This is a genomic window from Flavobacterium psychroterrae (genome assembly GCF_018380615.1).
Lineage (GTDB): Bacteria > Bacteroidota > Bacteroidia > Flavobacteriales > Flavobacteriaceae > Flavobacterium > Flavobacterium psychroterrae.
This window is the reverse complement of sequence record NZ_JAGYVZ010000006.1, coordinates 115,343-173,013: the sequence shown is the minus strand read 5'-3', so window position 1 is coordinate 173,013 and position 57,671 is coordinate 115,343. Positions and strand designations below refer to the sequence as shown.

49 protein-coding genes (1 of these 49 cut by a window edge) are annotated in these 57,671 nt (G+C 32.4%); 23 read left to right on the top strand and 26 right to left on the bottom strand.

Translation table 11 applies throughout. The features are described 5' to 3' along the window. The first annotated feature begins 99 nt into the window (after positions 1–99). From KHA90_RS08850 to KHA90_RS08840, 3 genes are all read left to right on the top strand, one after another. On the top strand, positions 100–660 hold the full coding sequence (locus KHA90_RS08850; protein WP_213298028.1) for a DUF937 domain-containing protein: 561 nt from the start codon (positions 100–102) through the stop codon (positions 658–660). Between the two features lie 188 nt (positions 661–848). Next, positions 849–1,289, top strand: coding sequence for a DUF6146 family protein (locus KHA90_RS08845; protein WP_213298026.1), 441 nt, complete (start codon positions 849–851; stop codon positions 1,287–1,289). A gap of 32 nt (positions 1,290–1,321) precedes the next feature. Beyond that, positions 1,322–1,624 carry a DUF6787 family protein gene (locus KHA90_RS08840; protein ID WP_213298023.1) on the top strand — a complete coding sequence of 101 codons (303 nt, stop codon included), beginning with the start codon at positions 1,322–1,324 and terminating at the stop codon, positions 1,622–1,624. On the opposite strand, the gene KHA90_RS08835 is transcribed toward KHA90_RS08840, so the two are convergent. Beyond that, on the bottom strand, positions 1,621–1,917 hold the full coding sequence (locus tag KHA90_RS08835) for a hypothetical protein (RefSeq protein ID WP_213298020.1): 297 nt from the start codon (positions 1,915–1,917) through the stop codon (positions 1,621–1,623). The genes KHA90_RS08840 and KHA90_RS08835 overlap by 4 nt on opposite strands. 325 nt (positions 1,918–2,242) lie before the next feature. Between KHA90_RS08835 and KHA90_RS08830 the strand changes: the two genes are divergently transcribed. The 3 genes from KHA90_RS08830 to KHA90_RS08820 all read left to right on the top strand — a co-directional run bounded on the left by KHA90_RS08830 (position 2,243) and on the right by KHA90_RS08820 (position 5,434). After that, the gene (locus tag KHA90_RS08830; protein ID WP_213298017.1) at positions 2,243–2,908 is read left to right on the top strand and encodes an ABC transporter ATP-binding protein; all 666 of its coding nucleotides are present in this window, start codon (positions 2,243–2,245) and stop codon (positions 2,906–2,908) included. A gap of 111 nt (positions 2,909–3,019) precedes the next feature. After that, positions 3,020–3,784 carry a TIGR02757 family protein gene (locus tag KHA90_RS08825; protein WP_213298014.1) on the top strand — a complete coding sequence of 255 codons (765 nt, stop codon included), beginning with the start codon at positions 3,020–3,022 and terminating at the stop codon, positions 3,782–3,784. A gap of 297 nt (positions 3,785–4,081) precedes the next feature. Continuing rightward, positions 4,082–5,434 (top strand): DEAD/DEAH box helicase, encoded by a 1,353-nt coding sequence (locus KHA90_RS08820; RefSeq protein ID WP_213298011.1) that lies wholly within the window; start codon positions 4,082–4,084, stop codon positions 5,432–5,434. A 148-nt stretch (positions 5,435–5,582) separates the two neighbouring features. On the opposite strand, the gene KHA90_RS08815 is transcribed toward KHA90_RS08820, so the two are convergent. Continuing rightward, a complete protein-coding gene (locus KHA90_RS08815) occupies positions 5,583–6,698 on the bottom strand; it encodes a lactonase family protein (RefSeq protein WP_213298008.1) in 1,116 nt (371 codons plus the stop codon). A gap of 362 nt (positions 6,699–7,060) precedes the next feature. Between KHA90_RS08815 and KHA90_RS08810 the strand changes: the two genes are divergently transcribed. From KHA90_RS08810 to KHA90_RS08770, 9 genes are all read left to right on the top strand, one after another. Further along, on the top strand, positions 7,061–8,989 hold the full coding sequence (locus KHA90_RS08810) for a BatA domain-containing protein (protein WP_213298005.1): 1,929 nt from the start codon (positions 7,061–7,063) through the stop codon (positions 8,987–8,989). Between the two features lie 127 nt (positions 8,990–9,116). Continuing rightward, the gene (locus tag KHA90_RS08805; RefSeq protein ID WP_213298002.1) at positions 9,117–10,187 is read left to right on the top strand and encodes a DUF262 domain-containing protein; all 1,071 of its coding nucleotides are present in this window, start codon (positions 9,117–9,119) and stop codon (positions 10,185–10,187) included. Then, a complete protein-coding gene (locus KHA90_RS08800) occupies positions 10,184–11,293 on the top strand; it encodes an AAA family ATPase (protein ID WP_213297998.1) in 1,110 nt (369 codons plus the stop codon). The genes KHA90_RS08805 and KHA90_RS08800 overlap by 4 nt, the downstream gene beginning before the upstream one ends. A 2-nt stretch (positions 11,294–11,295) precedes the next feature. Further along, positions 11,296–12,117, top strand: coding sequence for a hypothetical protein (locus KHA90_RS08795; protein ID WP_213297995.1), 822 nt, complete (start codon positions 11,296–11,298; stop codon positions 12,115–12,117). Between the two features lie 12 nt (positions 12,118–12,129). Next, the gene (locus KHA90_RS08790) at positions 12,130–13,386 is read left to right on the top strand and encodes a dihydroorotase (protein WP_213297993.1); all 1,257 of its coding nucleotides are present in this window, start codon (positions 12,130–12,132) and stop codon (positions 13,384–13,386) included. A 5-nt stretch (positions 13,387–13,391) separates the two neighbouring features. Further along, entirely contained in the window at positions 13,392–13,718 is a 327-nt protein-coding gene (locus KHA90_RS08785) for a hypothetical protein (protein WP_213297990.1), read from the top strand. 230 nt (positions 13,719–13,948) lie between these two features. Next, the gene (locus KHA90_RS08780; RefSeq protein WP_213297987.1) at positions 13,949–14,593 is read left to right on the top strand and encodes an alpha/beta hydrolase; all 645 of its coding nucleotides are present in this window, start codon (positions 13,949–13,951) and stop codon (positions 14,591–14,593) included. Positions 14,594–14,644: 51 nt separating this feature from the next. Continuing rightward, positions 14,645–15,286 (top strand): hypothetical protein, encoded by a 642-nt coding sequence (locus tag KHA90_RS08775; RefSeq protein ID WP_213297984.1) that lies wholly within the window; start codon positions 14,645–14,647, stop codon positions 15,284–15,286. Positions 15,287–15,337: 51 nt separating this feature from the next. Next, entirely contained in the window at positions 15,338–15,931 is a 594-nt protein-coding gene (locus KHA90_RS08770; protein ID WP_213297981.1) for a hypothetical protein, read from the top strand. 66 nt (positions 15,932–15,997) lie between these two features. Here KHA90_RS08770 and KHA90_RS08765 read toward each other — a convergent pair whose 3' ends face one another. The 3 genes from KHA90_RS08765 to KHA90_RS08755 are packed head-to-tail and all read right to left on the bottom strand — an operon-like array spanning position 15,998 to position 17,747. Then, positions 15,998–16,426 carry a hypothetical protein gene (locus KHA90_RS08765; protein WP_213297978.1) on the bottom strand — a complete coding sequence of 143 codons (429 nt, stop codon included), beginning with the start codon at positions 16,424–16,426 and terminating at the stop codon, positions 15,998–16,000. Between the two features lie 40 nt (positions 16,427–16,466). Next, positions 16,467–16,970, bottom strand: a complete 504-nt coding sequence (locus KHA90_RS08760) for a hypothetical protein (RefSeq protein WP_213297975.1) — start codon at positions 16,968–16,970, stop codon at positions 16,467–16,469. Between the two features lie 12 nt (positions 16,971–16,982). After that, the gene (locus tag KHA90_RS08755) at positions 16,983–17,747 is read right to left on the bottom strand and encodes an MBL fold metallo-hydrolase (RefSeq protein ID WP_213297972.1); all 765 of its coding nucleotides are present in this window, start codon (positions 17,745–17,747) and stop codon (positions 16,983–16,985) included. A 90-nt stretch (positions 17,748–17,837) separates the two neighbouring features. Here KHA90_RS08755 and KHA90_RS08750 point away from each other — a divergent pair, with 90 nt between their 5' ends. Next, on the top strand, positions 17,838–19,298 hold the full coding sequence (locus KHA90_RS08750) for a TonB-dependent receptor (protein WP_213297969.1): 1,461 nt from the start codon (positions 17,838–17,840) through the stop codon (positions 19,296–19,298). Positions 19,299–19,615: 317 nt separating this feature from the next. On the opposite strand, the gene bcp is transcribed toward KHA90_RS08750, so the two are convergent. After that, positions 19,616–20,068, bottom strand: a complete 453-nt coding sequence (bcp, locus tag KHA90_RS08745; RefSeq protein ID WP_213297966.1) for a thioredoxin-dependent thiol peroxidase — start codon at positions 20,066–20,068, stop codon at positions 19,616–19,618. Between the two features lie 122 nt (positions 20,069–20,190). On the opposite strand from bcp, the gene KHA90_RS08740 reads away from it, so the two are divergent. Then, positions 20,191–20,847, top strand: a complete 657-nt coding sequence (locus KHA90_RS08740) for an endonuclease III domain-containing protein (RefSeq protein ID WP_213297963.1) — start codon at positions 20,191–20,193, stop codon at positions 20,845–20,847. Between the two features lie 35 nt (positions 20,848–20,882). Here the strand turns inward: KHA90_RS08740 and KHA90_RS08735 are convergent, their stop codons facing one another. The 9 genes from KHA90_RS08735 to KHA90_RS08695 all read right to left on the bottom strand — a co-directional run bounded on the left by KHA90_RS08735 (position 20,883) and on the right by KHA90_RS08695 (position 35,563). Then, positions 20,883–21,947 (bottom strand): hypothetical protein, encoded by a 1,065-nt coding sequence (locus tag KHA90_RS08735; RefSeq protein ID WP_213297960.1) that lies wholly within the window; start codon positions 21,945–21,947, stop codon positions 20,883–20,885. 735 nt (positions 21,948–22,682) lie between these two features. Beyond that, complete coding sequence (locus KHA90_RS08730) at positions 22,683–22,826, bottom strand: hypothetical protein (protein WP_213297957.1); 144 nt, start codon at positions 22,824–22,826, stop codon at positions 22,683–22,685. Positions 22,827–22,877: 51 nt separating this feature from the next. After that, positions 22,878–23,462 carry an RNA polymerase sigma factor gene (locus tag KHA90_RS08725; protein ID WP_213297954.1) on the bottom strand — a complete coding sequence of 195 codons (585 nt, stop codon included), beginning with the start codon at positions 23,460–23,462 and terminating at the stop codon, positions 22,878–22,880. Positions 23,463–23,781: 319 nt separating this feature from the next. Then, positions 23,782–24,540, bottom strand: a complete 759-nt coding sequence (locus KHA90_RS08720; protein WP_213297951.1) for a glycoside hydrolase family 16 protein — start codon at positions 24,538–24,540, stop codon at positions 23,782–23,784. Between the two features lie 81 nt (positions 24,541–24,621). Next, the gene (locus KHA90_RS08715; RefSeq protein WP_213297948.1) at positions 24,622–26,280 is read right to left on the bottom strand and encodes a family 16 glycosylhydrolase; all 1,659 of its coding nucleotides are present in this window, start codon (positions 26,278–26,280) and stop codon (positions 24,622–24,624) included. 53 nt (positions 26,281–26,333) lie between these two features. Next, the gene (locus tag KHA90_RS08710) at positions 26,334–27,932 is read right to left on the bottom strand and encodes a hypothetical protein (protein WP_213297944.1); all 1,599 of its coding nucleotides are present in this window, start codon (positions 27,930–27,932) and stop codon (positions 26,334–26,336) included. A 12-nt stretch (positions 27,933–27,944) separates the two neighbouring features. Continuing rightward, positions 27,945–29,444 (bottom strand): RagB/SusD family nutrient uptake outer membrane protein, encoded by a 1,500-nt coding sequence (locus KHA90_RS08705; RefSeq protein WP_213297941.1) that lies wholly within the window; start codon positions 29,442–29,444, stop codon positions 27,945–27,947. An 11-nt stretch (positions 29,445–29,455) separates the two neighbouring features. Next, complete coding sequence (locus tag KHA90_RS08700; protein WP_213297938.1) at positions 29,456–32,521, bottom strand: SusC/RagA family TonB-linked outer membrane protein; 3,066 nt, start codon at positions 32,519–32,521, stop codon at positions 29,456–29,458. 240 nt (positions 32,522–32,761) lie between these two features. Continuing rightward, the gene (locus tag KHA90_RS08695; RefSeq protein ID WP_244860279.1) at positions 32,762–35,563 is read right to left on the bottom strand and encodes a triple tyrosine motif-containing protein; all 2,802 of its coding nucleotides are present in this window, start codon (positions 35,561–35,563) and stop codon (positions 32,762–32,764) included. A 796-nt stretch (positions 35,564–36,359) separates the two neighbouring features. Here KHA90_RS08695 and uvrA point away from each other — a divergent pair. Continuing rightward, the gene (gene uvrA / locus KHA90_RS08690) at positions 36,360–39,155 is read left to right on the top strand and encodes an excinuclease ABC subunit UvrA (RefSeq protein ID WP_213297935.1); all 2,796 of its coding nucleotides are present in this window, start codon (positions 36,360–36,362) and stop codon (positions 39,153–39,155) included. 513 nt (positions 39,156–39,668) lie between these two features. Here uvrA and KHA90_RS08685 read toward each other — a convergent pair. The 6 genes from KHA90_RS08685 to KHA90_RS08660 form a co-directional block, all read right to left on the bottom strand. Further along, the gene (locus tag KHA90_RS08685) at positions 39,669–39,968 is read right to left on the bottom strand and encodes a hypothetical protein (RefSeq protein WP_213297932.1); all 300 of its coding nucleotides are present in this window, start codon (positions 39,966–39,968) and stop codon (positions 39,669–39,671) included. Between the two features lie 239 nt (positions 39,969–40,207). Beyond that, positions 40,208–41,851, bottom strand: a complete 1,644-nt coding sequence (locus tag KHA90_RS08680) for a mechanosensitive ion channel family protein (RefSeq protein ID WP_213297929.1) — start codon at positions 41,849–41,851, stop codon at positions 40,208–40,210. Between the two features lie 95 nt (positions 41,852–41,946). Continuing rightward, entirely contained in the window at positions 41,947–43,416 is a 1,470-nt protein-coding gene (locus KHA90_RS08675) for an oligosaccharide flippase family protein (protein WP_213297926.1), read from the bottom strand. Between the two features lie 36 nt (positions 43,417–43,452). After that, positions 43,453–44,739: a glycosyltransferase family 4 protein gene (locus KHA90_RS08670; RefSeq protein ID WP_213297923.1), complete on the bottom strand. Its 1,287-nt coding sequence runs from the start codon at positions 44,737–44,739 to the stop codon at positions 43,453–43,455. A 173-nt stretch (positions 44,740–44,912) separates the two neighbouring features. Next, the gene (locus tag KHA90_RS08665; protein WP_213297920.1) at positions 44,913–47,351 is read right to left on the bottom strand and encodes a YfhO family protein; all 2,439 of its coding nucleotides are present in this window, start codon (positions 47,349–47,351) and stop codon (positions 44,913–44,915) included. 49 nt (positions 47,352–47,400) lie between these two features. Then, complete coding sequence (locus KHA90_RS08660) at positions 47,401–47,721, bottom strand: DUF4834 family protein (RefSeq protein WP_244860278.1); 321 nt, start codon at positions 47,719–47,721, stop codon at positions 47,401–47,403. Between the two features lie 89 nt (positions 47,722–47,810). On the opposite strand from KHA90_RS08660, the gene KHA90_RS08655 reads away from it, so the two are divergent. Both KHA90_RS08655 and KHA90_RS08650 read left to right on the top strand, forming a co-directional pair. Then, complete coding sequence (locus KHA90_RS08655; protein ID WP_213297917.1) at positions 47,811–48,788, top strand: transporter; 978 nt, start codon at positions 47,811–47,813, stop codon at positions 48,786–48,788. 48 nt (positions 48,789–48,836) lie between these two features. Continuing rightward, on the top strand, positions 48,837–49,955 hold the full coding sequence (locus tag KHA90_RS08650; protein ID WP_213297915.1) for a GNAT family N-acetyltransferase: 1,119 nt from the start codon (positions 48,837–48,839) through the stop codon (positions 49,953–49,955). Positions 49,956–50,078: 123 nt separating this feature from the next. Here KHA90_RS08650 and KHA90_RS08645 read toward each other — a convergent pair whose 3' ends face one another. Then, a complete protein-coding gene (locus KHA90_RS08645) occupies positions 50,079–50,555 on the bottom strand; it encodes a hypothetical protein (protein WP_213297912.1) in 477 nt (158 codons plus the stop codon). Positions 50,556–50,670: 115 nt separating this feature from the next. Continuing rightward, positions 50,671–51,933: an aminotransferase class I/II-fold pyridoxal phosphate-dependent enzyme gene (locus tag KHA90_RS08640; RefSeq protein WP_213297909.1), complete on the bottom strand. Its 1,263-nt coding sequence runs from the start codon at positions 51,931–51,933 to the stop codon at positions 50,671–50,673. Positions 51,934–52,257: 324 nt separating this feature from the next. Between KHA90_RS08640 and nirK the strand changes: the two genes are divergently transcribed. The 3 genes from nirK to KHA90_RS08625 are packed head-to-tail and all read left to right on the top strand — an operon-like array spanning position 52,258 to position 55,077. Beyond that, positions 52,258–53,676, top strand: a complete 1,419-nt coding sequence (gene nirK / locus KHA90_RS08635) for a copper-containing nitrite reductase (protein ID WP_244860277.1) — start codon at positions 52,258–52,260, stop codon at positions 53,674–53,676. Positions 53,677–53,686: 10 nt separating this feature from the next. Next, a complete protein-coding gene (locus KHA90_RS08630) occupies positions 53,687–54,457 on the top strand; it encodes a formylglycine-generating enzyme family protein (protein WP_213297906.1) in 771 nt (256 codons plus the stop codon). Between the two features lie 17 nt (positions 54,458–54,474). Continuing rightward, entirely contained in the window at positions 54,475–55,077 is a 603-nt protein-coding gene (locus tag KHA90_RS08625; protein WP_213297903.1) for an SCO family protein, read from the top strand. Between the two features lie 31 nt (positions 55,078–55,108). Here the strand turns inward: KHA90_RS08625 and KHA90_RS08620 are convergent, their stop codons facing one another. The 3 genes from KHA90_RS08620 to azu form a co-directional block, all read right to left on the bottom strand. Further along, positions 55,109–56,251: a hypothetical protein gene (locus KHA90_RS08620; protein WP_244860276.1), complete on the bottom strand. Its 1,143-nt coding sequence runs from the start codon at positions 56,249–56,251 to the stop codon at positions 55,109–55,111. A 211-nt stretch (positions 56,252–56,462) separates the two neighbouring features. Beyond that, entirely contained in the window at positions 56,463–57,185 is a 723-nt protein-coding gene (gene ric, locus KHA90_RS08615; protein WP_213297897.1) for an iron-sulfur cluster repair di-iron protein, read from the bottom strand. 107 nt (positions 57,186–57,292) lie between these two features. Continuing rightward, on the bottom strand, positions 57,293–57,671 hold the 3' portion of the coding sequence (gene azu / locus KHA90_RS08610; RefSeq protein ID WP_213297894.1) for an azurin. The gene runs 140 nt beyond the window's last position; the window shows 379 of its 519 coding nt (coding positions 141–519); its start codon lies off the right edge, out of view; its stop codon occupies positions 57,293–57,295.

Sequence of the window (57,671 nt, the reverse complement as noted above, 5' to 3'; positions counted from 1 at the left end):
TAAAAAATAGATTAACTTTAAAGGGATTTACTACAAAATTGTAGTAAATCCCTTTCTTTTTTTAATTAAATTTGTCATCTAATCTAAATCTAAAACATCATGTTTGAACAATTGACCCAATTAGTGCAACAATACGGGAACAGTGCTGTCGTAAACAACGACGCAGTTCCAAATGAGCAAAATGAAGCTGTAATTAGCGAAACCAGCAATTCTATATTTGCAGGATTGCAAAAAATTGCTTCAGAAGGTGGCGGCGAACAACTTGCCAGCCTGTTTAGTGGTAAATCATCTATTGATAGTTCTAATCCTGTTGTACAACAAATTACACAACAGTTGTCCGGTACCCTTGGTCAAAAATTCGGATTGAGCAGTGATACTTCTTCTGGTGTTGCTTCAGGCATGATTCCGCAAATATTAAGTTCATTAGTAAATAAAGCAAAGGATCCAAACGATAGCAGTTTTCAAATTTCGGATATTATTGGTTCGCTTACAAACAGCGGGCAAGCTTCGGGAATTATGGAAACGATCAACAAATACGGAATGCAATTTGGCCTGGATCAAAATGCTGACGGAAAAGTCGATGTAGCTGATGTTATGGTAATAACAAAAACCAAAGGCGGAATCGCCGGGTTTATTGGGAAATTGTTTGGGAGTAAATAAAGCTGCTGAGGTTCTAAGTTTCTGAGTTGCTAAGTTTCTGAGTCACTAAGTAAAAAAGAAAAAGCTGTTTATCTGGTAAACAATTTTTCTTTTTTATCTTTTCTAAAAACTTAGTAACTCAGAAACTTAGCAACTTAGTAACTCTTTCAAGCCATTTATTCGTAAATTTAGACTTGAAACTAAAAGACATGAAAAATTGCTTCCACATATTAATACTTCTATTTACTATAATTGCGTGTTCTACAGCTTCAAAAAATACTGTTGCTGCAAATTCTCCAGTTAAGCCAAATTCGGCTGTAAATGATACTGTACGAATTGCGAATGATTCATTAGAATATGAAGTTATAATTATAGACAACGGTTTTAGTACTTGGCTGGCATCAATGGCGCTTCCGCGAAATTATTATTCATTATCTTATCTTGAAAATAAGAATTATCTATATGTAACAGAATGGAATAATCGCGTTTTGCAACCACAAAGATACAGTCCGAATTTATACGAAATGACGATTGATTACCAACCAAATATTCATTACGGATACGAAGTAAATTATTTGATTTACAATTATATGATTTATTTTCAAAATACATACAAACAAAAGCTCGGCGGGTACGTTCCTATACGATAATGTTCTTATATTTGTAATCATTGCAAGTAAAAATGAATAAATTAAAGAAACGTTGGGGAATCACCTCAAATCTACAAGCCATAATTATCATTGTTGTTTTTGCCATCACAGGATCGGCATCTGCATGGCTGTCTAAACCTTTTTGTGTTATGCTAGGCATCACAAAAGAAGATTTTGGTGGTTGGTTTACTTTAATCCGTTTGCTTATTATCTTCCCTATATATCAAGTCTTACTCGTTGCAATAGGAACCATTTTTGGACAATTCCGCTTCTTTTGGAATTTCGAAAAAAAAATGCTTAAAAATATGGGATTAGGTTTTTTGTTTAAAGACTAAGCGTCATTATTGTTTCTTTGGAAATAATAGGTATAAATCCACGTAATTGTAAATGATGGGATTATATCTGTAAAAGGCAATGCTTCCTCTATAAAAGTCAAGACACTCGCCACTCTTCCTACTCTGCCTTTGTACATTCTGGTCATTATAAATGCCGCGACAGGTGCCCAAATTACATCTGAGAACTCTCCCAATAACGGAATCGTAAAAGAAATCATTCCAACTCCATCCAGAAGCAAACCTAAAAGGAGTTTTCTGGTTCTGTCATCATTAGCTACATTAACTTCCTGCATTTTTATAGTATTTAGATTATTCGAATTTATAAAAAATTAACCAAGTACACTTTATTTCAAAATTTGATTTTCTTTCTTAATTCCCATCTAATCAATTTCCCTGCCATTTATATTGCCCACAGATTAGACTGGTTTAACAGGTTGCCACAGATTAAAAGATTCAACTATTCATTTCAAAAATATAAAACCCGCGATAATCAGTTTAATCCGTCCAATCCGTGGGCGAAAACTTCAATTGCAATTGCTTTTTATTTCTTCTTAAAATTCTGTTACAACACATTTTTATATCGGCAGAATCTTTGTTTCTTTGTAAAAACAGTTTCAAATGATACACGCAAAAAATATACATAAATTCTACGATCAGCTTGAGGTTTTAAAAGGAGTTGATTTACATATTAAAAAAGGAGAAATTGTTTCGATTGTTGGTGCTTCAGGTGCCGGAAAAACTACTTTATTACAAATTTTAGGAACCCTTGATAAACCTTCAAAATCAGAAACCGAAACTTCATTGACCATTAATGGGGAAAATATTTTAGGTTTTAACGATAAGGCATTATCAAAATTCAGAAACTTAAATTTAGGTTTCATCTTTCAGTTTCACCAACTTTTACCTGAATTTACAGCTCTTGAAAACGTTTGTATTCCCGCTTATATTGCCGGTAAAAAACCATCAGAAACAGAGGCTGAAGCAAAAAAACTATTGACTTTTCTGGGATTATCACATAGAATCCATCATAAACCAAACGAACTTTCGGGAGGAGAACAACAACGTGTTGCGGTTGCACGAGCATTAATCAACAAACCCGATGTTATTTTTGCAGATGAACCTTCAGGAAACCTGGACACACATTCTGCCGAAAATTTGCACCAATTATTCTTCCAGCTTCGTGACGAATTCGGACAGACTTTTGTGATTGTAACTCATAATGAAGAATTGGCAAATATGGCTGACAGAAAGTTAGTAATGGTCGATGGATTAATTAGTAATTAAAAGCTGTTTCCTGCTATCCGTTCCAATCTTTTGTTCCATTTCATTACACAAAAGGATTTTCACTTCTATCAGGGCTAGGGCTTTATGATAACAATTACCCTTCATTAAATTATGAACAAAAAAGAACTCAAAGAATTTCTCGACGAAAAAGTCATTCAATATAATAATCAGGATTTCATAGAAAGTGATCCTGTGCAGATTCCGCATTTATTTTCTCAAAAAGAAGACATTGAAATCGCAGGTTTTTTAAGCGCAACAATTGCTTGGGGAAATCGTAAAATGATCATCAAAAATTCGCATCAAATGATGGAATTAATGGGCAATACGCCTTACGATTTTGTCATGTCACATTCTGATGATGATTTATCCCGACTGGAAAATTTTGTTCACCGTACTTTTAACGGAAAAGATTTTGGCAGTTTCATAAAAGGATTGCAGCACATCTATAAAAATCACGGCGGACTGGAAACCGTTTTTGCAAAATATCAGGAAAAAGACAGTTTGCAAAAAAGCATTCACGAGTTCAAAAAAATATTTTTCGAAATCGATCATTTACCCCGAACTCAAAAACATATTTCAGATCCTCTGAATAATTCGGCAGCAAAAAGAATCAACATGTATTTGCGCTGGATGGTTCGACAAGACACAAAAGGTGTCGATTTAGGAATTTGGAAAAGCATTTCTCCTTCAGCCTTATCTTGCCCACTTGATGTACATTCCGGTAATGTTGCACGAAAATTAGAAATCCTTACCCGAAAACAAAACGACGGAAAAGCATTGGCTGAACTTGATCTTAAATTGAGAGAAATGGATCCTCAGGATCCGGTAAAATATGATTTTGCACTTTTTGGATTAGGTGTTTTTGAAGGGTTTTAAGCTTAGAAGCACACTATATGTCAGGCTGAGCGGAGTCGAAGCCTTCCAAGTTTACAAACACAAATTTCACGAATTTGCACAAATTTCGATAGTTAACTTGGTTTGTGCAATTAATTTCACAAACTAATTAGTGGCAATTAGTGAAATTTGTGTTTAAAATTGATTTGTAATATTTGTGCTCAAAAAATTCCAATTGGCGCGCACTTCAACTCTGCTCAGGGTGACAAGCTGTATCAATAATAAAAATCTAACAAAAAACCACGAATTTAACGTACATTTGCACAAAATTTAATGTAAATGAGCACTTTCGAAAAATTCAATCTTCCAAAATCAGTACAAAAAGCAATCGACGAATTAGGCTTTGTTACGCCTACTCCTATTCAGGAAAAATCCTTTGCCGTGATTATGTCTGGGCGCGATATGATGGGAATTGCGCAAACCGGTACCGGTAAAACATTTGCTTACTTATTGCCTCTTTTAAAATTATACAAATTTACACCAACCAATACGCCTAAGATCGTAATTCTGGTTCCAACACGTGAATTAGTTGTTCAGGTTGTTGAAGAAGTAGAAAAATTAACCAAATACATGTCGGTTAGTACGCTTGGTATTTTTGGTGGAGTAAATATCAATACACAAAAAAAAGCTGTTTACGAAGGTGTTGACATTTTAGTTGGAACGCCAGGTCGTACAATGGATTTAGCGCTTGATGCCGTTATTCGTTTTGATGAAACTCAAAAATTAGTTATTGATGAGTTTGATGAAATGCTGAATCTTGGTTTCCGTACACAATTGACAGCACTTTTGGCGATGATGAAAACCAAACGTCAAAACATTTTATTCTCTGCAACCATGACTGACGAAGTTGATGCTGTTTTGAATGACTTTTTTGATTTTCCGGAAGAAGTTACACTTGCAGCTTCAGGAACTCCGCTTGAAAACATTACGCAAATCACATATAATGTTCCCAACTTTAATACAAAAGTAAATCTGTTAAAACATTTATTAGAAACAAACGAAAGCATGGAACGTGTTTTGGTTTTTGTGAATAATAAAAAGATTTCAGACATGCTTCATACCAGAATTGAAGAAGATTTTGAAGGTCAGTTTGGAGTAATTCACTCCAATAAATCTCAAAATTACCGTTTGAGCACAATGGCTGAATTCCAGGAAGGAAATCTACGCGGATTAATCACAACTGATATTATGGCGAGAGGTTTAGATATCTCGAATATCTCTCACGTTATTAACTTTGAGCTTCCGGAATTTCCTGAGTTATACATGCACAGAATTGGTCGTACAGGTCGTGCAGATGCAACCGGAACTGCAATTAGTTTTATCACGCCTCGTGAAGAAGAATTTAAAGTGGAAGTGGAGGTATTAATGAACCAGGAACTTGCTATTGCAGAGTTTCCTGAAGAAGTTGAAATTTCGCTAAAATTAATAGAACCTGAAAAAGACAAACAACCGATTAAGTTTTTAATGAAAAAACAAACATTAAAAGGTGATGGTGCTTTTCATGATAAAGACAAAAAGAACAAAAAAGTCAACCTTGGTGGACCTTCTAAAACGAAAAAGAAAACTCACGGATCTGTCAATCGTAACATGTTAAAAACGAGAGATAAGAAGAGAAAAGATAAGAATAAATAGTTGTTTTTTTTTAAGGAACAAAGGCTCAAAGGAATAGAGGTTCAAAGTAAAAAATAAAGAAAAGCTCAAAATAGTAAAATTAACTTTTACTATTTTGAGCTTTTCTTTAAACCTTTGTCGCTTTGAACCTCTGTTCCTTTGAACCTTCTTACTTTATCTTCGTAAAAACAAGTCCAACCGGTGAACACAATTCAATTTTCTTACCTGTTTTTGTAAGCTTTCCGGTTGCTTTATCTCTTTTGAAAATAATGATATCGTTTGTATATTGGTGACCAACCAAAAGGTAATTACCTGTAGGATCAATAGCGAAATCTCTCGGACCTTTTCCTAAAGTACTTTCCTGTTCTACAAATTTAATTTTCCCGTCTTTCTGGATTTGATAAACCGAAATATTGTTAGCATCAACACGATCTGTTACATATAAAAATTTTCCGTCAGGCGAAATTTTAATTGCTGCTGCTCCTGTTCCGCCTTTAAAATCTTTTGCAAGAATACTTGTTTCTGCAAGCACTTTTAAACTTCCGGCTTTATCATAACTTAAGGTTGTCAAAGTAGCATCTAATTCCTGAACTAAATACACGAACTTGCCATCTTTACTAAACGTTAAATGTCTTGGTCCGCTTCCTTTTTTCACATCAACTGTTCCTTTTAAAGTAAGGATTTCATGGCTGGAACCTGGATTGTATTTATAAATATAAATTTTATCTTCACCTAAATCATTCGATAAAACGAATTTTTTATCCGGAGAAAAAGCGACCATATGAACGTGTGCTTTTTCCTGACGCGCTGCATTTGGTCCCTTTCCTTCATGTTGAATTAATTGCTGTCCTTCGGTTATACTTCCGTCCGCATTTTTCTTGAATACAGCTATACTTCCACCGGAATAATTCGCAACAATAACGTTTTTATCATCATTTATTAAATGACAAGGATCTGCTCCCAATGAAGCGTTTGTATTCAGTAGTTTAAGTTTACCCGTTGGCGCATCATATGTAAAGGCACTTACAGCACTTTCTGTTCCGTTTTCGTTTACTGCATAAAGAAATTTATTATTTGCAGAAATTGATAAATAACTTGGACTTACTGATTTTTCGGTTGAATTTTTTAATTTAAAATCACCGGAAACAGCATTAAATTCATAAACATATATCCCTTTACTATCGCAAGTATTAGTATATGTTCCCACTAATAAGTTAAATTTATTTTGAGCATTTGAAGTCATAAAAGATAAAATTGTAAAAAGCAGAATATATAATCTTTTCATAGTTTTTGGATTGGTTTTGAATATGCTAAAATACTCAATAATATCTTTCGCAAACTTATTTTTTGTTACAAATGAATTGTCAAAAGTTACATTTTTCAAACTATGTATCATAATTTTTTAAACCATATAAGTGATATAAGTTCATTTAAATATTTTTTAAAAAGTCTTATTATAATCTCAAAGTCATTTGAATAATATTTTCAAGTCTAATGTAAAATCATTTTACTTTTCCTATAAATAAGGCTTACTTATAATCTCTAATATCACTTATATGGTTTAACAATATTCCCTATATGGTTTGATTAAAAATTTGTATTTTTGACCAGCATCTACAAAACGTAGTGAAATAAATTTAAGCCAGAATGCATTTTAAACATCCCGAAATTCTATACTTTCTGTTTTTATTGATTGTTCCTATTTTGGTTCACTTATTTCAATTACGACGTTTTAAAATCTCTTATTTTACTAACGTTAAATTTTTAAAAGAACTTTCTGTTCAAACCAGAAAAAGTTCAAAAATCAAAAAAAGACTTTTACTGGCTACTCGTTTATTATTATTGACTTGTATTATTTTGGCTTTTGCCCAACCATTTTTTGAAGCAAAAGACAGCAAAAACGCATCAAATGAAATGTATATTATTCTCGACAATTCATTTAGCATGCAAGCCAAAGGAAAAAAAGGCGAATTACTAAAACGTGCGGTTCAGGAACTACTGGAAAATACTCCTGAAACAGCTCAGTTTTCATTGTTAACCAACACAGAAAATTATTGGAATACCGATATAAAATCATCTAAAAGCGCTTTACAAAATTTAAATTACAGCGCAACACCTTTTGAACTTCCATCGATTATCGCGAAGATAAAAGCACATAAATCAGCACATAAAAGAGACATTGTTATTATTACGGATGCTGTTGGTTTATCCGAAAAAGATGTAAAAAATATTGATCCTGAAGAAAAACCATATTTCATTATTCCAGAAGCTGAACAAAAAAACAATATCGCAATTGACAGCGTTTTCATTAATCAGACTTTAGAAAACTTCTACGAAATAAGCGTTAATTTATCTGCTTACGGAGAAGATTTCAAACCTGTATCAATCGCTTTGTACAATCAAAACAAACTAATTGCCAAAACAATTATCAATTTTGATGCAAAGAAAAAGAAAGTCAATTTTACAATTCCTAAAGAAGCTTTTCACGGATATGTAACAATTGAAGATAATGGTCTAACGTACGATAACAAGCTTTATTTTAGCATTTCAAAAACTAAAAAAACGAATATTATAAGTATTGGAGAACCGGAAAAAAGCAATTTCTTATCCAGAATTTATACTTCTGCTGAGTTTAATTACAATAATTATTCTATTACCAATTTAGATTATAATAGTTTAGAAAAACAAAACACTATTATTTTAAATGAATTAATTGAAGTTCCGCAAGCATTGCAAACTACTTTAAAAGCATTTGTTTCTAAAGGTGGAAATTTAGTTGTGATTCCTTCTGAAAAAAGTTCTATTTCAAATCTGAATACTTTTCTGGGGAATTTCGGAAAAATTCAATTTAAAAATCTTGAAAATAAAAGTAAGTTAATTACCAAAATCAATTTTGATCATCCTTTATTTTCGGGAGTTTTTGAGAATAAAATCACGAATTTTCAATATCCAAAAACGAATAATTCATTTAATATTTCAAGCCCTTATCCGGCAGTTTTATCTTATGAAGATCAAAGTGTGTTTGTAACGGCAATTCAAAACCCGGTTTCGGGAATTACTGTTTTTTCGGCACCAATCAATACCATCAATTCAAACTTTCAGCAATCACCGTTGATTGTGCCATTGTTTTATAAAATGGGGCAAAACAATCAGAAAACTGGAGTTAATGCTTTAACTATTGGAAATAATCAACCTTATTTCGTAGATGTTTTATTAACTAAAGATGCTATTTTAGAAGTAAAAGGAAATGAAGATTCATTTATTCCGATTCAGCAAATATTAAATAATAAAGTAAAACTAACCTTTAATGATTTCCCTCAAACAGCCGGAAATTATAGTGTAGTTGATAAAAAAGAATGGATTGAAAACCTGAGTTTTAATTACAAAAGAAGTGAAAGCGATTTGAGTCAAATCAACACCAACGTAATTTCAGATTTTAAAACTGCTGATACGATTTCGACCATTTTTAACACGCTACAAGCTGAGCGAACTGACAGCCAAATTTGGAAATGGTTTGTTATCTTTGCACTGATATTTTTAGCATTGGAAATGGCAATTATCAAATTTATAAAGTAAACTTAAGAGCTTATTTATATTGCTATCCCAATAAATAACGTAACCTATTTCAACGATGAATGAGAACAATACAGATTCTAGCGAACAATCTTTAAACAATGGAATTTCAGATATTGAAAAAGAAGATTTGGGGAATGAAGTTTCTTTAGAACCTTACGATCCTAGTAAAATAAGTATTGATCACCAAAATGTGAATTTGGGTTCTATTATAGAAAATTTACAACATAACGAAATTCGTTTAGATCCTGAATTTCAACGATTAGGAGATTTATGGTCTGACTCCAAAAAAAGTCAATTAATTGAATCTATCCTTTTAGGACTACCTCTTCCGTCTTTTTATTTTAGTGAAGAAGATTCTGGAAAATGGGAAGTGGTTGACGGATTGCAACGTCTTTCTACTTTTAAATCTTTCATTGTTGATGAAACATTAACACTACAAGGATTAGAGTTTCTAAAAAAATACGACGGAAATAAATATGCTGATTTATCTAGAGAAGACAAGAGAAAAATAAGTGGTTTCAAAGTCAATCTTTATGTTATTAATAAACAAACCCCAGAAAACGTAAAGTTTTTGATTTTTAAAAAAGTAAACACTGCTGGTATCATTCTTACTCCACAAGAAATGCGACATGCTCTGAATCAAGGAATTCCTGCAAAATTCATAAAGGAATTAGCAGAATTAATCGAATTTAAAAGAGCTACTGATTATAAAATACCTTTTAAAAGACAAGAAGACAGGGATTTTATAAATCGATTCATTGCTTTTTATTTATTGGGATATACCGAAAAATATAAAGGTAATTTAGATGAATTTCTTAACGATGGAATGGCTGCTTTAAAATTTTTAGAAGAGGATGAAAAATTTGAATTAAAAGAGAACTTCAAAAAATCAATGACTTTAGCTTTCAAAATTTTTGGAGATGATGCTTTTAGAAAACGATATAATAAAAATGACAAGAGAAAACCTATATCTAAAGCTATTTATGATACTTTAAGTGTTAATTTTGCATTACTAAATGACATCGAAAGGAATGAGTTATTAATAAAAAAAAGCCTCTTTAGAACTACATTAATCAAGGAGTTAAATAGTGATAATTCTTTTTCCCAATCTGTTACAACTGCAACTGGGAATAAAGAAAAAGTTAAATATCGATTTGATAAAATAAAATTAATTATTCAAAACATTATAAAAAAATGATTAATACTCTTTACATAGAGAACTTCAAATCACATTCAAATACTGAATTAAATCTCTCGAAAATAAATATTTTTACCGGTTTGAATGGTATGGGAAAATCATCGGTTATACAAGCATTGTTATTATTACGCCAATCCAATAAATTAAATAAAGGTTTAGAATTAAATGATGAATTATGTAAAATTGGGGTTGTTGAAGATGCTGTATATCAATCAGCTGAGGAAGACTATATTAAATTTTCAATAAATTACAAACAAGATAATTTTGTTTGGAAATTTTCAGCGAATCCAACAAACATAAATGATACTTTTTTAAGCACTTTAAAAGATTCTATATTACCCAATGACTATAGTTCGATTAATCTATTTAATAATAACTTTCAATACATAAGTGCTTTTAGAAATGGACCAACAGATGATTATATAAAAAATACTTCTGCCGTAGAACATGAAAATCAAATTTCAAAAAATGAAGGTAGATGTGAATTTGTAGTTCATTATTTGGATTTTTTCGGAAAAACATTTGTTAATGAATCTCTAAAAAAGAACATTGAAGACGATGCAACTCTTGTATATCAAGTAAAACAATGGATGAGAGAAATAAGCCCTAACATCAATATAAATATAAAACCTTCTGGACTAAATTACAAAATTAATTATAGTTTTGACAGAGGAGAAGGACAAGTTCCGACACTTGATTTTAAAGCAAAAAATATAGGTTTTGGTATTTCTTACGTTTTACCAATTATCGTTGCTTCATTACATGCACCAGAAGGAAGCATCATAATTATTGAGAACCCAGAAGCTCACATTCATCCAGGTGCTCAAGCAAAATTAATGGAGTTAATTTGTAAATCTGCCAAAAATGGCGTACAATTTATTATAGAAACCCATAGTGATCATATCATAAACGGCCTTTTAGTAGCTACAAAAAATAATATTATTTCAAATGAAGATAGTTCAGTGTATTATTTTGATAGAGACGAAAAAAAACACGCCACAAAAGCAATTCATCTACCAGTCCTTAAAGGTGGTAAAATTCAGAGACCACCAAAAGGTTTTTTTGATCAATTGGATCTAGATATGAATACATTAATGGGATTGTAAGCATGAGTAAAGTTAATATTTTTATATTATTACCTGAAAAAAATCCGTCTTTTAATTGGATTAATAGCATTGATGTACTTATAGAAGAAAATTCTATTCGCGATTATTTACGAAATTTAGATCTCTACAAAAAGTCTATTAATCATGAAAAATATGATGGCTTTTATGACAAAAAATCATTACTTGAATTAGTAAGTCAAATTAAAACCTTAGAAGATTCCTATCCTCAACCTACACTAAGAACCTTACAAATTCTTTTTTCTGATTTTTTTGACTGGAGAGAAGATTGCAATAATTCAAACGAAAATAATTATTCTATTTTTAGTTCTTTAATAACCGATAATACTTTTTGTGAGGTAGCGCAAAGAAAACATAATAATATTAGTCAAAATTTTGCATTTTTAAATCATCAAGCTATTGCTATTAAAAATAAAATAGATATACTTTTAAATACCACAGAGAAAGATTTTAAAATATTACATAATGATAGTGAATTAATTGCTTATTTTTGTGAAAATCGTATTCCAGCGAGAAATTTTCAAACTATACCGAAGCATAATATTCCAAGACCAATTAGGAGAAGAGGAGAGTTAATAAGCCCTTTTTATGGTGATAAAAAAAATGCTGCCGAAATATTAAAAACAGCAATTGGCGTCAATTCAAAAGAACTTTTTGGTTATGACAAATCAAAAAAAATGGTAATTATTTTCAAATATGAAAATGATACACCTCAAAATCAATTTCATGGTTACCATGTTGAAATAGAATCTGATGAAATTCCAAGTGAAATAAGAAAAATACTTAAAAAATCGATCACAAATTAATAGTTGAAAAACATGAAAATAATCATCAGAAGCGCCAAAATTATCGATTCAAAAAGTCCGTTTCATAATCAGACCGTTGATCTTTTAATTGCAGATGGTATTATAGAAAAAATAGGAACTTCGATTCTTGATATCGAGGATACAACCGAAGTAAAATTAGACAATTTATACCTTTCGCAAGGTTGGTTTGACAGCAGCGTTTCCTTTGGAGAACCAGGCTACGAAGACAGAGAAACCATTGCAAACGGATTGAATGTTGCTGCAAAAAGTGGTTTTACGGCAATTGCTTTACAACCCAACTCCTTCCCTGTTATCGACAATCAGTCGCAGGTAAATTTTGTCAAAAATAAAGCGAATGGTTTTGCCACGGAACTTTTCCCTATTGGAGCTTTAACCAAAGCAAGCGAAGGAAAAGATATGGCAGAATTATTTGATATGAAAAAGTCTGGAGCGGTTGCTTTTGGAGACTACAACAAAAGTATCGACAACGCTAATCTATTGAAAATCGCGCTGCAATATGTTCAGGATTTTGATGGATTAGTTATCACCTATTCACAAGATCCCAATATTAAAGGAAATGGTGTTGCAAATGAAGGAATCGTTTCTACGAAATTAGGTTTAAAAGGAATCCCAAATTTAGCCGAAGAATTACAAATATCAAGAAACTTATTTTTATTAGAATATACGGGAGGAAAACTTCACATTCCAACAATTTCTACCGCAAAATCGGTTGAGTTAATAAGAGAAGCTAAAGCAAAAGGATTACAGATAACTTGTAGTGTCGCTGTACATCATTTGGTTTTAACCGATGAAAAATTAGAAGCTTTTGATACCCGTTTTAAAGTTACGCCTCCATTAAGAACTGAAACTGACAGACAGGCTTTATTAAACGGAGTTACTGATGGAACTATTGATTTAATTACCTCAGATCACAACCCAATTGATATTGAATTCAAGAAAATGGAATTTGATACAGCTAAAAACGGAACTATTGGCCTTGAAAGTGCATTTGGAGCTTTACAAACTGTTTTGCCTATTGAAACGATAATCGAAAAACTAACTTCAGGAAAAGCTATATTCGGAATTGAGAATAATTCAATTGCCGAAGGTTCAAAAGCTAATTTCACATTCTTTAATCCGGAAGGAAAATCTGTTTTTACGAAAGCAAATATTCTTTCAAAATCTAAAAATTCTGCTTTTTTAGGAACAGAAATAAAAGGTTCTGTTTATGGAATTTTAAATCAAAATCAACTTGTTATCACTAAATAATTACAATGAATAATTCAATCGAAGAGGGAAAATCAATCGCCATTACCAGTTATATTTTAATTATTGGTGTTTTGATCGCGATGTCTATGAACTCTGAAAATAAAAATAGTTTTGCCTCATTTCATATCCGTCAGGCTTTAGGATTATCGCTTACTTTTATCTCTTTTGGAGCGATAATAAGCAATTTTGACAGCTTTATGATTACTTTCCCAATGTGGATTTGTATTTTTATATTATGGACGTACGGCATTTTTAGTGCTATTCAAGGGCAGACAAGACCGATTCCGTTAGTTGGAAATTTATTTCAAAAATGGTTTAAATCGATTGGGTAAATTTAAATTACAATTGAAACTAAAATTCAAATTTTAAAATTCCAAATTCCAAAAAAAAGTAATCCGTTAAATCCGTGTTTTCGCTTGCGAAGCTGTTTTATCAGCGTATAATTTTAGCACACAGATGACGCGGATTTGCAAGCAAAAACGCAGATAAAAACAGATTTTTTATTATAATAATCTCAAAGTTGAAAATTTACAATTCACAACTTACAATTCACAATTAAAAAATGAATCTATCCTTAGAATATAAAATACAAGAACCAAAAGTTATCTTAGATAAAAATCCTGTTTTACTTTTACTACACGGATATGGAAGTAACGAAGCTGATTTATTTTCGTTTGCTACTGAACTGCCTGATAATTATTATATTATTTCTGCTCGTGCTCCTTATGATTTACAATATGGTGCATATGCCTGGTACGCAATTAATTTTGATGCTGATCAGAATAAATTTTCAGATAACGAACAGGCAAAGATTTCACGTGATGCAATTGCAGCTTTTGTAGACGAATTAGTAGCAAATTATCCTATTGATGCTAATAATATAACTTTAGTCGGCTTTAGCCAAGGTTCTATTTTGAGTTATGCAGTGGCACTTTCATATCCTGAAAAAATTCAGCGAGTTGTGGCAATGAGTGGTTATTTTAACGACGAAATTATCAAAGAAGGTTTTGAACAAAACGACTTTAAAAACCTAAAAATATTCGCTTCACATGGAACTGTAGATCAGGTAATACCGATTGATTGGGCGAGAAAAACTCCTGCAATTCTGGAGAAATTAAATATTCCGGTTACTTATAAAGAATATCCTGTTGGTCATGGAGTTGCCCCGCAAAATTTCTTCGATTTTAAGAATTGGCTGGTGGAGTAGTTTTTTATTTTATATAAAACTTCATTCTTAAGAATATAAAAACTTATCAATATGGCTATAGAATGGTACAGAAGAAAATCATGGACAAAAATTGATGAAGAAGAATTCTTTGCCAAACTTGGACGTGCAAGAAAAAGTGGTCGTGCCCAATATTTAAAGATCCAAGCAATTGAATTAGTTGATACTAAGGAAATTTATCTTCTAAATATTGCAAAAGTCTTACTGCAGAAAATATTAACTGATTATCCAGAAGATATTTTTTATAAAAGTACTATTTTTAGCATTTTTGGAGATATTTATTTATTAGAAAATGACATTGAAAAATCAATCGAATGTTATAAACACGCAATTGATTTGGAAAAAATTTATATAAGTGTCAAAACTGATGCTTATTTAAAATATTCTGAATTGATTATCAAAAATCAATTTAAGAATTTATATACAATTGTTGAAGAGATACTTGAACAAAATGTATCTCACTTATTATTCCCTCTTGAAAAATATAAAGTTTTTTCAATACTTTCAATAATTAATAAGTATAATTCTAAAACTGAAATTGCAAATAAATATGCTGAATTAGCAGATAAAAATGCACAAGCCTCGACTTCAGGATTAAGATATCATAAATATTTAGGAATTGTTTCAGAGAGAGATGATTTTCTTGATGAAATGGCTCGCAGTAATAATTATTAAATAAGTTCTAATTTACAGTTTATGTATCATTAGAAATACTAAAATCTAATAATGAGTAATTTCCCAGCTATATTAACTGAAGAGAAAATAAAGGAATCAAATGTCAACTTTAGAAATGCGTTATTTTCTTTAGATAAAAAATTCATTGATAAGGATAACTTGGTTCACTTAACAAGAATTTATTCGGGCACAAAACAACTTGACATCAGGAATAAAATATTACGGTTATTATATGATTTTGAATTTCCTGAATTAGAAGATTTCTTTAATAAGGCGTACAGAAAAGAAAGATATCTGGACATGAAAATCTACGCTCTTCGTGGACTTTCTAAATTTGTAAGCGAAAAAGAAATAGAAAAACTATTGCAGAAATTCGATCAGACATTATCAAAAAGACAAGAAACAACACCTTATAATTATCAGGAATACGAACTTTTAAGAGGACAAAACTCTTTGCCTTATTTAGTGGAAAAATATAATTACAATTGTTTTAAAGAAACTTTGAAGCAAGTCAATGAACAGTATAATGCAATGCCCGAAGCTTTTAAAGGACATTTTACAATAGATGAAAATGGTGATTTTGTTTCAATAAGAAATCCTGAGGAAAGTTCAAAAATGATGAAGGATTTTTTTAATAATCAATAATACAAAGATAATAAAAACAAAAGCCGCAGTTTCAAACTGAAAAACTGCGACTGAAACTGTAAACTATTACTGTCCTATATAAATAATTTTACCTCCTTTTTTCAATACATAACCTTTCCAGGGAATTAATTGAAGATCGCCTTTTATCCAGGAATCACCTTCGGATTTTTTTTCTAAAAGGATTGGTTCTTTTTGAGTATCGAGAAAAAGTTCAGCTTTATTTCCATCAAAAATAACATACGCTACTGTTGAATAAGTTTTTCCGTCTTCAGCATGAGCTAATTTTGTACCCACTTCAAAAAGTCGGACACATTCTTTTTTAAGACCTGACCAAGTATAACCTGCCGAAGCTTTGCATCCGTGAGCGTCTGAATCTCCACCAACTACAACTCGTTTTGCTTCTGGTGATTTTGGGGTTTTATTCTCTTCCGAAACTTTCTTAGCGCAAGAGAATAAAAGACCAATAATAATTGAAAATAAAAATATTTTTTTCATAATCCTATAATTTAATTCTACAAATATAGGATTATTCTTTCTATTTTTGATATAGCCAGGTTTGAATTACTTCAAAACTTATACTTTCATCATCAGCAACAAAATATTTCAATAATACTTCTCCCCATATTTCTCCGTTGCTATAATCTGCGATGATCCATCTGTGGTTTAAAATCTTAACTTTATTGATTATAAATTTATTTGGCCCTATTTTATCTTGTCCTGTATAGGGATTCCCTTTTGGGTTTGCATTTAAATCCAATAACTTCTCTGTTACAACCGGAATCAATTTTTCATATAGAATTACCTTTCCTCCAGTTGCGCTGTTATCAAAGTAATTCTGTGCATTTTCGTTGTGTTCTAAGGAAAAATAATCAGCGTCAGCTAATTTTGTTGTTACTGTATTAATACTGTCTCTTAGCTTCTTAGTGGTTTTATCATATCTTTCTTGCCCAAATTTCACTTCTCTGCTGTAAAACATATAAGTAAAAACATTCATTAATATCGCAAGGATAAATAGATAAAGCATTAAGGATTTTTTCATTTTGTGGTATAATTAAATTGTAATTTGTAAATTGTCGTAAGCAAGAAAAACATTTTCCGGCAGCTGTTTTTGTACTTCTTCGTGAAAGCCTAAAACGTGGCTAATGTGCGTTAAGTAAGCCACTTCGGGCTTCACCAAATTTATAAAATCCAGTGCTTCCTGCAAATTAAAATGTGTATCATGCGGTTCTACACGCAAAGCATTTACTACTAAAACCTTAAGGTTTTTTAGTTTTTCAACTTCGGTTTCATGAATAGTCTTAACATCGGTTAAATAAGCAAAATCATCAATACGATAACCAAAAACCTGTAAATCGCCATGCATGACATTTACGGGAATTGCCGTTTTATCTCCAACCTTAAAAGGTTCGTTGTTCACCACCTCGATTGTTTTGACGCTTGGAGCGCCGGGATATTTGTTTACGGTTTCAAAAACGTAATCAAAACGACGTTTTAAATTATCAATTACTCGCTGATGTGCATAAACAGGAATTTCTCCCTGCCTGAAATTAAACGGACGAATGTCGTCTAAACCTGCCGTATGATCTGCATGTTCGTGTGTAAACAGGATTGCATCAAGATGATTGCATCCGCAAGAAAGCATTTGCTGCCTGAAATCAGGTCCGCAATCGATTACATAAGAATGCTCGTTCCATGTAATCCAGATGGATACGCGGAGCCTTTTATCCTTAGGATCAGTGCTTTTACAAACAGGATGATCGACTCCGATAATCGGAATACCTTGAGATGTACCGGTGCCTAAAAAATGTACCTTCAATTGAACTTATTTTTTTTACAAAAATAGGATTATTTCTCTTTCATTAGAACCCTAATTTGCTAACTTTGTAACAAATCTATTTAAAATAAAATGGGTACAGAAATAAAACTCAAAGGTGACAAGGTCATCGAACAGATTCCTTCTATAAAAGACAAAGCGTTACGCATTAATTTAAACGAGAATATTTACGGAACATTTGCTGAAATTGGGGCTGGACAAGAAACTGTCAGGCATTTTTTCAGATCCGGAGGTTCATCGGGAACTATTGCAAAAGCAATGTCTGCCTATGACAAAGATTTTAGTGATGCCGTTTACGGAATTGAAAATGATGGGCGCTACGTAACCGAAGAACGATTAAAAAAAATGCTGACTCTTGAAGGTCAGATTATTGAAGAGCGTTTAAGCAGAGAAAAACATCCTACAAAACTTTTTTTCAGTTACGCCAACACTGTTGCCACAATAGATTTTGCCAAACAATTTAAAGGTCACGGCTGGGTTGGAATTCGATACCAAATTGAACCTGACGAAGCTTATAACGAAATTATTCTACACATTCGTTTTAAAGAAACTGATGCAAGACTTCAACAAGAAACACTGGGGATTTTAGGTGTAAACTTAATTTACGGTGCTTTTTACAAATACAATGATCCTAAACGATTACTTCGTTATTTATACGATCATTTAGACAAAGACCAACTCGAAATTGATACTATAAACTTCTCAGGACCTCGTTTTGCTGATGTTGATAATCGTTTAATGAGTTTGCAACTGGTTAAAAACGGAATGACGGATGCGGTGATGTTTAACCCTGAAGGGAAAAATGTTTTACCGGCTGCTATTTTATACAAAAAAAATCTTCTTGCTTTTAGAGGAAGTTTTCGTCCCGTTACAAATGTAAACCTTGATATGTATGAGAAATCATTGAAAATGTTTCTTGAAGAAAACAAGGTTGAAAAAGAAAATACGTTGGTAGTTTTTGAAATTACACTTTCGAATTTACGTTCTGATGGTGAAATTGATGAACGTGATTTTATGGACAGAGCCGAATTACTTTGTTCTTTAGGTCAAACAGTTATGATTTCGAACTTTCAGGAATATTATAAAGTGGTTGAATATTTTGCCAATTATACTAAAGCCCGTATGGGATTAGCAATGGGTGTAAATAATTTAATTGATATTTTTGATGAGAAATATTACCGTCATTTAAGTGGTGGAATCCTTGAAGCTTTCGGAAAGTTATTTTACCGCGATATGAAGGTATTTTTATATCCAATGTTGGGCGATAATGGAGAAATCATTACATCTGATAATTTAAAGGTACATCCAAGAATGAAAGAGTTATACAAATTCTTTAAATTCAACGGAAAAGTGGTAGATATTGTAGATTATAATCCGGAAATATTAAATGTATTCTCTCGTGAAGTCTTAAAAATGATCAGCCAAGGAAAATCTGGCTGGGAGCCGATGCTTCCGTCAGGAGTTGCTGAAATTATAAAAGAACATCATCTTTTTGGGTATCATCCTCAAATAGAATTTGAACAAAATAATTAATTAAAAAAAGTCCCATTTGGGACTTTTTTTTTGTTTCATGTTTTTTTGCTTCAGGTTTCAGGTTTTCTCCAAATTTTTCATTTCGACGAAGGAGAAATCACACAGGAAACTCCGCAACTAATTTCGCCAATCTTTGCCGAATACTAGATGTGATTTATCCTTCGTCAAAATGACACAATTGAAGTGAATAGGCTTTTTTGCAAAATAATATTTCTGTCTGGGCGATAAACTTTGACAAAAATATGACCAATTAAATTTCAAGTTTTGAAACCTGAAACAAAGAAAACCTGAAACAAGAAACTCTTTAAACAAAAGATTTATTTCAAAATCTGCGCTGCGTGTTCTTTGGTTTTTACTTGTGAAATTACCTCATCGATAATTCCGTTTTCATCAATTACGAAAGTGGTTCTGTGAATTCCGTCATATTCTTTTCCCATGAATTTTTTAGGTCCCCAAATTCCAAATGCATTTATTACCGATTTATCTTCATCTGCTAATAATGGAAAAGGCAATTCGTATTTGTCTTTGAATTTCAACTGTGCTTTCTGACTATCAGCGCTTACGCCAAGAAGTTCATAATTATTTGCTTTAAAACGCTCAAAATTGTCTCTTAAATCACAAGCTTCTGCTGTACAACCTGGCGTACTGGCTTTTGGATAAAAGAAAACTACTAATTTTTTCCCAGCGTAATCTGCCAATGTATGTGCTTTTCCGTCCTGATCTACGCCTGAGAAATTTGGGGCTTTATCGCCTGCTTTTAATGTTGTCATTTATTTTGGATTTTTAGATTATTAGACTTCTTGGATTGTTGCACTCATTAACCATTCAAAATTTTACAATTCACCATTTACAATTAAAATAATGCTATTTTTACGACTCTAAAAATACGGAAATGAATAAAGAAGCTCGCGTACAATTTGTTATAAATACGTTAAAAGAACTCTACCCTACTATACCTGTTCCATTAGATCATAAAGACCCATATACTTTGTTAATCGCAGTTTTGCTTTCGGCGCAATGTACAGATGTGCGCGTGAACCAAATAACGCCGTTGCTTTTTGCAAAGGCTGATAATCCGTATGATATGATTAAAATGTCTGTTGAGGAGATCAAGGAAATTATTCGTCCTTGTGGTTTATCGCCTATGAAATCAAAAGGAATTTATGGTTTGTCTCATATTTTAATTGATAAATACGATGGGAAAGTGCCGCAAAGTTTTGAAGCTCTTGAGTCTTTGCCGGCTGTTGGTCATAAAACAGCGAGCGTAGTGATGTCACAGGCTTTTGGCGTTCCTGCTTTTCCTGTTGATACTCATATTCACAGATTGATGCACAGATGGAATCTTTCGAATGGCAAGAATGTGGTGCAGACTGAAAAAGATGCTAAAAGATTGTTTCCAAGAGAGATATGGAATGATTTACATTTACAAATTATCTGGTACGGACGTGAATATTCGCCTGCAAGAGGCTGGAATTTAGAGAAGGATATAATAACTAGAACAGTTGGAAAAAGATCTTTAATAGAAGAAGCTGCTAAAAAGAAAATTTAGCAGCTTTGTTCTATTGTTTCCTTTAAGTACTGATTTTACATACTGCTTTTCAAGGCATTGTATTCATTTGTCATATTAAGCGATCTGTATATTCCTAATAGTGATTTGGCCGCACTTTCGTTTTTTGGCTCTATTATTAGTGCTTTTTTAAGATATGGAATTGCACTTTTTACAACTTCGTCTTTTTGAGCGTCTAATACATCATATTGCTTCATTTCGGCCGGACTGTTGCCTAAAGCTGCCATTTTATCTACTATTTGCTTTTTTTGTTCTATTTTAACGTATACGAGATTGATGTAACAATCCATACATTTTTCGTTTGTTTGTAATCCTTCTTCATAATATTTTTCTGCACTGCAATAATCATTGCTCTCTAAATAAGCATATCCTAATGAAGTTAATATTTCTTCTTTTTTTGAAGGCGGAAAAAAGTTTCTTGGCTTTTCATACAATCCTTCCTTAACACTTATTTCTCTGGCACTAATGGAAGTAAAAGATTCTTCTTCTTTTGTTTTTTTGTTTGTAGCATAAAAAATCATTCCTTTTCCAGTATAATTTATTTTTTTAAGCTGCTCAAAATATTTGATTGATGAAGGATAATCTTTAGCTGATAATGATGAAGATGCAGCGTTATAAAGATTTAAAGTGTCTTTCTTGTCAAACAAGTAAACTTCATAACTCTTATCTGAACTTTCTTTGAATTTCCCTGCTTTGTAATCGTTGTATGCTCCATCTACTAATTTTGATTTCATCTCTTTTAATGACGAACTCGCTTTGAAGGCAAATTTATAAACACGGGATTCATTTTCATACAAAAGTACATCTTGATAAGCGCTGGCCGCAAGGGAGAAATTTGCCGCAGCATCGGTATTTTTAGCTGCTAAATCTTTACAAACATTTCCTTTTGTAAAAAAATATTCGGTTTTTACATCATCAGGTGCATTTATAATTTGGTATTCAATTTTTTTCAAAATTGCTAGTGCTTCCTGATTTTTTCCTTTTGCATAGTTATTTTGCGCTTCTTTTAGCTCTTCTTTTTGAGCAAATGCACTCATATTTAGCAATAACAGGAATGATACTATTTTTAGGTGATTTTTCATTTTGGTTTAGTTTGGTTGTTAAATATATTCTTATGGTTAAAAAGAAAAAGATTGGGTGCGCAAATAGAAATATATTGGCGAAAATCAACCTCTGTTTTAATATGTTTTAGAAAACATTAAAACAAACAATAAACAAAATAAATTTAGGGTAGTTTTTCTTCATAAATTAATTGACTTTTGGTTAAACATTTAATTATTAATATTACTTATCTTTATGTATTTCAACTAATTGAAAGTTTTTTAATACAGAAATCTTCTTTATATAGTAATTTCGTTGAATAAAAAATTACTTTTTAACCAAAATAAAACTAATTATTGAATAAATAAACAAAAATCACGTAAAAGATGAAATTTTAACAAAAACACTATTGTAATAATTAGAAAAAGCACTGCATTCTACTGAGTAAATCTATAAAATTAGCTGAATAACAACATATTGTATATTAACAAAAAACCTGTGAAGATCAATAAATTTAACCACAAAGTGCACTAAGATTTAATTTTACTACAAGCTGAAAAACACAAAGTTCGCCTCAGCCAGATCAACACAAAGCTTTGCATTTATTTGTGTTTCTCTACAAGTTTTGTATTAATCCTATAATATTACGGAAAGGTGTAAAAAAGTATTATAAAAAAAACTCACTACCTGTATTTGCATACAAATAGTGAGCTTTCAACCAAAACGACCATTGGTTTTTCTTTCGAAATAAACATCCGACAAATGTAGTGGGCTGTTTAATTAGCTATAATTTCAAAACTTTTTTCGTCAATTTTCACAATCGTTAACGCTTGTGAATAATTTAGTAAAAAAGAAACAACTTCTTTTTTAGGTTTTAAATCTTTAGAAGCTAATGCCTTTTTAGAGTAAATTTTCGCCATACTATCAAAAATGTTTTATAATAGTATAACGAGCTATTTTTCAAAATAGTATTAGTTGGTTAAAATAATTTGATGTTTGTCAATTATTTTTCTTAAATTCATTAGTGCATAACGCATTCTTCCTAATGCTGTATTGATGCTAACGCCTGTAAGTTCAGATATTTCCTTAAAACTCATGTCCTGATACATACGCATTACTAAAACTTCTTTTTGATCTGACGGAAGTTCTTCAATGATCTTTTTTAAGTCAACTTCGACCTGATCAAAGATCATTTTGTTTTCAATAGTTAATGAATCATCAGACATTATAGAAAAAATCGAAAATTCTTCGGTTTCTCTGTACATTGGCATTTTTTTGGTTTTACGAAAATGATCTACAATTAAATTGTGAGATATACGCATTACCCAAGGTAAAAATTTACCTTCTTCATTATAGGAATTACTTTTTAAGGTTTTAATTACCTTAATAAAAGTGTCTTGAAAAATATCGTTTGAAATATCTCTATCAGCAATCTTAGAATATATAAATCCATATATCTTAGACTCATGTCTCTTTATCAATGTCGCAAGGGCATTTTCATTGCCATCGACATAATTTTTCACTAATAGAGCGTCTGGAATATGCAGATCAGCCATAATACTACTTTTTTTTAGTTCTGTTTTAAAATTTGGAGTAATTTTTTCTAAAAGTAGTTTTATTTTATAGGCGAATCTGTGATTTTAGGTTATGTTAATATTCTGACCAAATTTAACAAATTATTATTTTAAAAAGCAAACTAAATGCAGAATATTTAACAATAAAAAGTTAATTATTGCAGTAGTGGTTTATTTACATGTATTTATTCATAAAAAATGACGAAAAAATACTGATAGTTTTAACTAAAAAACAAGATATAAAATACTTACAATTAAATAGTTAAGCTCTTATATCTTGTTCTATAATTCTTTTAAATAATTATTGGTATACGCGAACATAATCTATGTAAAACTTTTGTGGAAGTATGGTATCATCTACTTCAGGGCCTCCGAAATTTCCTCCTATTGCTAAATTTACAATGATATAAAACGGTTTATCAAATGGCCATGTATCTTCGTTTTTAACTTCAGGATTAAAGGTGTAAACGAGTGTTTTATCCACAAAAAAATCCATTTTATCTTTTGTCCATTCTATTGCATATACATGATATCCTTCTTCAATATTTGGGAAAGCGGTTCTTTTTGTATTGATTGTATTGCCATGACTGTCCTGTGTATGTAAGGTTGTATATACCATATGCGGATCTCGCCCAATGTATTCTAATATATCAATTTCGCCTGTTTTGGGCCATTTTACGGCATCAATATTTGCACCAAGCATCCAGAATGCCGGCCATAAACCGTGACCAACCGGTAATTTTGCTCTGGCTTCTATTCGCCCGTATTTAAATTCTTTTTTACCTTTTGTGGTGATTTTTGTTGAGGTATATTTATTGCCTTCTTTTCTGGCTTCGATAATTAAATTTCCATCTTTAATTTCGTGATTTGTTTTGGTATAAATCTGTCTTTCATTGTTTCCATAACCGCATAAATCCGGACAGCCATCGCCAAGTTCGAAATTCCAAACAGTTTCATTTATTTCTTTTTTATTGAAAGTTTCTTCCCAAACCAATTTTCGTTTTACTTGTTGTGCAAAACTAAAACCGGTGATCATTAATAATACAATTACTTTTTTCATACAGCCCTTTTAAATTTAATAAAATAAGAAGGTCAGCCTTAAACTGACCTTCTCACTTCATTTTCTACTAATTAATTTAACCTATTGATATACTCTGACATAATCAATCTCCATGGAAGATTGTGTAAAAGCAGGATCAATATTACCGCCTAGATTCCCTCCCATTGCTACATTCAAAATTAAGAAAAAGTCGCTATTGAAAGGCAATGAACCATCGTTAGGAACAGAATGAATTAAAACATCATCTGCAAAAGTTTGTACTGATGCCGCACTCCAGACTGTTTTATAAACATGAAATTCTGTTGAAACATTTGGAACTGTTTTGGATCCTGTATTTCCATTTCCTCCTGAATGTCCGGGATAATGTAAAGTGCTCAAAATTACATCCTGATTTTTACCCACATGTTCCATTATATCTATTTCACCACAGGCTGGCCATGGTTTTGTTGCATAATTTTGTCCTAGCATCCAGATTGCCGGCCAGGTTCCTACACCTAGTGGAAGCTTGGCTTTGATTTCGACTTTACCATAAGTAAAACTAAATTTACCGTCTGATTTTAATCGCGCCGAAGAATAATCTGCTCCTCCGGAAGCTTCTTTTTTAGCGGTGATTTTTAAGCTTCCGCCCTGAACAATTATGTTTGTAGCGGAGCTGGTATAGTTTTGTTTTTCATTATTTCCCCAGCCGTTGTCTCCTTTTCCTAAATCGTAAACCCATTTTGTGGCATCCGGAGCTCCATCTGTATTAAATTCATCAGACCAAACTAATTTTGTAAAATCTGCAGGTGGTGCCTGAGTGGGTTTTGTCGTTGTAAATGTATGATACCACGCTAATGCCGGATTTCCTCCCATAACGGCTCTCACAACCATTCTGTTTGCTGTAATTGACAAAATTTCATAAGAACTCTGACCTATATAATAGCCCATAAATCCATTATCAGAGAAATTCATTGTTGTTCCTCTGGTTTGTGTGGCGTGATTTGGGTTTGCCATTATAAAAGATTCTGAAGGACTTAACGAAACTGTTTTTTTACCTCCCGTATTATAGGTTAAACAGGCATCATCTGGTGAACTTCCTCCGGCAACACTTGCAAAAGAGGCATTGAAAAATGTTGCTCCTCCATTATTCAATTCAAACTTTAATTGATCTCCATCTAATGAGAAAGTCAATTCATTATCATATAAACAGCTGCTTGCCGGTGATGCTGCTTTTTCAAAAGCTCCTGCTGAATAATAGTTGGGATAATAATTTTTAGTGGCATCTCCGTCATTTTGACCTACTCCTAAATGTCCCGGCTCAGATGCTGACCAATACCATTTTTTAGATGATCCTCCAGTTAAAAGTGTCACTGCTTCGTCATCTCTAAAATTACTTATTACTGTAACTTCTGCGGTAATGTTTGTAGCTATTCCTCCTTTTCCAGATGCAATTACAGTAACTGTATACGTATTTACTCCGGTTTTTGTAAAACGTTTGGTAAATATTCCGCTTGGTGCATTTTCTGAAGTTCCGTCGCTAAATGCATATTTATACGAAACAGCATTATCTCCTGTGGTTGTAAACTTGACCATTCCTGATCCGTCTCCGTTTGGAGCATCGGCAGTTTTCCCTATAATTTCAGCAGTGATTTTTAAATTCGTTGGTGCTGATAAATCTCCAAAAGAATAATCCTCATTTTGACAACTTATAGCAAATAGCATTGCAAAAAGCAGTACGAAGTATTTATTATATTTTTTCATTTTGTTCGTTTTTATAAAATGTAAATTCATTTTAATCTATAAAGGTTTGATTTCTATTTATGAAAATAAACGTTATCAATATAAACTGTATTTGCTCCGGTAGGATTTGCTGAATAAATAAGCTGTGCAATGTGAGCGCGTGTTGTTAATCCTGTAAAATCGCTTAACGGAATATCTAAACTTACCCATGTTCCTTTTGCAGGTGCGGCAATGCTAACTTCGTGTTCTTTATCATCTCCTCCTCCATTATAAACTCCGTTAGCACCAAAATCGACTAATTTAATTCGGAATTCTGTAAAGTCAGCTGACCAGACATCGACGTGAAAGTGTGTCATTCCGGATGCATCAATTGTTGCAGTTGGTTCGATACCTACATAGTTTAATTCGGAGTATTTTTTTACTGCATTTCCTGCAACAGCTGTTTCTTCTAATTTTGCAACTGACCAATCTGTGCGCCAAGTTGCTACAGGAACATTTGTATATGCATCACTGAACATTGAGATAACATCTGCCGCTGTTTTAACTGGTGTTGGTGCCGCCGTACTTAATGCTTCTCCGTTTTTATAGAAATAAATATTATCTATATATATGTTTTTACCTGCCGGAGTTCCAACTAATTTTAATTGAAAAATATCCGCTACCGTAAATCCGTCCTGACTTGTAAATACCGAAATTGGAATATCAATACTTGTCCATTGATTGGCAGTCAAATCTTTTGATACTGCTCTTTCTCCATTAGTACTGCTAATTAAGAATATATCTAATTTTGGTAAATCTGCTGTCCAGACATCCATGTGAATATAATCCATAGCTGTAACATTGGCTTTTACACCATCTGCAAATGCAATTCCTTCATAATTTAAATTGGTATAGTTCAGCATTTTATCTTCATTCAATTTAAATTCAGAATAACCTGTTGATTGCGACCAACTTGGGAAGAAATCTGTTCCTGCTAAGTCTGTATATTTTGAACTGTATATTGAAATTACATTTCCAGCCGGTCTGTTAGGCGGTGTTGGTGCCGAAGCTGTTGGATTGAGGACTAATTTTGCCGTAAAATCTACTTTGTATTCTGTAGTTTTTATTGCTGCACTTTTTGATACTACACGAATGCTGTAAACGCCCGGTTCTTTATATGTATAGGAAACCGATTCGCCATTGTTTGCCGTAATTGGTTCTGGTTTTCCGGTTTCTCCAAAATAAACATCATAAAACAATGCAAAATCAGCAGTTGCTTTTAGGGTTACTTTATTCGATATAGAAACATCATTTGCAATTTCGACTTTTAAATTTGCCGGAGCTTTAAATGAAACCATTACTTCTTTAGTAATTTGGGTTGTTTCTCCGGTAATTCCCATCGCAATAATTTTCGACTGATAAACACCTTCCTTATATGTATGTGTTGTGGTGGTTCCTGATGCAAAATAATCTGAATCCGGCGTTCCGTCTCCGTAGTTTATTTTGTATTGCGTAACACCTTCACCGGTTGGTGTAAAAGTAACCTTACCGGTATTATCCTGTGTTACAGTGGTCAAAGCTGCTATATTTGCCGGTGCACTAAGCCCATCCAAATTAACATTGCTGTCATCGCTTTCACAACCCAAAAGCAGTGCTAAAACGAAAAGACTTATGATATAATGTATTTTTTTCATGATCGTATTTTTTTAATATCCAGGATTTTGTTGCCAGTTTCCGTTTGCGAATTGAATTTCTTCAATTGGTAATGGAAATAATTCGTTTTTATTTGCTTTGAAACCCGGAATTTTGCCCACTGCTTTTCCTGTTCTTACTAAATCAAAGAAACGATGTCCTTCTCCAAAAAGTTCTACTCTTCTTTCAGCCAAAATAAAATCTGTTAATGCTGCTCCTGAAACTGCAATGTCATGGTTTGTATCGCCAAAAGCGCGTCTGCGAACCTGATTTAAATAGGTTCTCGCTTTTGTATCGTCGATTGCTCCGCGATTGTATGCTTCTGCTGCCATTAATAAAACATCGGCGTAACGTATTGCTCTGTAATTATTAGGGTTTGTCAGGTTTAAATCTCCCTGAGCTTCGGCGCTTCTTTTTCTCGGAAGGTATTTTCGATTAAAATAACCTGTGTCTTCATTCCCTTTTCCGTAACTAACTCCTTTTCCTCCGTCAAATGAAGCATTGGCGGCAGCAAAAGCAGCGATATCAAGTATGGCAACATCTTTACGTTTGTCACCAACTTCAAAAGCATCGGCACTTTCTTTGGTTGGAATATTAAAACTAAATCCCGGGGAAAAAAGCGGTCCTGAAAAATTTCTTATTCCGCTAAAACCAACAGCTACGTTTCCTTCACTACATTGTAAACAAGTAAATCCTGCGCCTTCAACATCTGTATATTGTACTTCAAAAACAGATTCTGTTCCGTTTTCTCCGGCTAATTCAAACATTGCATCATAATCTGCCTGTAAAGTGTATTTTCCTGACGTTATTACCGCATCAAGAATATTTGCTGCTTGTACATATTTACTTTGGTACAAATATGCTTTTCCTAATAATGCCTGAGCAGCACCTTTTGTAACTCTGCCTTTTTGAGATGCGGTTGGAGATAAATTAGCAACAGCAAAGGTTAAATCAGCTTCGATTGAAGCATAAACTTCTGCAACTGTTGAACGTGGTGTTGTTTTTTCATCTCCAACTTTAAATCTTGCATCTCCTTTCATCGGGATTCCGCCAAACCATTTCACTAACTCAAACTGGTAATATGCTCTAAGAAAACGCGTTTCTGCAAGTAGTTGGTTTTTTCCCTCAAAATCTGTTTTATCTTTAAATTCAAGAATATAATTGGCTCTTTGAACTCCTGCAAACATCCAGTTCCAGATATCTCTTAAATTGCTGTTTGTCTGAGTATGAATCATATCGTCTACTTGCTGCCAGCCAATTACGTCTGTTGGGCTTTCACCTCCTGCTAATGTATTATCTGAAGCAATTTCGCCTAATAAAACATTTGCATAAGTGGATTGCAACAAGTCATAAGCGGCAATTAATGCCTGATTATAATCTTCTTTTGAATTGAAATAATTCTCAGAATCTATAGAATATTCAGGTTTAGGACTTACAAACTCATCTGAACAAGAAATACTTATTGTCGAGAAGAGTGTTAGCGTTATAATGGTTGTAAATAAATATTTTTTCATTTTAATTGAAATTAAAAATTAATGTTTAAACCCAATAAATAGGTTCTGGGAACTGGATAAAACCCATAATCAATTCCGGCACCAATAGGCGATTGAGAATTTCCGTCGCGATTTGTAGGTCCAAATGAAGCGCCGGGATCAAAACCTTTGTATTTAGTAAATGTGTACAGATTATTTACTCCGGTATAAAGCCTCAGTTTTGTAATTCCGGCTTTTTGAGTCACTTTTGGATTAATTGTGTATCCTAATTGTATGTTTTGAATTCTGACATACGAAGCATCTTCTACATAATAATCTGAAAGAACGTTGTTTGCCGTTGCTCCTGTAGTTACTCTTGGTACAGAATTACTTGTTCCCTCGCCTGTCCATCTGTCTAAAACATAATCAAGTCTGTTGGCATCAGACAAAACTCTTTCGTAATTACGTACCATATCGTTGCCAATTGAGGCAAAGGTGTACATGGCAAAATCAAGGTTTTTATAATTAAGCTGTAAATTGAATCCCATTGTAGCATCGGCAATTGGATCGCCAATATCGGTTCTGTCTTTAGTATCAATTATCCCGTCGCCATTTACATCTACGTAACGAATATCTCCCGGCGAAGCGTTTGCTCCTAAGGCTAATTGTGACGGATGTGCATCAACTTCGGCTTGATTTTGAAAAAGTCCATCCGTTTTATAACCGTAAAAATATCCAATTGGTTTTCCTGCTTCCATACGAGATGCAGCAGGCTGACCTACTCCAAAAGATCCTTGCTCAATAAATCCTGTTCCGTTATTTACTTCCAGAACTTCGTTTTTAATAAAGGTTACATTATATCCTACACTCATAGAAAATGAATCTGAGAATTTTTCTTTGTAATCTATCGCAAATTCAACTCCTGAATTTCTAACTGTTCCCGCATTCATGGTTGGAGCACTTGCGCCGGGAGCACCAATTCCTGTAATTCCTGAAACGGGAATATTAGGAATCAATAAATCTTTTCTGGTATCGATAAAATAATCTGCTACGATGGAAACTTTATCGTTGATTAATCTTAAATCTAAACCAACGTCAAACTTTTTTGCTTCTTCCCATTTTAAATCAGAATTTGGTAATTGTCCTGTTGCGATTCCGTTTACCAATGTTCCGTCAAAAACGTACGTTGCTTCTCCGTTTAAAATTCCTAAGAAACCGTTATTCGGAATTTGGTCATTTCCTAAAGTACCATAACTGGCTCTGAATTTTAAGAAGTTAATTGTTTTTGATTCTCCAAAAAAGCCTTCGTCAGAAACTACCCAACCTGCTGTAAACGATGGAAAATATCCCACTTTATAACCAGGACCAAATTTTGTAGAAGAATCACGTCTAATCATTGCAGAAAAAAGATATTTTCCTTTATAATCGTATTGCGCTCTTCCAAAATAAGAAAGTCTTCTTTGATCATAAACATATCCACCTGTATTTAAAGCGCTCGGTAATCCTTTTGTTAAGGAAAGATCTGCAAATTCCCATGAATTATTAGGTACATCAAAACCAGTTGCATTAGCAGAATTTCCCCATTGTTTGTAAATGGTATTTCCTATTGTTGCTGTAACATTATGGTTTTCTGCAATTTTTGCTGTATAAGTTCCGTAAATATCAAAAGAGTAATCGTTGTCATTTACGGTAGTTTGTGTTACTGAACTTCTTTGTACATCAAACACTTTTCCGCCATAACTTATTTGCGGATTAAAGGTTTTTCCTTCGCTGTTTGCTGTATTAAAACCTATTGAACTTGATAATACAAATCCTTTGAAAATTTTATAATCAAAGCCAAAATTTCCATTCAGTTTTTTATAGTTGTAATCATTATAAGTATTGGCAACCTGCGCTAACGGATTTATAATTTCTGTTCCTAATCCGGTTGTACTTGGCACTAAAGTAAAATTGCCATTTGCGTCATACGGAGTAAAAGTTGCAGGAACGTTTAAGGCATTGAACAATACAGATCCTAATCCGTTTTCGTTGATTGTTTTTCTGTCGAAATACGTGTAGATTACGTTTGTTTTTATTTTGATTTTATCACTTAAATCTGCTCCCAAAGCAATTCTTGCCGTGTTTTTTAAAAAGCCGGATTTAGCTTCGCCTACAATTCCTTCCTGATCAAGATGTGAACCACTGATAGAATAGGTGATTTTATCTGATCCGCCAGAAATGGTAATATCGCTGTTTAATATTGGTACACCTTTGCCCAGAACTTCTTTTTGCCAGTCTGTTCCTTTTCCTAATCCACTTACATTTGGGTAAGGAAGTGGTTTTCCGCCATTTGCATAACTTTCATTCAGCAATAATGCATATTCTGTAGCATTTAGAATTGGTAATTTTCTTGAAGCTTCCTGAAATCCTGAGTAACTGTTGAAAGAGACTTTTGGTTTTGAATTTTTCTTACCCATTTTCGTAGTAATCAAAATAATCCCGTTTGCACCAATTGTTCCGTAAATCGCTGCCTGAGCATCTTTTAAAACGGTAATAGTTTCAATGTCATTTGGGTTAAGTAAACTTAAATCTCCCACATAACCATCAATAATTGCCTGAGGTCCGTTTTCTCCGTTTGTTGCAATACCACGAATACGAATATCCAGTTTTGCGCCCGGTGCTCCGGATTGTGTGGTAACATTTACTCCGGAAACTGTTCCCTGAAGTGCTTGTTCGACTTTTATTGGTTTTAAAATGTCGAGCGTTTTACTGTCTACTACAGAAACTGCTCCTGTTACTTCTCTCTTTTTTTGAGTTCCGTAACCAATAACTACGACTTCATCAAGAGATCTTGCATCATCGCTCAATTTAACAGTTATTTTAGTTCCTGAAACTGCAACTTCCTGCGTTTTAAAACCTATGTAACTAAAAACAATTATAGTTCCTTTAGGAACTGCTGATAATTTAAACGATCCGTCAAAGTCTGTGGTTGTACTTTGTGAGGAACTTTTAACTTTTACATTCACGCCCGGCAGTGATAAACCTGAGTCATCTAGTACTGTACCGCTTACATCAAAAGTTTGCGAGAACGCAAATGATGTACACAATAATAGTACGGTTAGTAATAATTTGGATTTCATAATTAGTTAGTTTTTATTGAAAGCTAAATTTATCTTATCCCTTTAGGAAAACGATAAATTTAACCACAACAAAAAACATACATCTCAAAAAAACCTTAACTAATTATTAATACTTTAAAATAAACCCTTATTTAACTATAATTTAAGAATGTTAATTTATTTAACACAAACGCCATAATTTCCTAATACAACGTTAATGTTGTGGTAATGTATAGTTATTTTGCAGCTATTTGCAACGTACTATACAGCAAGAATATATTCTACTAAACCGATTTCGTGTTGTAAATCCATTTTTTTACGCAAACGATATCTTTTTATCTCTACGCTTCTTACCGAAATATTGAATAATGGTGCAATTTCTTTAGAGGAAAGATTCAGTCGAAGATACGCGCACAAACGTAAATCGTTTGGAGTAAGTAATGGATGAAGCTGTTTTATTCTCTTCAAAAAATCTTTATCGGCACTATCAAAAGCTTCTTTAAAAACATTCCAGGAATCTTCTTCGGTAATGTTTTTATTAATGGTGCTTATGACAGATTTGATATTATTGCTATCGTTTTGGGTTGTCTTTTTTAAATCTTCTTTGATAAAAGCCAGCAATTCGTTTTTACTGTTTAAACTCATTGTTGAAACGGCCAGTTCGCGGTTTTTATTATCAACATCCTGAGAAAGCTGTTCGTTTCTGAGCTTCATTAATTGCTGCTCATTTTCCAGCTCTTTAATCTCTAATAATAGATTATTTTCTTCGATTAATTTCTCTTTTTGTTTGTGGTAATAATTGAGATATAATTTATTGATAAAATATGCCAAAACAAACATTAACAGGAAATAAATAAACCAGGCAAGATTAGTTAAATACCACGGTTTTAAAACTACAAATGTATAAGTTGCGGTATTTTGTAAAATTGTATTGGCATATTTTGCTCGTACTTTAAACGTATATTTTCCCGGTGAAAGGTTTTTAAAATTCACCGTCGCTTTTGTGCTCCATTCGCTCCAATCGTTCTGGAAACCTTCTAATAAATACTGATATTCTGAGTTGATGTATTTATTGTATTCCGGAACGGTGTAATTTAAAGTGATATTATTCTCAGTAGATTTAAAACTTCCTTCGTTTTGAATGGCAACATTTTTTAAAATCTCATTTTGCTTATTGATTGTAATATCAGTTATAAAAATGGTGTAATTTTTAAAACTCAAATCATCAATATTAAGCGTATAATAGCCATCTGTTGTACCTATTAAATAAGTCGATTTTGAAATTTGTGTAATATTTTCAAATCCTAACATTGAATTGGTTAGTGAGGACGGAATAGGAATTACATTCTGTTTTAACTGATTGCTCAATTTACTGGCAGAAAAGTAATGAATGTAGTTTTTAGAAAACAACCAGATTTTGTTTGAATTGTCTACGATTAGTTTCCCGGATGTATATTCGTCTTTTTCGAAAATAGAACTTAATAAATTGTCTTTTTCAAAGAGTTTTGTGTTTTGGTTTAATTTGAAAATTCCGCCTTTATAAGCATAATAAATCTGATTATTAAATTTGGTTAAACTTGCATTTTTCCCTTTTTGAGGAGATTTATACGTGTAGAAACCATGCGTTTTTAATAAAGCTTTATCTAGTTTTAATCTAAAAATTCCTTTGTATTCATGACTTACATAAACATCAAGATTATTGGAGATTTCAAAATAACGGGATGAATAATTAAAACCTTCTATTTTATTTTTGAAAACCCATTGATTGTTTATTTTTTCCAGCACCGAGATTCCGTAATAATTTCCCTGAAGCAATTGATTTTTATTATTAGGAACAGCTTCAAATTTCCAGGTTCCCGATCCTGAAAATATATTACGTGCCGAATCATTGGTTACAATAAAAGTTCCAGAATCGTGCCCGCAGAAAAGTGTATTATTGTATACAAAAAGCGACCAAACCTGCCCTTTTGTTCCGTTGATGAATTTAAGCTCTGAATTGCTTTGAATACTTTTGCAAAATAACCCCTGATTTGTTCCCACATACAAAAACCCATTTAAGGTCGCTGATGCATAAACGGTTCCTAAAATACCTGTATCATCTGTAAAACTATGAACTGGCGAATTGATATTGATGCAATTGATTCCGTTATCAAGTCCCGCCCACAAATTCTGGTCTTTATCTTCAAAAAGTGACAAAGCAGTATTATTGCTCAAACCTTTGCTTTGCGAAATATGGTATTTTAGTTTTCCTTTATCCGATAAAATAAAAATTCCGTTAGAAACCGTTCCTAATGCAAAACTTCCGTCTTGCAAAAGTTGACTGCTATATACAAAACTCGATTTTAAATCAGAATCAACATCTGTTGCAAAACGGGTTAGATTATTTCCTGATAATTTATAAATTCCATCTAGTTGGGTTTGGATCAATAAACCATCTTCTGCTGTGAAGACATTTACAATCGTGAATTTTTTAAGAACCGGATTATCCGAAACTAGTTTTGCTTTTCCACTTTCAATTTCAAAAAGCCCGTCTTTGATCGTTTGAAAATAAATGGCGTTTTTATTGGCAAACGATTTTACAACGCCATTTTTAGGCGCAATGATTTTAAATTTTCCTGTTTTGGTATCGTAAATGTAGATTCGGTTTAAGGATTGAAATAAAATCCATTGATCGTATTTAAGAATATTCCAAAATTGTTCATCGTCTAAAATCTTGTTTTTGATTGTATTACTAAGGGAAGTGTATTTTAGTTTGCCATTGTTTTGTCTTGTCCAATATCCAAAATTCATATAACTGCCTGTATAAATTTTGCTGCCAATTACTTTTACAGATCGCATAATGGTTTCATCCGGCGTAGGATATAATTGCCAGTTTGTGCCATTATATTCTAAAAGCCCATCGTTATTAGCAAAATACAAATAGTTTTGATCGTCCTGAGATATCATCCAGCTCTGATTTCCAGCTCCATAAACAGCCGATGAATATTTAATAATAGGCGGAAACTCCTGCGAAAACAGGATAAAACTGATCAAAAAAAACAGTAGGGAAATTTTAGTTTTCAAATTGAGCCGTGGTATTAATTTATTACAAAAACAGTTCTAAAATAGCTTATTTTATATTGTAATAACAAATTGATAGTTAAAATAATATGCTATAGATTAAAATGATGCTATGTGAAGCTTTTTTTGCCACGAATTTCACGAATTTTCACAAATTAAAGTCTTGGAAAATTAACTAAATATATGTTTAGAAATGTGCCGCAGATTTTACAGATTAAAATAACTTAATATGTTATGTTTTTAACCGCAAATTTCACAAATTAGCACAAATTCAAATTCGTGAAAATTCGTGGAATTCGTGGCGAACATTTTTGCGAAAACAATAATCACTTTAAGCTTTGGCGGTAAAATATATAACACAGATTAAAATAATTTAGGTTGGTATTTTTTTAACCGCAAATTCCACAAATTAACACAAATTCAATTCGTGAAAATTCGTGGAATTCGTGGCGAACATTTTTGCGAAAACAATAATCACTTTAAGCTTTGGCGGTAAAATATATAACACAGATTAAAATAATTTAGGTTGTTATTTTTTTAACCGCAAATTCCACAAATTAGCACAAATTCAATTCGTGAAAATTCATGGAATTCGTGGCGAAATTTTTGCCTAAAATAATAATCCCTTTAATCTGTGGCGATATATCAAATGTGATTTTGAGTAAAAACTGAGACTGAAAACTGAGACTGAAAACTAAAAACTAAGACTGAACCTAACGCAATTAGTTAAAATTTGGAACAATCGGTTTAACAAAATTCAGTTCAAAATTGATTACTTTTGTAAAAATTGACTTTTTTTATGAAAATTGATCTTTCGACACTCGACCCAAAACATAATATTATAATTAAAGGAGCGCAGGTACATAATTTAAAAAATGTAGATGTTGCTATTCCCAGAAACAAACTTGTTGTCATCACAGGTCTTTCAGGATCAGGTAAATCAAGCTTGGCTTTTGATACTTTGTATGCCGAAGGACAACGCCGTTATGTAGAGAGTTTATCCTCCTACGCGCGTCAGTTCCTGGGACGTTTAGACAAGCCAAAAGTGGAGTATATTAAAGGTATTGCACCGGCAATTGCTATTGAGCAAAAGGTAAATACTACGAATGCGCGTTCAACAGTTGGAACTTCTACCGAAATCTACGATTACGTTAAACTTTTATTTGCAAGAATTGGTCGTACATATTCGCCAGTTTCCGGATTGGAAGTAAAAAAAAATACGGTCACAGATGTTGTTGCCGATGTAAAAACATTGGAAATAGACAGCAAATGGATGCTTCTTGCTCCTATTCATTTAGAAGAAGGACGAAAATTAGAAGATAAACTAAAAGTATTGCTGCAACAAGGTTTTGCGCGTATTTTGGTAAATAATGAAATGGTTCGTCTGGATGATTTCACTCCTACTGATCTTCACAAACTTGACAATAAAGACATCTTATTAATCATTGACAGAATTGTTGTTAAAGAGGAAGAAGAGTTTTATAATCGTCTTGCAGATGCGGTTCAAACTGCATTTTTTGAAGGAAAAGGTATTTGTTATTTACAGGAAGTAGGTTCAGATAAAAAATTCACATATTCGAATAATTTTGAGCTTGACGGAATCACGTTTCTGGAACCGAATGTTCATTTGTTCAGTTTTAATAATCCTTACGGAGCTTGTCCGGTTTGTGAAGGCTACGGAAATATTATTGGTATTGACGCTGACCTAGTGATCCCAAATACTTCTTTATCGGTTTTTGAAAGTGCTATTTATCCCTGGCGAGGCGACAGTATGAGCTGGTATAAGGATGAATTGATAAAACATGCATACAAATTTGATTTCCCAATTCATAAACCTTTCTTTGAACTCACAGACGATCAAAAAGATTTAATCTGGAAAGGAAATCAATATTTTCAAGGTCTTAACGGTTTCTTTAAGGAACTGGAAGAAAAAAATTATAAGATTCAAAATCGTGTGATGTTGTCGCGTTATCGCGGAAAAACAAAATGTCACGCTTGTCGCGGAAAACGTTTACGCATTGAAGCTTCATACGTAAAAATCAACGGGAAAACGGTTTCGGATTTAGTTGATTTGCCAATTAAACATTTGGTTACTTTTTTCAAAAACATAGATTTAAATGTTTACGAACAGCAAATTGCGAAACGTTTAATGGTTGAAATCAACAATCGTTTGTCGTTTTTGACAGAAGTTGGTTTGGATTATCTGACTTTAAACAGAAATTCTGCAACGCTTTCCGGCGGAGAATCACAGCGTATTAATCTGGCGACTTCGTTAGGAAGCAGTTTGGTGGGTTCGATGTATATTCTGGATGAGCCTAGTATTGGTTTACACCCAAAAGATTCTGAACGACTGATTAAAGTTTTGCTTTCGCTTCGTGATTTAGGAAACACGGTAATTGTGGTGGAACATGATGAAGATATCATGAAAGCCGCGGACATGATTATAGATATTGGTCCGGAAGCAGGAACTTTTGGAGGGCATCTAGTAGCTCAGGGAACTTATGACGAAATCCTAAAATCAGATTCGTTAACGGCAAAATACCTTAACGGAGATTTAGAAATTTCGGTTCCTAAAAAGAGACGAAAATTTAAAAATCATATTGATATTATTGGCGCCAGAGAAAATAATCTAAAAAATATTAATGTAACTTTTCCTCTTGATGTTCTTACTGTAATTACAGGAGTTTCAGGAAGTGGAAAAAGTACACTGATTAAGAAAATTCTTTTTCCGGCAGTACAAAAGAAACTGGAAAACGCGTCTGAAAAAGCGGGTCAGTTTAGTGAAATAAAAGGTTCTTTCTCTCAAATAAAACATATTGAATACGTAGATCAAAACCCAATTGGGAGGAGTTCACGTTCAAATCCTGTAACTTATATTAAGGCTTATGATGATATTAGAGAGTTATATGCAAAAGAAAAGTTATCAAAAATAAGAGGTTATCAGGCAAAACATTTTTCTTTTAACGTTGACGGTGGTCGTTGCGAAACCTGTAAAGGTGAAGGATCAATAAACGTTGAGATGGTTTTTATGGCAGATGTTTCTCTTCCTTGTGAAACTTGCGGCGGAAAAAGATTCAAAAAAGAAATTTTAGAAATAACTTTTGATGATAAAAACATCAATGATATTCTAACAATGACTATTGATGATTCAATTGCATTTTTTGACAAAAACAAACAAACCAAAATTACGCAGAAACTACAACCATTGCAAGATGTTGGTTTAGGATATGTTCAGTTAGGGCAATCTTCGTCAACGCTTTCCGGTGGTGAAGCGCAACGTATTAAACTGGCTTCGTTTTTAGTAAAAGGTGCAACAAAAGACAAAGCTTTATTTGTTTTTGATGAACCTACAACTGGTTTACATTTTCATGATATCAAGAAATTATTAGCGTCTTTTGATGCTTTGATCGAAAAAGGACATTCCATTATTGTAATTGAACATAATCTTGATCTTATAAAATGTGCCGACTGGATTATTGATTTAGGTCCTGAAGGCGGTGAAAACGGCGGACATTTATTAGCCGAAGGAACTCCGGAAGATGTTGCTAAAGAAAAGAAATCTGTGACTGGGATTTATTTGAAGGATAAACTTTAGGAAAGTTGCTGAGGTTCTGAGTTACTGAGGTTCTAAGTCGCTGAGTGGCTAAGTTGCTGAGGTTTTAAGATTTTTTCTAAGGAATTTCTTGTGAAGTTTCTTGGAAAGATTCTCGTTCCTCGGAATATCATCTTTGTCAAAATAAAATCTGCAAAATCTGCAAAATCTGCGAGAAATAAAAACCAAATCCAGTATGAAAAAGATTTGTTATTATAATAGAAATCGGATTATTCATGCCAATCAAGATTTTAAAGCATACAATTTGTGCCGTTAGGAATTAAATATTGGTAGTTAATATGAATTGGAATAAATACAGCGTGCCGTAGGTACGCAATATTTATCATTGTGTTGCGTACCTACGGCACGCCAACGCATTTTAATCTATATTAACTACCAATATTTAATGCCTAACGGCACATTTCATAAGCCTGACATACTATAAATAAAAAAATTCCAAATTCCAATAACATGATTATTGGAATTTGGAATTTTTCGTTTGTGATTTAAATTTTGTTAAGCAACTAAACATCTTTCTTCAAAAGGGAAACCATCTTCATCAATGGCAACTAATACTTTTTTTTGTTTTGAAGCCTCAACCGTTAGATAAAGCCATGCAAATGACCACAATCCTAAGGTTAGACAAAAAATGATAAAATTTAAACCATGATTGACTACTTTTCCTCCTTTAGAAAGAACTGCAAAAAGGAATTCATCATTTCTTTCTTCTAATGTAAATCCGTTATGAACTTTGTGGGATATCATATTAGAGAACACTTGTAAGCTTTGCTCCTGACTCAGTTCATTGTTTTTCATAATCATTCATTAAAAATTAATCCAAATACTACTACATTTACTTTACAAATTTTTATTTTTTTGTAAAGCGTTATCATCCTAAGAACAGTACTTTACTCGCATTTATTGTATTAAGTAAGATATTTTTTATGTTAAAAAGCGATGTGTTGTCAAATTCTTAGTTAAAGTTAATTTTTATAAAATTAACTGCAAAACAACAACTGTTAAATTTTTTAAGATTAATAGCACATTTAATACTCCTATTTTTCCTTTTTTATATTAAATGATGGAGCTTCGTAATCATCTTTCAAATAACTTTCAGGAATTGTAGTACTATTTCCGTCCCTGACTGCATTGTAATGCGGCGACATAATTTCGATTCCGGCCAAATTAAATGAATCCTGAATATTTTGATGTAATGAAGAATAAATCAGTGGTTGCTTTGTGGGTTGTTTCGTATAAACATTAATTTGATACGAAACATAAAAATCATCTAAACTGGTTTGTAAAACAAAAGGTAATGGCGTTTTTTCTACCATTTCTGTATTTAATGCTGCTTCTATTAAAGCTTTATAAATAGCTGCCCACGGAACATCATAACCTATTGTAACAGTTGTATGAATTAATAAACCGTTGTTGACCTGTTTTGTATTTGACGAATAGTTTGTTGAGGTACTGGACAAAACTGTCGCATTTGGGATTGTAATATCTTCAAATTTCGGAGTTCTGATTCTCGTAACTAAAGCTGTTTTTTCAATAACTTCTCCGCTTACATCGCCAATTTTTATAAAATCACCAATTTTAAACGGGCGCATATAAGTAATGACTAATCCCGCAACCATATTGGCAATCGCATTTGATGAACCTAACGAAAACAAAATCCCAACAAATACCGAAACGCCTTTAAATATTGGTGAATCTGATCCTGGTAAATAAGGAAAAATAATCACTACCATAAAAGCCAGCAATAAAAATCTGATAATATTGAATGTTGGCATTGCCCAATCACTGTAAAAACCATCAATTTTAATATTCTCTTTTTTAATTTCATCAAAAAAGAACCTGATTATTTTTATGGCATATTTAAAAATAATAATGATGACAATAATCGTGACCAAACTTGGTAAGAAACCAACAAATCCCATAATGGCTAATTTAGCCGGAGTAAGAATCCATCGTAATAATGTTGTAGTATATGCTTCTGTAGCGGGGAAAATACTAAATAATAAAGGCAGCGACAGATAAACAATCAAGATTAAAGTAATACCTTTTATAAAGCTGTACAATCGCATAATCATAGATTGCTGCTTTTGTGGCGAAAGAATATTGATATTATTATAATTAAATCCTTTAAAATATTTATCGCTGTTTTTAAGAAGGTGAAATCTTATTCTGTTAAAAATTTTACCCACAAAATATAAGACTACTCCAATAATCAAGATCAATAATGCTGTATATCCAAGTCTTTTTGGCAGCATCGAATAATTTTCATTTTGATAAATGATCGCTCTTTTTATGAGTTGTAAATTTCGTTTGGCGATAAAACCAACTGTTTGATTTTCGGCTTTTGCATCAACTTCTAAAATTGACATGATCACAAAATCATTTTTATAGATAATATCCTGAGAAATATCTGAAGGTGCAACTGAAATAGAATCTTTTTCAAAAAAAGATTCTTCATACAGTTTTCTTATTTTTTCTGTGATTGCTTTTGCTCTGTTTTCTGCCGAAAAAGACCCCACTTTATTGTAGACATAAAAAAGTGTATCCTTGAAAGGAACTACAGGATATCCTTTTAATTTAAGTTCAGGTTTTGAAATCTGCGGATTCTCACTTTGAGCAAATGCAAACTGAAAAAATAAAACAATGAAGAAAATTAAAAAACAAAGTAATTTCTTTTTCATATTCTGTTAGCTATAAGTTGGTTATCCTTACTAACAAATATAAAAACAAAATAGATTTAAATTTAATTTACTTTTGATTTCTCAATAAAATCGTACTAAATTTTAATTCCTACTTTTCTTAAAAGCATATCAATTACTTTATTAATATCCGGTGAAATATTAAACTTATAATTTAAATACACGTATAAAATAGTTACTAAAATTGATTTTAAAGCAATACTTATCAATTGATAAAAAGGAAATTCCCAGAAATAAAACAATAGAAACAATGCAAAGGTTAATACTATTGAATGAACTGTTTGTTTTGAAAACGGGTATAAATCTAGTTTTTTAACTACAAAAAGCAACTTTGCCAAACTGTATAAAGTAATAGATAACAACGTGGCAAAAGCAGAACCGAAAATTCCGAAAATTGGAATAAAAATCATGTTCAGTACAATTGTCAGGAATACTAATAATAACCCTAAATACAATACCATTCGGTAATATTTAGTATTAAAAATAATAGCGTTATTATTACCTAAAATCAAATCAAAATATTTAGATATTCCAATCATAAATACAACTGATATTCCTCCGCTGTATTCTTTGGGCACCAATTCATATAATTGAGTAATATTGACAAAAATGCAAAGCATTACAAAACCGCCAACCATTTGCAAGTTGATAGACGTTTTTTTATACAGTAAATTAAGTTCGTCATGTTTGTTTTCATGCATCAATTTTGCTGTAATAGGATATACAATTTGATGCATTGCACGACTTGGAACTGAAATTACCAATGCAATATAGGTTGCAACCGAATAATATGCGATATTTTCGATTTTCATATATTGGTTCAGCATCAATTTGTCACCATCTAAAAGTAAATTAGCAACACTTCCTGATAAAATAATGAAAAAAGTATATTCCATTACATCTTTTACATTCTTAGGAATATTGATCTGAAACTTCGGTTTTTTGACATAAAAAGCATAAAACATAGTAACTAAAAATGCAATAAAATAAATTACAGCTGTTACATAAACAAATCCTACTAATGTAATCCAATGAAAATATAAACCAATTAATGCAAAAGTAGAAAATAATCTAAGTCCTACTTCTTTTATAAAGTTGCCAAAAACCGAATACATATGAACTCTCGCCCACGCATAAAATATCTCAAAATAAGCCATACAAATTCCGATAAACGGAATAAGTAGCATAAACTCTTTTACTACTGGATTTTCCTTAGAAACAAAAGCTGTAATATCATCAAAAAAGAAAATACCAATAATTCCTAACGGAATACACATTAAGATTGGAAACAGTGCTGTAAAGGATAGAAATTGCTCTCTTTCCTCTTCTGTTTTATATTGGGAATAAAATTTTACAAGTGTATTTTGCATTCCGATAGCGAACAAAGGCATAATAACGTTAGCTGCGGAAAGTATATAATTTGTTAAAGCATAATAAGTTGCACCTAAAAAAACGGGATATAAATAAAGTGTATTAATGGCTCCAATAGCGAAACCTATATAAGTAATAATTGTATTTTTGAAGGACTGATTTAAAACAATACCCATATTTGAGTTTAGATTTTAGATTTTAGATTTTTGCACTTATCCGTTAATTAGGAGCGCTAATTGTTTGGTCAGGTTTTTTCTTGAATATTGTTGCAAACCCGCACCATTAGACTGTAATTTTCCTTCCAAAAACTGATTATAAAAGTCCAAAATTACACTTTTTAATTTCGCTTTTTCAGAATAATCAAAAAATACTCCTGTATTTGTCTCCGTTATTATATCTGCAAAATCAGAACCATTAGGACCAATGGCAATAATGGGGCGATTTGACACCATATATTCAAACAATTTACCTGGAATGATACTTTTAGTATCTTCAGAATTAATCTCTATTAAAAGTAAAACCTGAGATTTTTTTTGATGCGCAATTGCTTCATGATGTGAAACATATCCCAAAAGATTTAGATAGTTATTCAGCTTAAATTCAGCAATCGAATCAAGCACTTCCTGACTTACCGCGCCAATTAATTTAATTTCTAAATGGGATTTAAAATCAGGGATTTCATGAAGTAATTCTACTAAACATTCCCATAAAAACTGAGGGTTTCTATCGGATAAAAAAGAACCAATATGTGCCAGCGTAAATTTAGTATCTAAAGTTTGCTTCTCGACATTTTCACTATCATAACCGTTTGTAATTACCGAAATTGGTTTATTTGTAATCGCCTGAAATTCGGTTTTAGTAGTTTTACTGGTTACAATAATGATATCGGCAGTATTTAATACTTTATATTCAAGATTTTTATGCTTTTTAGCAGCATAATTTGATAAACGCAATACTTTATGATAACCAATCGTTGTCCACGGATCCCGAAAATCAGCAAACCATTTTACGTTTAGTTTTTCTTTTAATTCCAAACCAATCAAATGCAAACTGTGCGGCGGTCCCGAAGTTACAATTGTATCGATATTATTTTCTCTAATATATTTTTCAAGATATTCTACAGATGGTTTCACCCAAAAAACACGTGCATCCGGAATAAATAAATTTCCACGGATCCAGAGGAATGTTTTGTCTAAAAAAGTCTGCTTTTTCTTGTGAGGAAAAATTCCGGAACTGATTTTCTTTGTTTTGTTTTTCGAAAATATCGAAGCCAATTGATAAGGTTCCCAAATTTTATTTTTCAGAACAATTGCTTTTTCAGAAATTTGACTCACCAATCCTTCATCAACTATTGGATAAGTTGGATTTTCAGGAACATAAACTATTGGCTGAATACCAAAGTCAGGTAAATACTTTACAAATTTCAACCAACGCTGTACGCCCGGACCTCCGGCAGGTGGAAAATAATAGGTAATGATTAAGAGTTTTTTTTGTTCCATTCGATTTATTCGGTTTCACAGAGACTCACAAAGTTCCCGCAAAGTTTCGCAAAGATTTTTAAAGATTCTTTTGTGTATCTCTGTGAAATTTTTGTGCCTCTCTGCGAAATTATTCTTTCACCAAGTGTCGCAAAGATTTCACGAAGATTCGTAGAGTTAGAAACTGAAACTGATTACTGTGACTGTTTAACAGACTTCTTTCTTTCAAAATAAATCCCTCCAATGAAAAGCAATAACATTCCAATTGAACTTATTAAAGTTATTGTGCTTCCGGTTTTTACAACTTGTGGTTCAAATTTAAATTCGATAGTATGTTTACCACCGGGAACTTCCATTGCTCTTAAAACGTAATCAACAGGAAAATGGTCTGTCAATTTACCATCAACATAAGCATTCCATCCGTTTTTATAATATATCTCAGAAAAAACAGCTAAACCATCTTTTGCATTATCTGATTTATATTTGATATAATTTGGTTTATATTGTACAACTTGTATTGTTCCGGTTGTGTCCCATTGTTTCTTTAAACGGGCATTTCTAAACTTGCCTTCGTGTTCACGAACATTGAAAACAGCCACTTTTTTAGTATCAAGATGATCTAAAGCTTTCATTACATCATCTGGTTTATTTACCAGTTTTACTGCACTTACAAACCATGCATTTCCGTTTGTATTTGGATTTACAGTTGGAAATTCTTTTCCTTCTTTATCCGTTTGAATGATGTATTTGATATTCAACATGTCTAAAACTTCCATGTTGTTTTTTGCAATCTGATAATCAAATAACTGCTGAATTCTTCTTGGTTTTGCTGCGTGATATCCACCTAAAGAATGGTGAAAATAAGAGGCACGTGCGCTGGACATGTTTCCGCTTACTTCAAAAACCCTGTAATGTGTTGTATCTTTTAATATCTGAGCATCAGCAGGTGTTTCCTGAAATGGAGCTGCAATTTGTACCGGGCTCACAAAATCTTTTGCCGAAACATATTTTTTATCCACAAAAAACAAATCGAAAATCATTAATAAACCAACAATAATCAAAGTGGTATTTTGAGCTAATTTATTTTTAACAAACAACCATAAAATCCCAAAAGTCAATACAATAAAAAATCCTGAACGCAATAAATCAGCAGAATATAAAGTCATTCTGTCTTCCTTCAAAGCATCAACAAAAGCTGGTCCGTAACTGTCTAAGAAATAATTATCGTTACTTCCTGTAAAGTGAAACATGCTTTTAGCAAATACTAAAATCACGATAACTCCTAAACCAAAAACTCCTGTTTGTACAAGCGCTTTCTGCTGAATTTTAGGTTCATCTTTAGCTTTAAAGAAAGATTGTAATCCCATAATAGCCAAAACAGGAAAACACAATTCAAGAATAACCTGAATGGATGAAACTGCTCTAAACTTATCGTACATAGGAATATAATCGATAAAAAAGTCAGTTAATAACGGGAAGTTTTTTCCCCATGAAAGCACTAATGCAACTAATGCTCCTGAAAGAAATACGTATTTTATTTTTCTGTCATCAATAAATAATGCCAAAACTCCCAAAAAGAAAACCACAACCCCAATATACGCAGGAGCTGCAACAATAGGCTGATCTCCCCAATACGTTGGCATTCCTGATACAAAATCCTGAGCTTGTTCTGAGGGAACTCCCTGCTCCAGCATAAAGGCATACATACGGCTATCAGTTCCTACATTTTCATGATTTGAACCTCCAAAAAGTCTTGGAGCAATTAAGTTAAAACTTTCAGGGATTCCGTAACTGTATTCTGTGATATATTCACGGCTTAAAGCGTTTTCATTCACCTTTTTAGATCCGTCAGGATTAAAAGTCAATTCGCTGTTACTACGTGTACTAAACTTTGCATATTCACTGGTCGCCATTAAGTTAGTGGCATTTGATCCAATGGCAAAAATTCCGGCTGCAGCCAAAACTCCAATAGCGGTTAAAAGCGATTTGTATTCTTTTTGTTTGATAAAATTAAACGCAAAATAACCTAATAATATCAATAAGAAAATCAATAAATAATAGGTCATTTGAAAGTGGTTTGCATTAATTTCTAACGCAACCGCAAACATGGTGAGTAATCCTCCCCAAATATATTTTTTCTGGAAAACCAGCATAAATCCGGCAATAACAAGTGGCATATAAGCAATTGCATGGGCTTTTGCATTATGACCAACTCCAAGTATAATAATTAAATAGGTAGAAAAACCAAAGGCAATTGCGCCAATAAATGCTTTTAAAGGATCTGTTTTTAAAACCAGTAGTAATCCGTAGAATCCTAAGAAATATAAAAACAAATAATCAGCAGGACGCGGTAAAAAACGTAAAGCATCATCTATTTTACCCACATAATCATTAGGATAATTTGCACCTAACTGATATGTTGGCATTCCGCCAAAAGCTGAATTTGTCCAATATGGTTCAGAATGTTCTGTAGCTCTAAAATCATTTTGCTCTTTTGCCATTCCGGTATATTGAGCAATATCCGACTGGAATATTTGTTTTCCTTGTAAAACAGGATAAAAATAAATTAAAGAAACGAGAATAAAACCCAATATAACAAGGGCATGCGGATAGAATTTATTTACTATTTTCAATTTAGGCTGGTTTGGTTAAATGATGAATCCTACAATCTAGGACACAAACTTAATCTATTTCTTCGTAATCAACATAATCGCCAACCTTTTTGGTTTCGCGAGGTTTTTTTGCATTGGCTGTATCAATGACTATTTCATCCTTATTTGAACGTGTATTTTGCCATGTATTGCCCTGACTGTATTGTTGTTGTCTCTGAAAATTTTCACCTGCTTTTTCAACCGCTTTTTTTACCAATACCGGTAAAAAGATTTTAGCTAAAAATTTAAAAATATAATAAAACACAATAATCCACATTATCGTTTTAAACAAATTTGTAAAAGATGCTTCTTGCATGATCATATAATTTTTTTCCAAAATTAATAAATCCATTGTTTAAAATTAAAATATCAATCTTAAATAAATAATAAAATATAGTACATTTGAAATGCGTTATTACTTTTTAATCCAAAAACATGTTTATGTTAAAAAATAAAAACTTTTTTATTACAGCTCTTTGTCTGGTTCCTCAATTTTTTTTCGCTCAGTATACTGATGTAATCAACTCCAATCGTCCTGGTGAAACAATGTCTGCTTATGCAGTAGGAAAATCTGTAATTCAGGCAGAACTTGGTGTTTACGGCATCAAGGAAAAACACGATTTACTTGATTATGACGGCAGCGGCTTTGGAACTGATTTAACATTGCGCTACGGTGCATTTCTTGAAAAACTTGAATTTATTCTGGATGTGCAATACCAAATGGAAAATTTTGATACGCCTTATACAAGTTATAAAAAAAACAACTTTAGACAAACAGTTTTGGGAGCTAAATATTTAATTTACGATCCTTATAAAGACTATAAAAAAGAAGCAAACATCTACAGCTACAAAGCCAATCATAGTTTTAACTGGCATGAATTAATTCCTGCAGTTTCTGTGTTTGCAGGAGCAAATTTTGTGGGTGCTGATAATCCTTATGCGTTCTCGCCGGAATCAAGTATTTCCCCAAAAATCATGCTGATTACTCAAAATCTTTTTGGTGGCGGAAAATGGGTTTTTGTAACTAATATTATCGCTGATTATATCACAACTGACTATCCTAGTTATGGTTATGTTTTAACTTTAACTCACGGATTTAACAATAAATGGTCGGGGTTTGTTGAAAATCAAGGTTACAAAAGCGATTTTTACAGCGACGCTATTGTTCGTGGCGGAGCAGCTTATTTAATCAGTCCAGACCTTCAGGTTGATGCTTCTATAAGTACGAATTTTAAAAATACACCTTCTGTTTTGTACGGAGGAGTTGGAGTTTCATGGCGTTATGACGCAAGTTATAAAGAGAAACAAATGGAATTTAAAAAGACTGAAAAAGCAAAAAAGAATAAGGATAATGAGATGGAACAAAGAGAAATCGATTATCAGGAAAAAGAAAGAAAACGTAAAGCAAAATACGAATAAATATTAATTACAAACTTCTCTAGGGAGATATTTACATACAGAATCTTAATGATTACAATTAAAGAAGCCAAAACAAAAAAGGAATTAACAGATTATATCAAATTTCCATTTTCACTTTATAAAGACAATCCATATTGGGTTCCGCCTATTATTGCAGATGAATTAGAATCTTTTGATAAAACTAAAAATCCCGCTTTTGATAATGCCGAAGCCTATTTTTACATTGCATACAAAGACAATGAAATTGTTGGGCGAATTACCGCTATTATCAATTGGGCTGAAGTAAATAATCAGCACAAAAGAAAAGTCCGTTTTGGATGGTTTGATGTTATTGATGATATTGAAGTTACGAAAGCTTTATTAGAAAAAGTTTATGAATTGGGCAGACAGCATAATCTGGAACACGCCGAAGGTCCAATGGGATTTTCAAACCTGGATAAAGTTGGTGTTCTTACTGAAGGTTATGACCAAATGGGAACTATGATTACATGGTACAATAATCCTTATTATGTAACTCATTTTGAGCAATTGGGCTTTCAGGTGGAGAAAGAATATATCGAAAGTATATTCCCTTTTTCGAATGTAAAACCTGAATTTTTCCTTAAAGCGCAGGAGTTAATCAAGAAAAGATATGGCTTACGTTCCCTGACTTTCACTAAAACAAAAGACATTATGCCACACGTGGACAAAATGTTTGATTTATTTAATGAATCTTATGCTAAGTTAGCTTCGTTTGTCGCCATTTCAGATGTTCAGAAAGAGTATTTCAAAAAGAAATATATCAGTTTTATTAATCCGGAATACATCAAATTTGTTGTTGATAAAGATGATAAATTAGTTGCTTTTAGTATCGTAATGCCTAGTTTTTCTGAGGCTTTACAAAAAGCGAAAGGAAAGCTTTTCCCTTTTGGATTCATCCATTTATTAAGAGCCAGAAAAAAGAGTAAAGATGTTGTTTTCTACCTTATCGGAGTTCATCCTGATTATCAAAATAAAGGTGTTACTGCGATCATTTTCGATGAATATTTTAAAACTTTTTCTGAGAAAGGAATCCAAACTTGTATTAGAACTCCGGAATTAGCAGAGAATACTGCAATTCATTTATTATGGAAAAACTTTGATCCGAAGATTCACTGTCAGAGAAAAACGTACTTGAAATACCTTTAAAAGAAAGTATTCAGTTTACAGTTTCAGTTTACAGAATGACTTCCTTTATAAAATAAAAAAATCCATTCGTCCCCAAAACGAATGGATTTTTTATTCGGCGTATATTCTTTATTCGGCTTAAATTTATTCTGCTTTACAATCCACTTTAACTAAAGTGTTTGTCTGATCAAATTTCAATTTCGATTTATCTTTAAAAGATACTTTTCCGTTTGCATCAACAACATCTCCGTATCCTTCAATAAAAGTTCCTTCATTTTGTAAAAAAGCAACTTCTCTGACAGATGTAACTCCTTCAGACATAAACGTATAATCTGCAATTAAAGTATCTCCTTTCATATTCCCAATTAAGGTTCCTTCATTTTTATCTTTTCCTGAAATATTATAAGTTAATTTTCCATTTACTTCCTGATGTGAATTTACATTAAAACTTATCGCAATACTATTAGATGCCGATGCAAAACACTGATCGCCCGCAGGAACTGCAATTTCAGCTTCTTTTGGTGCGTTTGTCGGAATTTGTACAGGTTCTGCTACCTGATCTTTTTTACAGGAAATAAAAAAAGTTAACATAATAACTGAAATAGGGAATAATTTTTTCATAATATTTTTTTTACTGGGTTAGTGGAATAAAATTACTTTAAATAAAAAAAATCCACTCGTATAACGAATGGATTTTTTTATATAATTCCCATATTAGGAATGTATATTCTAGAAATTAAGCATCTAAATCAACTTTAGTTCTGCTTGCAATTTCTTTATAAGTTCCGTTTTCTAATTTCTCACGAATTGCTTCAAACGCAACTAATGTTTCATCAATATCAGATAATGTATGAGAAGTTGTTGGAATCATTCTTAACAAAATAATCCCTTTCGGAATTACCGGATAAATTACAATCGACAAGAAAATACCGTAGTTTTCTCTCAAATCATTTACCATTACCATTGCTTCCGGCACACTTCCTTCTAAATAAACTGGTGTTACGCAAGTATTTGTATCTCCAATGTTGAAGTTTCTTGAACGTAAACCATTTTGCAATGCATTTACGTTTTCCCAAAGTTTATCTTTTAATTCAGGGTGATTACGCAATAACTCTAAACGTTTCAAAGATCCAATTGTTTGAATCATTGGTAATGCTTTTGCAAACATTTGAGAACGTAAATTGTATTTTAAGTAATCGATAATGTCTTTATCTGCAGCAATAAATGCTCCAATATTAGCCATTGATTTTGCAAAAGTAGAGAAATAAACATCAATTCCGTCCTGAACTCCCTGCTCCTCACCTGCTCCGGCTCCTGTTTTACCAAGTGTACCAAAACCGTGTGCATCATCAACTAATAAACGGAAGTTATATTTTTCTTTTAAAGCAACAATTTCTCTTAATTTACCTTGTTGTCCTCTCATTCCGAAAACACCTTCAGTAATAAATAAAATTCCACCACCTGTTTCTGTCGCCATTTTAGTAGCACGTTGCAGGTTTTTTTCCATACTTTCAAGGTCATTGTGCTTGTATGTAAAACGTTTCCCCATGTGCAAACGTACACCATCAATAATACAGGCGTGCGAATCTACATCATAAACAATAATATCATTTTTAGTAACTAAAGCATCAATGGTAGAAACCATTCCCTGATATCCAAAATTCAATAAATATGCAGCCGGCTTCATTACAAATTCAGCCAATTCATTTTCTAATTGTTCATGATATTTTGTGTGACCAGACATCATACGAGCTCCCATTGGGTAAGCTGCACCAAACTGAGTGGCCGCATCAATATCAGCCTGACGAACTTCAGGGTGATTTGCAAGACCTAAATAGTCATTCAAACTCCAATTTAAAATATTTTTTCCACCAAACTGCATTCTTGGACCAAGTTCACCTTCTAATTTAGGGAATACAAAATAACCCTCAGCTTGTGAAGCCCATTTTCCTAATGGTCCTTTATTGTTCTGAATTCTTTCGAATAAATCTTTTACCATAAATATATTTTGAAGTAATAATTTTAATTTAAACAGCGTGCAAAAATAATGATTATTATTCTAAAATAGAGTTAGCCATTTATTTTTATTGAAAAATATTCTGAATATCAATTATCCCACATAAAAATGTATGAAAAAATAAGCTAATTTGAGAGATTAAACTTACGCAAATAACCGGAACAAGTTTAATTTTGTCCGTAATTTATAAGCTTTATATGACTTTTATCATAATAAAAGACAATTTAGTCTTTTAAATTTACTTCAGATTTAAAACTAAAATAAAACCAATTTATTATGAAAATGAAATTTAGCAAATCAATAAAAATGAAAACACTTGTTTGCTTATTCTTTGCAACACTACTTTTTGCAGCATGTAAAAAAGAACAACAATCAACTCATTACAGTGACATTGTGACAAATGGAGAAATGGAAGCCGAACTTACGGCTCCTCCACTTGTTCCTAAACCTATTGGCAAAAGATCCGCCATGAAACTTAAAGTAAACATGGAAATTAAGGAACAAGAAGGAACAATGACCGATGGGGTAAAATATATGTATTGGACATTTGGCGGATCTGTTCCGGGAAGTTTTATAAGAACCCGCGTAGGTGATGAAGTCGAATTTCACCTTAAAAACCATCCTGATAACAAATTACCGCATAATATTGATTTGCACGCTGTGACCGGTCCCGGTGGTGGAGCAACATCGTCACTCGTTGCGCCAGGTCATGAAAAAGTGTTTAGTTTTAAGGTTATAAATCCAGGATTATATGTTTATCACTGCGCTACAGCTCCTGTGGGAATGCATATTGCTAACGGAATGTATGGTTTAATTCTGGTTGAACCAGAAGGTGGATTGCCTCCGGTTGACAAGGAATATTACGTTATGCAGGGTGATTTTTATACTCAGGGTGAGTACGGAGAAAAAGGTCTTCAGCCTTTTGATATGAATAAAGCGGTGAAAGAAACGCCTGATTATGTTGTATTTAACGGAAAAGTTGGTTCAATGACAAACGGAAATGAACTTACCGCAAAAGTGGGAGAAACTGTAAGGTTATTTGTTGGAAATGGCGGTCCAAACTTAGTCTCTTCTTTTCACGTTATTGGCGAAATATTCGATAATGTACATGTTGAAGGAGGAAATCTTATCAATAAAAATGTTCAGACTACGTTAATTCCTGCCGGAGGTTCTGCAATTGTGGATTTTAAAGTAGAAACTCCGGGAAATTTCATCATTGTTGACCATTCTATTTTTAGAGCATTTAATAAAGGTGCATTAGGAATATTAAAAGTTGAAGGTGCAGAAAATAAAAAGATATATTCAGGAACTATTCAGGAAGGTATTTATTTACCCGAAGGCGGAACGATCCAGAAAATGCCAATTACTGCAACTGCAAAAACGGTAAACCCAAAAAGAACAGTTGCTGAAAGGGTTAAAATTGGAAAAGAAATTTTTAGCACCACCTGTTTTGCCTGTCATCAATCTGAAGGTCAGGGAATACCAAACGCTTTCCCTCCTCTTGCAAAATCTGATTATTTAAATGCCGATTCAAAACGAGCGATTAAAACAATTTTACACGGCTTAAGCGGTGAAGTACTGGTAAATGGCATTAAATACAATAATATTATGCCTAGCCAGAATTTATCTGATGATGAAATAGCGAATGTTATGACCTATATATATAACAGCTGGGGAAATAATAAAACTGAGGTAACTCCGGAAATGGTAAAAGCCTTAAGATAAAAACAAAATTATGCACAAACGCATTTTTAAAATTCTTCTTTTCTTCGCTTTTACAGGAATGATAAGAGCGCAAGAATCGAAAATGGTTCTGATAAAAGAAGGCTCTTTTGTCCCTCTTTATGGAGCTACATTAAAAAATCCTGTCGTTGTAAAACCCTTTTTTCTAGATGTTTACCCTATTACTAATAGTGAGTTTTTGATTTTTATTAAAAAAAACACAAGTTATAGTAAGTCTAAAATTAAAGCGCTTTTTGCCGATGAAAGTTATCTGTTCTATTGGAAATCTGATTTTGATTTTGGAAATGATAATCCAAAATCCCCAGTAACAAATGTTTCATGGTTTGCAGCCAAAAAATATTGTGAATGTCAGGGAAAACGATTACCTACAATGGATGAATGGGAATATGTTGCTATGGCGGATAAAAAAAGAATCGATGCCAGAACTAAAACCGAATTTAATAAATACATTTTATCGTGGTATGAAAAATCAAAAACGTATGAAAATCCAATAGGCAAGACATTCAAAAACTATTGGGGAGTTTACGACATGCACGGATTGGTATGGGAATGGACAGAAGACTTTAATAGTATATTTTTATCCGGAGAATCCCGAAAAGATAAAAGTGAAGACAAAAACCTTTTTTGCGGCGGCGCATCGGTAAATGCAACTGATCTCATGGATTATGCTGCTTTTATGCGGTACGCGTTTAGAGGAAGCTTAAAAGCGCAATATTCAACCCGTAATTTAGGTTTTAGATGCGCAAGAACAACACGTCAATAATTTTAAATTCTTAGAAAATGAAAAAAATAATAGTTCCAATTTTGATTCTAATATTCAGTCTTCAAAGTTGTAAAGATTCCAAAGATAAAACTGTAATAAATACTATAAACAAACCAATCACCGATTTATCGATTTACAATTTACCCTCAAAATGGACGAATCAAGACGGAAAAGGTATTGAACTAAAAAGCCTGAAAGGGAATGTTCTGGTTATGGTGATGATTTATACAACTTGCAAAGCGGCTTGCCCAAAATTAGTCGCAGATATGAGAAATATAGAATCCCGATTGAATGAAAAAACTAAGAAAAATGTAAAGCTTATTTTGGTAAGTATTGATCCCGAAACAGATACTCCGGACAAACTAAAAGCTTTTTCTATTACAAATAAAATGGAAGGCAATTCGTGGATCTTCTTGCGTTCTACCGAAGAAAATACTCGTGAATTTGCTGCGGTTCTTGCCGTTAATTACAAAAAAATATCTCCTATGGATTTTTCACATTCTAATATTATAAGTGTTTTTAATCCTGATGGCGAATTAATTTACCAACAAGAAGGTTTAGGCGTAAACAATGATAAAACAGTGGACAGAATAAATCTGGAAGCAGATAAAATTAAATAGGTTAATTCATTTGTAAAAAACAGGGGGGATTTTAATTAATTAACCCTTGTTTTTTTATTTTAAAAAGTGACAATAGAATTAAAATTAGCCCTGTAATAATAAAAATACTCATTAGAAAAATGCTTTCATAATAATAATAGGAAATCATTCCTTTTTCAAAATAAAAGAAAATCCCCTGTAGCAATAATAAAAATTCTGTCATTACATATCCTAAAATAAAAGACTTTATTCCCAATCGAACAAAAGAAGATTTTCCTGAAATCAGGTTATTCTGAATCAAGATCCCAAATAAAAATCCAGTAATAATCCCAAGCGTCGTTAAATGAATAAATCCAATTATAAGATTTCTAATCTGGTGCGAAACCTCGTTTAAATCGGGAATTAAAACTAATAATTGAATTGCTATTTTGAAAAATAACGAGCAAATTGCTAATGTATAAACTGCTTTTGCGGGAATATCAAGATTACATTTAAAAATACTAATTTGAGGTTTTAACATTTTGCAGCAATAAACAAAAGCAATCATTTGTAAAATTACTCCAAAAGCATTCATCCAACTTAGCAGACCATTTTTTAAATACCAACTTCCAGGAAATGCAAATGTTAAAAGTGTTGCTGTAATAAGTAAGGTGAAAAATATTTTAAAATCCCTTTTATCAATTTTGCCCTCAAATTGTTTTAGAAACAAAGCCAAAACTGCAAATAAAAACCATCCGTTAAATTGAAAATGCAGGAAAAACTGAATTGCAATTTGATAAAAAGGACTTTGTTTCCCCAACATATTTAATGCCGGACCCAGACACCAAACTCCAAAAGTGGAAAAAACCATACATGAAATCCCAACAAATAAAAGTTTTTGTGCTTCTGTTTTTTCCTCTGAAGAATCCCTCCAAATTCTCAGGCAAAAAACATAACTCAATATAATATGCATTGTAGAAAACACGATTGAAAACAAAGCATATCCCTGGATAGGAAAAGCAATCATCATACCTACAACAGAAAATTCGGTCAACCAGAATAGTCTGTTATAAAATGGTTTTTCTCTTTTTACTTTCGGAATAAAAAAACGAACAATTAAAACATAAATCATCAAATATGCCCATCCCAACATGGCAATATGGGAATGTGCATGAAGTATAAAACTGTAGTTTAAATTTAAAGGAAATAAGTGCATATACCGCATCAACAAACCCATAATTGAGGCTATCAAAAAATTAAGAAAACAACATACAATCCAACTTTTTTGCGAATTCATTTGAGATGACAATTTCATTTTTATCAGCTTAAAATAATTTATTTACTGTAATAAAAAATGCGCCTATATATCATTATTTTAATGATATATAGGCACATTTTCTTTTCAAATATTCATTTTGTTTCTCAGCTTATGCAAACTCTTCCTCCAGAATTACTGCCTTATTAAACAAGATATTATTTTCTAAATGAATATGTTTATGCAAATCCTGTTCAAATTCTTTTAGCATTGCAAATGTTACTTTATAAGTTGTACATCCATCACTTGGTGCTGTATAATTATTGGTAAGAACAGCTATTTCGTTGAATCTTTCTCCTTCATTATTATGTTCCTGCATCATCATCGCAATTGGATTAGATACGGTCCCAAAAGATGGCGGAGTCAAAACACCATTAGACTCTTTGGTTTTCACCATTCTTTTAATGAAAGGGAACAGCATTAATTCTTCTTTTTTCATGTGTTGTGACAATTCACCCGCACATTCCGTAAACAATTCATTTATCTTAAACAATTCCGGATGAGCAGCGCCATGGACTTTACAAAGCTTATCTAAAAACTGTATTAAAACGGTCGATTTATCTTCGACATAACGGTGATGCGTTTTCTCTATGTAATCCGCCAGTAAATCTAGTGGCCAGGAATTAAAATCAATCGTATTACCATCTTCAGATTCTAAAATATCATAAACTTTTTGCAATAATACATTTGCATCAATATTCTGATTTTCGCAAACCTCATTAACCGTTCTGTTTCCTTTACAGCAAAAATCGATTTGATATTTTGTAAAAACTGCTGCTGTTCTAAAATCCTGAGCTACAAATGAACCAATTGTTTTATTTTTTAAATCTTCCATTTTTTTATTATAATTAATTAATACTCAATTTTAAAATAAAAGATAAATTTATCTTTTATTAGTTTGTTAAAAAACTCTAAAGCCATAATAGCGTTAGAGTTTGTTATTTATTCCACAATTAAAACACCTTTCATCATAGAAACATGACCTGGAAAAGTACATAAAAAGTTATAAGTTCCTTTTTTATCTATAGTAAATTCAATTGTATCTTCTTCTCCTCCGCCAAGTAATTTGGTATGCGCAATAATCGAACTTTTTTCTGAAGCCGGGATATAATCAGTGTCGCTGGCAGCAATTGCTTTAGATGCAAAAGCAGCTTCATCTGTTCCTTCCTGTAAAATAACAAGGTTATGTCCCATTGCTTCTTTAGGTATTTTACCAACATGTTTTAAAGTTAAAGTGATTGGTTTTCCAGCCTGAGCCCTTAATTCATTTGTACTAAACTGCATTTGATCATTCCCTTCAATAACTAAAACATTGCTTACT

Excerpts from the sequence above, each read along its gene's own strand:
- bcp (WP_213297966.1), bottom strand. The coding sequence starts at position 20,068 with ATGACAACATTAAAAGCAGGCGATAAAGCCCCAAATTTCTCAGGCGTA.
- KHA90_RS08830 (WP_213298017.1), top strand. The coding sequence starts at position 2,243 with ATGATACACGCAAAAAATATACATAAATTCTACGATCAGCTTGAGGTT.
- KHA90_RS08645 (WP_213297912.1), bottom strand. The coding sequence starts at position 50,555 with ATGAAAAAATTATTCCCTATTTCAGTTATTATGTTAACTTTTTTTATT.
- KHA90_RS08750 (WP_213297969.1), top strand. The coding sequence starts at position 17,838 with ATGGGTACAGAAATAAAACTCAAAGGTGACAAGGTCATCGAACAGATT.
- KHA90_RS08850 (WP_213298028.1), top strand. The coding sequence starts at position 100 with ATGTTTGAACAATTGACCCAATTAGTGCAACAATACGGGAACAGTGCT.
- KHA90_RS08770 (WP_213297981.1), top strand. The coding sequence starts at position 15,338 with ATGAGTAATTTCCCAGCTATATTAACTGAAGAGAAAATAAAGGAATCA.
- KHA90_RS08760 (WP_213297975.1), bottom strand. The coding sequence starts at position 16,970 with ATGAAAAAATCCTTAATGCTTTATCTATTTATCCTTGCGATATTAATG.
- KHA90_RS08700 (WP_213297938.1), bottom strand. The coding sequence starts at position 32,521 with ATGAAATCCAAATTATTACTAACCGTACTATTATTGTGTACATCATTT.
- KHA90_RS08780 (WP_213297987.1), top strand. The coding sequence starts at position 13,949 with ATGAATCTATCCTTAGAATATAAAATACAAGAACCAAAAGTTATCTTA.
- KHA90_RS08670 (WP_213297923.1), bottom strand. The coding sequence starts at position 44,739 with ATGGAACAAAAAAAACTCTTAATCATTACCTATTATTTTCCACCTGCC.
- KHA90_RS08680 (WP_213297929.1), bottom strand. The coding sequence starts at position 41,851 with ATGAAAAAGAAATTACTTTGTTTTTTAATTTTCTTCATTGTTTTATTT.
- KHA90_RS08675 (WP_213297926.1), bottom strand. The coding sequence starts at position 43,416 with ATGGGTATTGTTTTAAATCAGTCCTTCAAAAATACAATTATTACTTAT.
- KHA90_RS08655 (WP_213297917.1), top strand. The coding sequence starts at position 47,811 with ATGTTAAAAAATAAAAACTTTTTTATTACAGCTCTTTGTCTGGTTCCT.
- KHA90_RS08820 (WP_213298011.1), top strand. The coding sequence starts at position 4,082 with ATGAGCACTTTCGAAAAATTCAATCTTCCAAAATCAGTACAAAAAGCA.
- KHA90_RS08620 (WP_244860276.1), bottom strand. The coding sequence starts at position 56,251 with ATGCACTTATTTCCTTTAAATTTAAACTACAGTTTTATACTTCATGCA.
- uvrA (WP_213297935.1), top strand. The coding sequence starts at position 36,360 with ATGAAAATTGATCTTTCGACACTCGACCCAAAACATAATATTATAATT.
- KHA90_RS08650 (WP_213297915.1), top strand. The coding sequence starts at position 48,837 with ATGATTACAATTAAAGAAGCCAAAACAAAAAAGGAATTAACAGATTAT.
- KHA90_RS08740 (WP_213297963.1), top strand. The coding sequence starts at position 20,191 with ATGAATAAAGAAGCTCGCGTACAATTTGTTATAAATACGTTAAAAGAA.
- KHA90_RS08720 (WP_213297951.1), bottom strand. The coding sequence starts at position 24,540 with ATGAAAAAAGTAATTGTATTATTAATGATCACCGGTTTTAGTTTTGCA.
- KHA90_RS08730 (WP_213297957.1), bottom strand. The coding sequence starts at position 22,826 with ATGGCGAAAATTTACTCTAAAAAGGCATTAGCTTCTAAAGATTTAAAA.
- KHA90_RS08790 (WP_213297993.1), top strand. The coding sequence starts at position 12,130 with ATGAAAATAATCATCAGAAGCGCCAAAATTATCGATTCAAAAAGTCCG.
- KHA90_RS08835 (WP_213298020.1), bottom strand. The coding sequence starts at position 1,917 with ATGCAGGAAGTTAATGTAGCTAATGATGACAGAACCAGAAAACTCCTT.
- KHA90_RS08715 (WP_213297948.1), bottom strand. The coding sequence starts at position 26,280 with ATGAAAAAATATAATAAATACTTCGTACTGCTTTTTGCAATGCTATTT.
- KHA90_RS08710 (WP_213297944.1), bottom strand. The coding sequence starts at position 27,932 with ATGAAAAAAATACATTATATCATAAGTCTTTTCGTTTTAGCACTGCTT.
- KHA90_RS08630 (WP_213297906.1), top strand. The coding sequence starts at position 53,687 with ATGCACAAACGCATTTTTAAAATTCTTCTTTTCTTCGCTTTTACAGGA.
- ric (WP_213297897.1), bottom strand. The coding sequence starts at position 57,185 with ATGGAAGATTTAAAAAATAAAACAATTGGTTCATTTGTAGCTCAGGAT.
- KHA90_RS08660 (WP_244860278.1), bottom strand. The coding sequence starts at position 47,721 with ATGGATTTATTAATTTTGGAAAAAAATTATATGATCATGCAAGAAGCA.
- KHA90_RS08775 (WP_213297984.1), top strand. The coding sequence starts at position 14,645 with ATGGCTATAGAATGGTACAGAAGAAAATCATGGACAAAAATTGATGAA.
- nirK (WP_244860277.1), top strand. The coding sequence starts at position 52,258 with ATGAAAACACTTGTTTGCTTATTCTTTGCAACACTACTTTTTGCAGCA.
- KHA90_RS08765 (WP_213297978.1), bottom strand. The coding sequence starts at position 16,426 with ATGAAAAAAATATTTTTATTTTCAATTATTATTGGTCTTTTATTCTCT.
- KHA90_RS08810 (WP_213298005.1), top strand. The coding sequence starts at position 7,061 with ATGCATTTTAAACATCCCGAAATTCTATACTTTCTGTTTTTATTGATT.
- KHA90_RS08840 (WP_213298023.1), top strand. The coding sequence starts at position 1,322 with ATGAATAAATTAAAGAAACGTTGGGGAATCACCTCAAATCTACAAGCC.
- KHA90_RS08625 (WP_213297903.1), top strand. The coding sequence starts at position 54,475 with ATGAAAAAAATAATAGTTCCAATTTTGATTCTAATATTCAGTCTTCAA.
- KHA90_RS08785 (WP_213297990.1), top strand. The coding sequence starts at position 13,392 with ATGAATAATTCAATCGAAGAGGGAAAATCAATCGCCATTACCAGTTAT.
- KHA90_RS08795 (WP_213297995.1), top strand. The coding sequence starts at position 11,296 with ATGAGTAAAGTTAATATTTTTATATTATTACCTGAAAAAAATCCGTCT.
- KHA90_RS08685 (WP_213297932.1), bottom strand. The coding sequence starts at position 39,968 with ATGAAAAACAATGAACTGAGTCAGGAGCAAAGCTTACAAGTGTTCTCT.
- KHA90_RS08735 (WP_213297960.1), bottom strand. The coding sequence starts at position 21,947 with ATGAAAAATCACCTAAAAATAGTATCATTCCTGTTATTGCTAAATATG.
- KHA90_RS08815 (WP_213298008.1), bottom strand. The coding sequence starts at position 6,698 with ATGAAAAGATTATATATTCTGCTTTTTACAATTTTATCTTTTATGACT.
- KHA90_RS08705 (WP_213297941.1), bottom strand. The coding sequence starts at position 29,444 with ATGAAAAAATATTTATTTACAACCATTATAACGCTAACACTCTTCTCG.
- KHA90_RS08800 (WP_213297998.1), top strand. The coding sequence starts at position 10,184 with ATGATTAATACTCTTTACATAGAGAACTTCAAATCACATTCAAATACT.
- KHA90_RS08725 (WP_213297954.1), bottom strand. The coding sequence starts at position 23,462 with ATGGCTGATCTGCATATTCCAGACGCTCTATTAGTGAAAAATTATGTC.
- KHA90_RS08845 (WP_213298026.1), top strand. The coding sequence starts at position 849 with ATGAAAAATTGCTTCCACATATTAATACTTCTATTTACTATAATTGCG.
- KHA90_RS08640 (WP_213297909.1), bottom strand. The coding sequence starts at position 51,933 with ATGGTAAAAGATTTATTCGAAAGAATTCAGAACAATAAAGGACCATTA.
- KHA90_RS08825 (WP_213298014.1), top strand. The coding sequence starts at position 3,020 with ATGAACAAAAAAGAACTCAAAGAATTTCTCGACGAAAAAGTCATTCAA.